A 57,671-nucleotide genomic window follows, 5' to 3' on the forward strand; every position below is an offset into this window, starting at 1 on the left:
ATCTACATATTGCAAAGCTTTCGAGGCGACATTTCGTTTAATAATGGGAAGAAGTGATAAAATAAAAAATATCTGAACTTCTCGCACTACTTGATACGCATTACGCAATACTCCTTCAAATGCGACATGTCGTTTGATAATGGTTAGAAGCGATAAAATGTAGAATACCTTTCGCATTACGCGCTACACATTACTCAATACCAATCCCAGTCCACCTCCCTTCCGTCCTTCGCCAGGACAGGGCAATACTTTTGAGGGGCAAAAGTATTCAAAACCCCGTCGCTTACTTTTGTTGCATCCCTTTTGGATAGTGCAGAGGCAAATGACTACAGGCGCAACAAAACTGATGCGACATTTCGTTTAACAATGGAAAGAAGCAATAAAGTATGGGAAACTTAAACTTCTCGCAATACACAATACGCATTACGCAATACTCCTTCAAATGCGACATTTCCCGTTGATAACGGTGGGAAGCAATGCATTGAAAAGTCCGTTTCGCATTACGCACTACTCGCTACGCATTACGCTATACCAAAAAAAAAGCTGCACCATTTTTCATGATGCAGCTTTTTTTATTCTATCAGATGATTTACATTGCTTCCGCAACAACTTCTTCTACTTCTGGAACCATACGTTTCAAGAGGCCTTCGATACCAGCTTTCAAGGTCACTGTGGAAGATGGACATCCACTACATGATCCGCGAAGTTCTACCGTCACAATACCATTTTCAAAGGCTTTGTAAGCAATAGCTCCACCATCTTGCTCAACAGCCGGACGCACATAGTCGTGCAAAACTTGCTGTATCTTCACTTCGACCTCCGTACCTTCAAAATCTAAATCTTCTGTATGCTCAATCGGTTTTACCGCAAGCTCAGATTCCACCGCACCTTTGACAAAGTCTTTCAGTAGCGCTTCAATGTCGGACCAATCTACGCCTTCCGTCTTTGTAATTGTCACAAAATTACTTGCGAAAAATACACCATCTACAAAATTGAACTTAAAGAGCTCTCTTGCGAAATCTGACTCCTGCGCTTTCTCCCGGTTTGGATAATCCAGACTGCCATTAATAAGCAGTTTGTTTACCAAAAACTTCATGGTTGAAGGATTGGGGGTAGATTCTGTATATACGTTAATCGTTGCCATATTTTCAAATTATTGTACAAAGATACATCAAAAAGTAAATCAAGCCAGTCATCTTCAAGTCAAAGCTTAAAGACCAACACCGGTGTAATTACTTGGGGAAATCGCCTTTATTTCGTTCTTAACGTCTTCTGATACATTTAAGCCATCTACAAATACAGCAATTGTTTCTTGCGTGACGTGAGTATTCGTGCGCGTCAAATCTTTAAGTGCTTCGTAAGGTTTTGGATAGCCTTCGCGACGTAACACTGTTTGGATAGCTTCAGCTACGACAGCCCAATTATTTTCCAAATCAGCCTGTAGTACAGACTCGTTTAAGATCAGTTTTCTCAATCCGCGTAGGGTCGACTTGATCGCGATAAGCGTATGTGCCATAGGTACACCTATATTACGCAATACCGTAGAGTCCGTAAGGTCACGCTGCAAGCGGGAGATTGGAAGCTTCGCTGCTAAATGCTCAAATAAAGCATTTGCTAGACCCAGGTTTCCTTCAGCATTTTCAAAATCGATCGGATTCACTTTATGTGGCATGGCGGAGGAACCAATTTGACCTGCCGTAATTTTTTGTTTGAAGTACTCCATAGAGATATAGGTCCATACATCACGACAGAGGTCAATAATGATATTGTTTACTCGCTTAAAAGCGTCACAGCTGGCGGCAAAATTATCATAATGTTCTATTTGTGTGGTCGTTTGCGACCGTGATAGACCTAGGGTCTCGTTGACAAATTTATTTCCAAAAGCTACCCAATCCGTTTCGCTATAGGCTACATGGTGTGCATTGAAGTTGCCGGTAGCGCCGCCAAATTTCGCCGAATAAGGTATTTCCGTCAAAGAATCAATCTGTTTTTCCATCCGTTCGATAAAAACCTTAAACTCTTTGCCTAAGCGCGTCGGGGAGGCAGGCTGGCCATGCGTTCTCGCCAACATCGGGACTTCCGCCCATTGATCTGCAAGGGATCTTAGTTCTTCCAACAGCTCAGTTACAGCGGGTAAATAAACGTTATTGATTGCCTCTTTCCAAGAGTAAGGAATGGCTGTGTTGTTGATATCTTGTGATGTCAAGCCGAAGTGGATAAATTCGAGCGAATCATGCAGACCAAGCTTTTCAAACTCATGTTTTATAAAATACTCTACGGCCTTTACATCATGGTTGGTAACCTTCTCTTGGTCTTTTATCCATTGCGCATCTTGTAAAGAGAAATTTCGGTATAATTCACGAAGCCGGTCATTCAAAGATCCGTCGAAATGCGCCAATTGTGGGATGCCCGATTGGGAAAGGGCAATAAAATACTCGATCTCTACTAGTACGCGGTATTTGATCAATGCAAATTCCGAGAAATGCTCGGATAGTTCTTGGGTTGCGTTATGGTAACGACCGTCAATAGGGCTGACAGCTGTTAATGGTGATAAACTCATGTGCAAATTAAAATAAAATAATAACTCGTATGCATCTGTTGTGGCGGTCAAAAAAGGATATCATTCGCTTTTTAGAATACCGGATGGCTATTCGACAAAAATACAAAAACTAACGGAGAAGCAAGGCCGTGAATACCTATAAAAAGAAAAGGCCCACAACAAGTTGTGAGCCTTCGTATTTTCTGAATACGTTTCGGATTACTGAACGTTTTTCAAAGAGTCAGCGATTGAATCACCAGTAGTTTTTACTGAATCAGCAACGTTGTTCAAAGAATCAGCAACAGAGTCAGTAGAGTGCTCTACTTCAGTAGCTAATGAATCAGTAGCTTGCTCAGATTTAGTTTCTGCACCACCACATGAAGCGAAAGCGATAGTTAAAGCTAAACCTAAAAATCCGAATTTGAATAAATTTTTCATCTTTTAATCTTCTATTTTAATTGAAACAAATTTGTTTATTTATCCTTTTATACCGGTAACCTAAAAAGGTAACCCCACTTTTAGAAAAAAAACAAAAAAAAGTAAAACAATTTGATTTCCACCTTTTTAACGTGTTTTTATTAGCTAAAAGCCGGGGCAAATATAAGACTGTTTTGCTGAATTGCAACAAGAAAAAACAATTTTTATAAAAAAAATGTTACAACTATATATCAATACCTTGTTAGAGCATGATAAAGAAGCTTAAAAACATCATTCAATTATTGCGTACTGTTGATTTGGAACAGATCGAGAAGTTGTCGCAAAAAGTTGATTTGCCGTCGGTTATGAAGGCAGTGTCCAAAATGGAGGATAACCAATTAAAGGGTTTAATGAAAATGTTAACAAGCTCTGGTAAAAAACGCGAGGCTCCACCGATTAACGCAGATTTTTATGCTGTAGAAGCAAAGCTTTCACCTGAAGATCGCGCGCTACAGCTTCGTGTGCGGGAGTTTCTCGAAACTGAGATTAAACCTATTGTCAATAAATATTGGTTGCATGATGATTTTCCCTTTGAAATTATACCGAAGCTGGCAGCATTGAACGTTTGTGGGTATGTATATGAAGGTTACGGATGTGCGGGTGGATCCTCCTTAATGGATGGCATTATCGCAGCGGAGTTTGGAAGAATAGATCCATCTATCGCTACGTTTCTAGGTGTTCAGAGTGGTTTGGCAATGGGCTCTATTTATCTATGCGGATCGGAAGAGCAAAAACAGGAGTGGCTTCCCCAGATGCAGAAACTCGAGAAAATAGGAGCCTTTGGGCTGACCGAACCCGAAGTGGGATCGGCAACCGCCGGTGGTCTTACGACCACATGCCGCAAAACAGAAAACGGATGGGTCCTCAATGGTCAGAAGAAGTGGATAGGCAATTCTACTTTTTCAGATATTACCATCATCTGGGCTAGAGACTTAGACGATGGTCAGGTGAAAGGCTTTATCGTTCGTAAAGAAAATCCTGGATTTATGGTGGATAAGATCAAGGGAAAGATGGCGCTAAGGATTGTTCAGAATGGGTTGATTACCCTAACCGATTGTGTTGTGCCGGAATCAGATCGCCTTCCATTGGCTAATAGTTTTAAAGATACCGCTAAAGTCTTGCAAATGACGCGCGCAGGTGTAGCCTGGATGGCTGTGGGCTGTGCCCGTGGAGCCTATGAAAATGCGTTGGAATATACGTTTCAACGGAAGCAGTTTGGAAAGCCTATTGCTTCCTTTCAGCTCATACAAAACCATCTCGTGGAGATGTTGTCAAATTTAACGGCTATGCAAACTTTGGTATTCCGTCTGTCAGAATTGCAAGACGAAGGTAAGCTGAAAGACGAACATGCCTCACTGGCTAAAGTATTTTGTACGCTCCGAACGCGTGACATCGTTTCTCGAGCGCGAGAGGTGATGGGGGGTAACGGTATCTTGCTAGAATATAACGTAGCGCGTTTTCTGGCAGATGCAGAGGCTATCTATTCATATGAAGGAACTAAGGAAATTAACTCTTTGATCGTGGGACGAAGTATAACAGGGTTTAGTGCTTTTGTATAAGGTGTCCAAACATCGTCTTCCTATGATGAGCACAATCATTGCCCTTGGTATTATATTTGTTACAACAGAGCCAGAAAGGATAAATAAATATTCGTAAAACTAACATTACTACACATGGTCACTAAACACATTTTATTAAGCGCTTCAGCACTGATGCTATGCTCGGTTACGTTCGGGCAGATCAGGATCAACACCAAATCGGTTGGGGCAGCAGCAAAAGCAGTGAAGGCTGTTACATTATCCAACGAAGATGTTATAGCGTACACGAAAGAATACGTGGAATGGATGGATGAGAACAATCCAGTCGCCCCGGCTGATGACGAATTTGCCGTTCGTCTGAAAAAGCTTACGGCAAACTTGCAAAATTACGATGGTTTAAAGTTAAATTATAAAGTCTATTTAGTTCGAGACGTTAATGCCTTTGCCTGTGCTGATGGCAGTGTTAGAGTTTGTGCCGGATTGATGGAGGCCATGAGTGATAATGAAGTATTGGGCGTAATAGGTCATGAAATCGGACATGTTAAGAACACGGATTCACGTGACGCTTTTAAATCTGCCTTAATGACCTCTGCATTGAAAGAGGGTGTTTCTTCCCAAGGCGGAACGGCAGCAGCCTTGACTGATTCGCAATTGGGGGAACTGGGTGAGCAAGTCGCCAATATGAGTTTTTCTAGAAAGCAGGAAAGTGTCGCTGATGATTATGGATACAAATTTTTAAAGGATAACAACGTCAATCCTTGGTATATGTCGATGGCGTTTGAGCGTTTGGTGGACATGTCGGGTGGTGCATCAGACGGCGGATTGGCGAAAAAATTATTTTCATCACATCCAGATACACAGAAACGCGTAGATGAGATGGCCAAGAGGGCAGCTAAAGATGGGTTCGAAAAGCCAGCGAAATAATTGGCAGAAAATAGCCACAAAACATAAAAAGCTCGGATATTTCCGAGCTTTTTATGTTTTACTAAAGTGATCTTATTTTTTCTTCTGCTGCGTAGCTTGTTGTTGACGCATCATTTCTTCCATTTTTTGTTGGAATGATGATTTCTTCTGCACTTTCGGATTTTTCTTATTCGACTCAATCTTCGCTAAGATCTTATCATCATCCAAAAACTGACGGATAATGACCTGCGTTAAGAAAGTGAATACTGCTGCAAGGAAGTAGTAGTAGTTCAGCCCCGCAGGGAAGTTGTTTAAGACAAAGAAGAAAATCAATGGCATGATATACCCAATATATTTCATTTGGTTATTCGCCGCCCCCGAGGTCGCATTATTGTACCAGGTTGTCAATAATGTGGTTAAGGTCATCAACACACACATCAAAGAAATATGGTTGATTCCGAATATTGCGGGGAAGGTGATCGGCGCATCATACGTTGATAAGTCTTGTATCCATAAGAAACTCTCTCCACGTAGCTCGAACAGATTTGGAAAGAAGAAGAAAAAGGCAAGGGTGAACGGCATCTGCAAAACAAGCGGTAAACAACCACCCAGCGGGTTTACACCAGCCTGTTTGTACAATTTCATTTGCTCTTGCTGTAAAAGCATAGGATTGTCTTCGCCAACTTTTTCTTTTATTTCATCCAATTGTGGCTTTAATACGCGCATTTTGGCCATTGACTGATAAGATTTATAGGTCAACGGGAACAATACACCCTTCAGGAAGATGGTTAAGATCAAGATGATGATACCGTAGCTCAATGCAAACCCATCTAGAAAATCAAAGATAGGAACGGTAATAAATTTGTTGATCCAACCCATTGGTCCCCAACCCATATTAATAATCTGTTGGAAATCATTTCCGTGGGCTTTCAGCACTTTGTATTTGTTAGGACCGAAGAAAAAGTTAAACGAATACTGATTATCTTTCTGCGCTGCAAATTCAAGATCGGCAGATGCTTTGTAGCGTTTAACGATATACGGCGCTGCATCGGCGCTGACGGCCAACTCTGTGTTATTAAGCGGTTGGTTGGAGGTCAATACGGCGGAAAAGAAGTGCTGTTTGAATGCAATCCAGTTAAGTTTGTTTTCTGGCTTTTCGGTATCGTCACTCGTTTCAGATAGGTGATCTACGCCGCCTGCGACCTCTTTGTAAAAGATTGTTGACTTTTCACGTTCTGACTTGCCATTAAGCTCTTTCTGTAACAAAGCACTTTCCCAATTCAGCGCAATGCTGCGAGTTTTTACATCCATTAGGTTTTGAATACCTACCGCTTTTACATCTAGTCCTAAACTATAGTCATTGCCTTTGATAGAGTAGGTGTACTCTAAATACTGTGTTGGGCTGTAGTTTAAACGAAAGCTGACAGATTGCGCGTTCTCTCCTGTTACTGTAGCGTTACCGCCCTGTGGGGTAAAGTTAAGTTCGCTTGTATTGATGTTTTCCCCATTTGCTTTGAACAGCAATCCGAATGAATTGTGATTCTCATCCAATACCATTAAGGGCTTACCATCATAGTTGGTTTCATCTTTAAGTTCTACAGATTTTACCTGTCCGCCTTTTGAGCTTATTTTGGCTATAATTTTTTCGTTCTCTAACGTGACGATTTGTTCTTCGCCCAAGCGAGCAGTGCCAAAAGGCTTGCCTAATACGGCCGAAGAATCGACGGCGGTTGCTGCAACAACTTTGTTGGTGTCAGCCAACGGCGTTAATCCGTCTTTCGCTCTTTTAATTGAATCTTGGAGTTTTTGTTCCTGTTTCAATTCTTGTTCAGAAGGTTTCATCAAATAAAATGAACCTGCAAGAATTCCAAAAATCAGCACTAATCCAATTAGGGTATTTCTATCCATTTCTACTATTTTAATTTTCAAATTCAAAACCGCTCGTTTCTAGCCTTTTTTATTGGCTAAAGAAGCGGCTACAAAGCTAACAAAAAGTGGGTGAGGATTTGCTACGGTCGACTTTAATTCTGGATGAAATTGTCCCGCAACAAAGAACGGATGATTTTTAAGTTCTACAATTTCCACCAATCCCGTTTTTGGATTTATCCCCGAGGCGATCATACCGGCCTCTTCATATTGTTTTAAATAGTCGTTATTAAATTCATAACGGTGTCTGTGGCGTTCAGAAATTTTCGACTTACCATATACGGCGTAGGCTTTTGATCCTTTTTTGATTTCACAATCGTAGGCTCCAAGACGCATCGTTCCGCCCATGTTTTTGATCGTTTTCTGCTCTTCCATCAGGTTGATCACCGGGTGAGCGGTCTTCTCATCCATTTCAAAACTATTAGCACCTTTAAGACCCAGTACATTTCTGCCAAATTCGATGACCGAACATTGCATACCCAAACAGATACCGAAGAAAGGAATTTTGTTTTCCCGAACGTAGCGTATCGCAGCAAGTTTTCCTTCCAGACCACGCTCTCCAAAACCCGGCGCAACCAATACACCTTGCAAATCTTTGAGCTTATCTTTCACGTTTTCCGCATCAATACTTTCCGCAGCGATATATTTCACTTTAACCTTCGTTTCGTTTATTGCGCCTGCATGAATGAAGGCTTCCGTAATCGATTTGTAGGCATCTGGAAGTTCTACATATTTACCAACTAACCCGATCTGGATTTCGTTTGTCGGATTTTTTAGTTTGCCCAAGAAGGCTTTCCAGCTGTCAAGATTGGGCTCTTGCTTTGTCGAGAGTTTAAGTTTTGTTAGCGCAGTTTTATCCAGTTGCTCACGGAGCATATTTAATGGAACGTCATAAATCGTAGGTGCATCAATGGATTCAACCACGGCGTTGATGTTCACGTTACAAAATTGCGCTAGTTTTTTGCGGATATCCTGCGTTAGTTTGTGTTCGGTACGACAAACAAGAATATCGGGTTGAATACCATATTCCAGCAGTGTTTTTACAGAGTGCTGTGTGGGCTTTGTCTTCAACTCTCCCGCGGCTGCTAAATAAGGTACCAACGTCAGGTGGATCACTAAGGAATCGCTATTGCCCAGTTCCCAACGGAGCTGCCTCACAGCTTCAATAAAAGGTAAAGACTCGATGTCGCCCACGGTTCCGCCCAGTTCGGTGATTACAATATCGTATTCGCCTGTTTGGCCAAGTAGTTGCATACGACGTTTGATCTCATCGGTGATGTGTGGGACTACCTGTACCGTTTTTCCCAAATAAGCACCAGCACGCTCTTGTTCGATCACATGTTGGTAAATACGTCCTGTTGTTACGTTGTTTGCTTGCGAAGTTGCTACGTTTAAAAAACGCTCGTAGTGCCCCAAATCCAAGTCGGTTTCAGCTCCATCTTCAGTGACATAGCATTCTCCATGTTCATAGGGATTTAGTGTTCCTGGATCGATGTTGATGTAGGGGTCAAACTTTTGGATGGTTACTTTAAAACCGCGTGCTTGAAGAAGTTTGGCGAGCGATGCCGCAACAATGCCTTTTCCCAACGACGAGGTTACGCCGCCCGTAACGAAGATATATTTACTCATAGCAATAATGGAATTTCAACTATTTTGAACCGAAAAAATGGTTCTAAATCTGCTTTATGTACGGGATACAAAGATAAGGTTTTTTGCAGACTAACCGAAATTAAAAATATGGTTTATCCAGGTTTGACTATTATGTAAATACTATGTGTTCGAATCCTCGCGCAGAATTTTTACACTATTTTGGACGTATTGGTGTTGGGTGATTATACCCGTTTCTTCAAGGAGTGATATGTTTAGAGAAGGGTCTTGGAGATTTAAGAAGAATGGGAAATGCCGAATTTTAATAGCCGTTTGCCAGTGGTTAAATCCTACTATGCAAACGGCTATCTATTTTATTTTAATGAGCGTAATAGCTGTATGGTGGCTGCGTCGAAATCTGATTCGCCGAAGAGCGAAACGCCAGCCGCGCCGTTATCTTTTGCAAGCTGTATGCCCGATCTTAATTCATCCAGGTTTTTAAAGTCAGGAAGGTAAAGTCCGGCATACAATGGGAATTTTCCTTGTAGACTTTTTACACCCTCATCTACCGCAGTACCAATCCAGTGGATAGGCTCTTTGTAAAAGCCGTGATAAATCATAGGGAAGATACCGGAAAGATTCCAACTCGGCCAGTCTTGGCGCACAATGCGACGAGCCAGGTCGGGTGTCGGGAAGACGGCTGCGGTCACTGGCTTTTTATACTCCTGTGCTGCCGCACAGATTTGGTTTACCACTTTGGTGATCTGGCCATATCGGAACGATCGCCAGGATAGGCTTTGTTCTGGGCGCTCGACTTTATCGATGTCGATACCTGTTTCCTTTAGAAATGCCGCTTTGCTGAATTTGCTGTAGCAAAAGTCATAGTCCGCTAGCTCGGTAGATTGGTCAAGGTTGTAGTTTTGCCAAAGGTTGATGGGCAATACGACATCGGGATAGCGTATATAGTCCAGATGCAGACCGTCCACATCTTCTCTGCTCAGTTGTTCACGAGCCCTGTCTTCCAGGTATTTCGGCACATCCGGATGGGACGGGCATAGGAACCGGTAATAGCCAACGTACGGCGGGTTCGTGGCGCAAGATTTACCCGAACGACTTACAGCATAATAGTCTGGGTGCTGCTCCAGTAATTCTTTTTCACCACGATTCATTGTCCACATCCAGCGGTGTGTTTCTAGTCCATGTTCTTTTGCTAACTGGAAATGACGTTTGCTATAATCTTCAAAGAAAATACCACGAACGCCAGCCTCACGGTAGCTTTTGTAGCGTTTTTTTAGCTGTGCTTCAGTTTCCTTTCCATTCGGCCGGGCCCAAAGCCAAAAATCGAACAAAAGAGGTTGCTTATCAAGGACTGGCGCGGCGTGCGCCGTTGTATTGCCAAGTTGCAAGGCAGCTAGACCTACGCCTGCGGCTTTCAAAAAATTTCTTCTGCTATTCATAGTGTGTATGGTAATTTCCGTGATTGTCAAGCGTGATGCTGAATTTCTTCTCGTTATCGACTACTGTCAGTTTATAAAAGGATTTAGCGGTATTAAAAATAAAAGAACATTTGTGGTTTCCTGTAGCTCCTTGAAGAATGTCTTTGTATTTAGGCAAGGCCTCTATCGTTGTAGCATATTTATGATGTGTGCGGTAGTAAGCTTGCTGTAGGTAAAATATGTTCCATGCGAGTCGTTCCGCCTCATCTGTTTTAGGAGGCGTGGCGTTTGGTTGTGCTTCTTCCACAAATTTGAGATATCCCCAACGCTCTGGGTGGTGCATGTTGACTACACCTATTGGCGACCATACCCAGTTGTCTTCGGGAACGAATTTATCGTCAGATTTTTTTCGTTGATACCTGCCATTAATAAGTTCATGTTGCCACTGCACCCGGGAAAAATTTACGCGCCAATAGCTATCCACTTTAGGCGTGGCTTTACCGGCGAAAGTATGTAGGGAACGGAACGGGATAGCCATTTCAACTGCCCAGTAATGGTCTTCGTCACGGGCATCATTAAGCGTGCCTTCGATATGCACTGCGCTCTTCAAGCCTTTTACGTCCCAGTGCATAAGTGCATCGCCGCCTAGTCGGTAGGCTTTGGGCATCATCAAATCCATAATGGTATTTAGCGCGTTTACCTCAATTTCATAATAGAACGATTGTTGCTCAAACGGTTTGATAAATACTTCAAAATCATTGTTATGATAGATAATAGCATCCGGTTCGGTGATATCTCCCCAAATATGCGGTTCATCTAATTTTGCATAGATATATAGGTTTTCATCATCCCATAGCATTTTTGCTTTCGTAAGCAACTTCGGGCTAGGTTTAAATTCACCCTCTATATCTGTGAATGCAGATGTCCACGCTGCTTCTGCCCAGGCCGATTCGTTTGCCCGTCCGTCTATCTCGATTGGTGTATTGATCTTTTTTGCGGCATATACTAAAGGGGTAGATTGCATTTGTGATACCTGCTCTTGCCGTTGAGCGTGAGCCGATGGCATAGATAGGGTGATGTAGCTGATAGCAAAGAGGGATACGTATCTCATGATTATAAAAGATGAAAATACGTAATTGTGTTTACGAATGCGTATTGTAACACAAATTTTGTAAAAGCTAGCCGATAGGCGGAAATTGATTGTGTTGGCTAGAACGGTGGCCTTTCTGAGCGGTAAGAAGGGAATAATAAAAAAGCTTCCATCGTGCACGATGGAAGCTTTTTTATATCTCTGTGAAGAAGTAAGCGGAAATTAAACGCGTCTTGTTTTGATACGAGCAGCTTTACCAGTAAGGCCACGCAAGTAGAATAATTTTGCACGACGTACTTTACCGAAGCTATTTACTTCAATTTTTTGAATGTTTGGCGAGTTTACAGGGAAAATACGTTCAACACCAATGCCGTTAGACATTTTACGAACGGTAAAAGTAGCGTTTGCACCTTCGCTGTTTAATTGGATAACTACACCTTGGTACACCTGAACACGCTCTTTATTTCCTTCGCGAATTTTATAATGAACGCTGATGGTATCTCCGGCTTTGAAAGCGGGATTCTCATTTTTTACTACCGCTTGTTCTTCTACAAATTTTACTAAATCCATGATTTCGAGTAATTATTAACGATTTATATCCTGTAAAAATCGGACTGCAATATTACAGCTTTTTTTTAATATAAAAAAATACTTTTCAAATAATCTTAGCACTCTTTTACAAGTGCGTGCAAAGGTAGTAAATATTTGCAAGGATAATCTTGTTTTTTTACTTTTTTTATGATGGTTTAGAATCGTGGTGATTAGCGAGCATAAAGAATATCTGCCAATCAATGAGCATATTAGGTGTTGAGGATAAAAAAATGCTTGACAGAACTGAATTATGCTGTATATTTGTGCCACACAAAACAAAGGTGATACCTTTTCGGGGTGTAGCGTAGCCCGGTATCGCGCCACATTTGGGATGTGGAGGTCGTAGGTTCGAATCCTGCCACCCCGACAGAAAAAGCTCGACGAAAGTCGGGCTTTTTCTGTTATTAGGGGTTGGCTGATGAGAACCGGGGTTCGATCCGCAGGAGCTTTAGGGCTGGGTCTGGGGCTTTGCGGGGCTAAAGCAATCCTGCCACCCCGACAACACTTACGACAAGTAAGGTCAAAAACCCGTAGATCTCACGATTAAGCGGGTTTTTTTATTTTTTCGAAGCAGAATCCTGCAAACAATATCAATAAAAATGTGAGCAATTAGGTGAGTAAATTTTAGCGTGTGAAATTTACTCACCTCACAATGCTATAAGCAGCGTCCAATATGATGCAACGCGTGGACTATATTATGAAGTCTTTGTCTTCTACCTAGTTCCACGACTAGATTTCTGCAATGCCAAGAACCGTCAATAGATTTTGTCATTAAAAACAGAATATTTATGGACACTAAAAATGTGAACACTTTCGGAATCCACTTTATTATCCGAAGTTCCAAAAATCAGAAAAGTAAACTGGCATCAGTTTATGCAAGGATATTAGCCAACGGTTGGCGTGCGGAGATATCCCTTAAAAGAAAAGTATCTCCGGATCAGTGGAGCGATTTAAAAGGCCGTGCGAAGGGGAGAGTGAAGAAGTAGTAAAGCTTGATACCCATATTGACCGTATGCGGACCTTGATAGCAGAAGCCTATCACAGACTAATTGAAAAAGGTAAGGTCGTTACTGTTGAAGCTATTAAAAATTCCATTGCTGGTAAGGATGATAGTCTGATGAGTCTGTGTAGCCTAATGGAATACCACAATAGCGAATGTGCCGACGGTTTAGCTAAAGGTACTATGAAAAACTATTATACAACGCAGAAGTATGTTAAGAGCTTTCTCAAAAGCTGCTATAACGGAGATATAGCACTTTCCGAGCTAACTTATAAATTCATTATCGATTTCGAACGCTATTTGCAGCGCTTTCAACCGATTGATCATCACAAAAAACTGGCGGACAATGGCGTAATGAAACACATCGAACGTCTGCGTAAAATGGTAAATATGGCCGTGACAATGGACTGGCTCACGAAAGATCCCTTTGCAAAGTTTCGGAAGCATTTTGATAAGGTGGAACGCAATAGCCTCACCAAAGAGCAGCTATGCATATTGGAAAACAAGTGCTTTAGGATTGAACGGCTTGCACAGGTCTTGGATATGTTCCTTTTCAGCTGTTACACGGGGTTGGCGTATATAGATATGGCGGAACTCACGCTGGACTCTATACGTACTGGCATAGATGGTGATCTGTGGATATATACCAATAGGATAAAGACCGATACCAGTGTTCGCATTCCGCTGCTGCCAAAAGCAAAAGCTTTGATGGAAAAGTATCGGAATGATCCGCGTGCTATTAGCAATGGAACGGTATTTCCTCTTATTTCCAATCAGCGTATGAACGGTTATCTAAAGGAGATAGCTGAAATCTGTGCAATAGATACCGATCTTACTTTTCATATTGCGAGGCATACTTTCGCGACCACTATTACCTTAAGCAATGGCGTGCCTATAGAATCTGTAAGCAAGATGTTAGGGCATACAAGTATACGGACAACACAGATTTACGCCAAGGTTGTCTAAAAGAAATTGAGTGAAGATATGAGTCGACTCGCCGAAAAATTAAAATAGAATATTGTTTCTATAGGTTGTATTTTTCAATTTAGAGTATTATGCGTAAAACGCCTGTCTAATATATTTGAAAGTAAATGAAACTCATTAAATAAGTGAAATACATTAAACTTATTGTAATGTTGACAAAGTCTAATAATATTGACTGATTTAATAAATCACGTTTTTTTATGACTTAGGAGGTCTTTAATAGTATACCAACATCTTTCGTTACACATTTTTTTTGAATTATAGGCTTCGACAGGCATCAGTAAGATATTGGTAAAAGGGGTGTGTTAAAAACTTATTTATTGAAAATAATATGCTTTTGCTAATGTCCTTGAAATAAATTTTTATATTTGGTTTGATTATATTTCCACAATGCTATCTTAGTAACTAAAGAAAGATGTACTTGTTAGATCAATAAAGTTTAGCATTACAGAAATCAAATTGTTAACCTCCTATAAATGCTTGAAAGAATTTCGCTAAAAAACTTCAGATGCTTTGATGACCATGAAGTTGAATTTAAAGGTTTATCTGTAATAGTTGGTAAGAATAATGCAGGGAAGTCTACATTGATCGAGGCATTAAGGCTAGTATCGCTCGCTATTGGTAAATTTCGTACGTCGAATTTTTCCCCAGTGCCTAATTGGTTAGATTTAGAAGCGGGATGGAGGGGGATAAAGCCATCAGTCAAAAATTTAGATCTAAATATTAGTAATATTTTCCACCAGTACTCTGAAGCTCCGGCAATAATTACAGCCTATTTCGATAATAAGATAGTATGCAATGTCTATATAGGAGACTCTTTAGAGTTATTTTGTACTTTAATAGATCAAGATGGTAAATATGTTAACAACAAGAAGGTAGCGAATGACATTACATTCCAAACTGTTAGTATACTCCCTCATCTTTCTACGCTAGAGAAAGACGAAAAAGTGCTAATGCAAGATTATGTTAGGCAGAATCTTGCCACAAATTTATCTTCTAGACATTTCCGCAATCAAATTAGTCTATTTCCGCAATATTTTGATCAATTTAAGAATTTAGCAGAAGGCAGTTGGCCTGGAGTTAAATTATTTCCCATATTAGAGGATGATCTAAATCGCGAGATAGTTTTGTCATTAATGGTGCAAGATTATAATTTTGTTTCGGAAGTCGGTTGGTTAGGATCAGGTCTGCAAATGTGGTTACAAATTATGTGGTTTCTTTCACGTGTCGATAGATTAGGCATAGTAATTCTTGACGAACCAGATGTATATATGCATCCCGATTTACAGCGAAAATTAATTCGATTATTAAAATCCTCATATTCACAAGTTATCGTAGCAACTCACTCGATCGAAATCATATCTGAGGTCGAACCAGAAAATATTATTGTTATTGATAAAAAGTTGCCTAAATCTTTATTTGCAAATGATAAGCCGTTTGTACAAAATATCTTAAATTCAATAGGAAGCATACATAACTTGGAACTGACGAGGTTATGGTCGTCAAAGCGTCTACTAATATTAGAAGGAAATGATTTAGACTTGCTAAGTCCTATTTATAATAAACTTTTCCCGATTTCAAACGAACCAATTGATACAATTCCAAAGTTTGACATTGGTGGCTGGGGAGGTTGGGCATACGCTAGGGGCAGTAACATGCTCTTGAAAAGTAATATCGATCGTGGAATACAAGTATATTGTATTTTCGATTCTGATTATCATACTAAAAGTGATATTGAATTACGTTACGAAGAGTCTTCGAAAGCAGGTATCAATTTGCATATTTGGAGTCGAAAAGAGATAGAAAACTATTTAGTAGTTCCTACGTTAATTCATAGATATATCAAAAAAAACAGTAGAGGAAAAAAAATCACTTTATCAAACGTTGATATTGAAGATAAAATTAACGAAATTGTGGGTGAGATGAAGGATAATTTGATAAACTCTCTAGCAGACGAGATTCATAAATCTAATAGAGGCTATAGCATTTCTAAATGCAGGCAGTTGGCTATAGAATCAATTATCAGTCCCGTCGTTCATAGAGTGAGCGGAAAAGAACTTATTTCTCGTATAAGCACTTGGTGTCAGAAAGAGTTCAATGTGTGTATAAGTCCTAAGAGGTTAGCTTTAGAATTACATATAAATGAAATTGCTGAAGAGGTGAGGATTGTAATAAATGCCATTGAGAATAGTATGCCTTTTAAAAGGTGAGTATGGCAATATTCTTAAGACATGATCTTTTATGTCTTCTTCTGTAATCAAGCATCTTTGCTATAATTATCGAAGTTTGATTATAATGTTATTCGATTTTTTAATCGAATTGCAGCAAAATTGATACGTTAAGCGAAAACTGTCAATTGGTTATGACACACTTACACGTTAGTTCGTCAAAATCGTAAAAACAATTACAAATAATTAGGATGACTAAATAACGTTGCTGAGATTAAGATTAATTTATTGCTATATTATTTCATTTAAAACGGAATTTTCTTTCAGAGCTAAAGGTTCATCAATGACATGATGTTGCTAATTGCTTTTGCGAAGAGCACGTTCTAAATAATCATTCTTTTCCCTTTCCGCTTCCAATAATCTTTCATATAGTTTCTTATTTTCCTCGTATGCTTCAACTAATTTATCTAAAGGATTGAACGTACAATTAGATGCGCTAAATGTGCCGTTGCTATTACTAAAGCTGTTGTCGTTAAATGTGTTGAAATAATTGATCACCCTTTCTTCGTCGAAATTTTCGATAGCTTCGGAAGTCACTCCCAAAATCTTTGCAACCTGTTCCAGTACACTTTTTTCGATGGTTTCCCTGTTCTCCATTGCTGAAACAGCCTGTTGACTCATGCCCATTTCTGTTGCCAAGGTTTCCTGCTTCATACCTCTAAGCTCGCGGATACGGCTGATCTTGCGTCCGATGTGATTTGGTTTTGTAGCTGCGTTCATAGACCAAATATAACAAATCTTACATATTTATTTAAAGTGAACGTCGTGTAAAATACAAATAGCTGTTTGTTTAAGTTCAGTAGGCAGGTTCGGTACCGAGCTGTTTCATGCTTTATTTGCTGATGCCAAAATAGATAAATGATGAAAAAGAAAAAACGAAAAACTGTCTTGGTCGACCGATACGAAAGATACGAGGATATAGGCGAAATGTTTTCAACGAGCTGCCGTAACATGGAGTTATCCGTTCCAAGTAACCTGCGGATGATATGTGCAATACTTGATGTTAATGTTGAAACCATCCTCTACGACTACAAGTGGATCGTCTGCTGCACGTTTACAGGAGAAGCCACCAGGAAACAGCGAAGGGCGGCACAAGCGTTTTTCATCGCTAGGGGGTATGGGCAGAAAAGTTATTCAAAGAAGCAGATCAAGCAAATGTTCGGCGAACTGGAGAATGAGCTTAAGATCTTTAAAACTACCGATAAGATGTCGGATGAAGAGCTGGGACTTTTTTGGAAGAATAATCACATGTACGGGGAATATTGGTTCAAGCGGTGGTTCAATGTGAATACACGTAAGGATGATATCGGCGTTCTCCAAAAATACTGATCCGCAAGCTTGATAGCAGTCGCTGAATTAAAGCCACACAGGAAAAATGCTATTTGCATTTATATATATATACGCTAGGCGCGAGGTAAACTTACGGATTGTTCCCCAACGTCTTTAAATGCTTTTTTAACCATAAATCCATACTATTATGCACCACGTAGAATTTGAAGATTGTTATATCACTATGTTGAAAGAAGAAGAGATCCTAAATCCTTTTCTCGTTCTGCATGAACTCTTCGCTGGGATTCCCAATGCGGAACTTTTGAGTGATGAGCTCTATGAGCTTTTTACCATTGGCGTTAGAAGTGGCGCGTGGCTCAAATATGAATCGCCACTAGTCCTGTACCGGAAATATAAAAAACTGGTACGGCTGATCGAGGCGGGATGGCTACTGGCGAAGATCAGACCGGCCGGTAGCATGCACGGAAAATTTCTCATTCCCTACGCTGAGACACGAGCACATATTCCTGTCAGCGTACCGCCGGATAAAAGTATCGATCCAAAAGGCGGTTCCTATAAAATTTTACTGGAGTTATACGTTAACGGAACGATGGATCTTTCGATCTGTACACTACATGAATTGCTTTTTTATGGACTTCAGCCCACATGTACAAGATTCTCCCTAAACTTTGAAAGTTATCATGTCGTTACAGTTCAGAATGTAAGCCTGCTCATTGGCGCGCTGTATGAGATTTATTTGCTCGAAAAGGGGATGACGCTTAGCAGCGTTGATCTACAGGTCCTGTCCGTGGAACAAGAGTCTTTCAGAGATAGGTTAAATATGTATAATTACCACGTTGACATTACCTACGTATTCCATCACTCGCCCAAGAAAGATCTGCTGGAAGCCATCACCATTTCAAAACACATCCTTGGATCGAACGGCTTCTGGAGATTGCATGTCAACCCTGCAAACATGCTGCACTATTACCATGACTTCATGTTTCTGTTGGATTATTTTAGCGAGTATTATCAGGAAGCCGTTGAGGCAGGTGTTAATATCAGTACCAATTGGAAATATCCATCCAATAAGCATACGAACAAGATCAGGGACACTTACAAATGGCGCAAAAGACCGTGGAAGTACTTTGAGGAGAAGTTCAAGGAAAGAAGCGTTGCCGAGTGGCGAAAACATTTGGATGATTGTCTGGAAGATGTACTGGGCAACAAATCCATATACACCTCATTCGACAAAGACTACGGTTCTCTTTTCGACTTTCTTGCCATGCTTGTTGAGTTTGTCGATGTAAGGCAATACGAACCTAAACTGTAGCAAAGAAATGGGTGTATATGCCCACATCCGCGGTCATCTCAAAATATCAAAGATATGGAAACAAACATTTCTAACGAACTCATGGACGCTTCGCAACTAGCAAAACGTTTGGTTGCATCGTTATTGATAGAGCAGATCTATTTTAGCAAAATTCAAATACAGGGCGCCCAAGTACCTGAACTTATCATTCTTCTTCCCAGTAGCAATACCCAGCACTTGACCGAAGCGCGGGCGCTGATCGGAACAATTCTGTCTTCACAACGCTCGTTTCGATACCGCACCTTTTATTTTCACGAGGTGAAGGAGGGACTAAAACGGGGAAGCATTGTCTTTTTTTCGATCTGCCAGCCGGAGCAGTTGATCTACATTAGGCCCGACAGCAACGTTCCGCTATTCAATAACAAGGTCACTTTTGAGAAGGTGTACAGCAGGGCGAAGGTGGAACAGGAAAAGGAAAATAAAAAGATCAGCTCGTTCCGTCAGGGCATGAATTTCTATTATGGAAGGGGTGACAATGAACTTTGTGCCCTGATGCTTCATCAGGTATTTGAACTATGTTACCGTCTTGCCGAGATCAACCTTATCGGGAAGGAAAAAATATCGCATTCCCTGCGCACCCACCACAAGTTCCTGTTCGATTTTATACCGGAACTCCATACTATATTTGATGCGCACAGTGAGCGCGAAATGACGCAGCTTGAAAACCTGAACGAGGCTTATATCCGCGCACGTTATGAAAACAGCTATGAGATTGCCCGTTCGGATCTGATCGAGCTGATGGGTAAATCAGTGCAGCTGGAGAGAATGATCAAAACTTACTCCGCTCTCGTGCATGCACAGTTTGAAGAGCGGTTCGCTAAGGAAGAATTTCAGATCGAAACAGAACACACCTCCATATCTCCAGCTGCTGAACCTAAAAGCAAATCCGAGCCTATCCCTGCCGGAAAGAAGTTAAGTTTCTTGCAGGTGGCCGTGGCGAGAATAACAGCTGCCGTGGATACCCATAGTATCTATCAGCTCTGTAGATCAAGGCTTACTGCAGATTTGGAGCTACCTTTTGCGGATGAACATGCAGGAAAGAATAGTTCTCATTATTATTTACTGGTAATCACTCATAAAGAGGTGGAAGGTTCCATCTATGGTCTGCAGAATGAGATAAACGATGCCAGCAAGATGGGGGATAGGTTAGTGCTGTTGTTCCATACTTTTAAGGCTGTGGAGAAATCAATCCGTGAGGGCGAGCCATTCTTTATCCAAAGACTGGTGAGGGCGGTCATCCTGTTTATGGCTCGTGATGCAAGTGAGATTCAAGTGATAGAACAAGCGGAGGATATGGACGGTTCATATTTAGTTAGAAAGAACGCAAGATGGACCAAGCGTCTTGTTAAAATAACAGCGCTGAAGCTTCAGGTCCAAAGGATGGATGATGAAGCAGCAATCTGTTCATATGTTTTCAGTTTGCTATGCGAGCAGGTGTGCCTATCTTTCATTGAAGTGCTTTTGGATTATAGACCTACCCATAACGGCCTTATGCATCTACTCGATATCTGCAGTCTTACTGATGCCAATGTTTATGCTTTCTTTCCAAACACCACTGAGCAGGACAACAGGCTATTTAAAGAGCTTTCAAATGGCCTGTCAAATTTCAGGTTTCGTCTAGCTAGTGAAATTAGCGCGGAAGAGGCCAAAATCATTCGTGAACGTGTGGAAAGATTTGCGAGTTTTGTCCTTGGGGAAATCAGTAGTTACTTAAAAGAGAACCCGCCCGTCTTCCCTCTTTCCTGCGAGTTGGGGTATCTCTGATTAGCGGGCAAATATCCCTAATGCTTTCAGGTTTAGGTAATGATTTTTATATTTATATCATTGGCTATTTACCTAAACAGGAGTATATGGAAGAAATGTCGTATTTCAGTAAGCGGCCACGATTTGGTAAAGCACATCCCTATGATATCGGAAGACCTCTTTTTTGGTGGAAGGGGCACTATGATATCCACTTTTTAAATAAGCTTTACGAGCGAACAGCATCCGAATTCACAGATTTCTACAATTACTATTTTGAATACTATAAACGCCACAACGATACAGGTGATGAACGTGAGTTTTATGAACATGTTTGTGAAATTGTGGATGATGGCTTAAGGAAACTGTTGGCTAACGATGAGCGAGAATCTAAGGTGCGCCACTATCGTGTTCTAAAAAGTAAAAAGCAGCTGCGGAAATTTATCTCTTTTCTGAAGGTTATTGATAAGTGGAATGAGGGGGGCAGCAAAGATGAGATTATTGCCAAGCAGGAAAGTGAATTATTAGATCTTGTGAAAAAGGTTGCGGAGCTTAAGAAGGAACTAAAGTTAATTAAGCAGCGCGATACGGAAGATTATATCAATATCCCCACAGGTCATTTGCTCACGGTTGCTGATCTCATGATTAAGATGCAGCAGCAGAAGACCGCTGATAACAAAGAGCTGGTTTTTTCGATCCATTCAAGTGTTTGGGTTAAAATGCTCTGCCGTTATTTCCGACATGACGACGAACCCATCAGTGCAGAAACATTACGACGATATTTTCCTGCCAACAGGCACGATATGGGTAGTAAGTATGCCGAAGTGCCGACAAAATATAAGCTGTTCGATATTGTGCCTGCAAAAAAAAGAAGTTAGTCCTAACTAGCCCTTACCCTGTAAAACCGTATCAAAATTGACCAACCCTTTTCTGATGATCATCTTGGAAAAGTTCTATCAAGTTCCTTTGTAATCAAATGGTGGCGAAATACATCAACGTGTTCACGCCAATGATTTATTTTTTATTACATCTAACAAAGGAGTGTCAATGAACGTGGAACTTATCACAAGGGGAGACCTTGAACAACTAAAGCAAGAACTGATAGAGGAGATCAGAAGGAGCAATCCTCATCCAAGAAAGCAAGGTAACGAACCAAAGGTCTACCTAAAAAGTTATGAGGTTCGAAAGCTGCTAGGTATCTCTGCCGGAACTTTGCAGAATCTCCGTGTTAACGGTACGTTGCCTTTTAAAAAGATTGGAGGACTGATGTATTACCGTTATGAAGATATCCAAAATTTGATGGAGGGTGACCGATGAGATCGTTAAGAAATTTGTGTTTAGCTTCTAAGAATTTGGAACTCAAAAATCTTAGGGAATGCCAGCTGAATAGCTTATCAGCAAAGCGTCCGCTTGTGCTGACGGTGTTAAGGAGCAAGTTTATTTTTTTGCAATGCAAAAAATCATTTTCCCACGCTGACAGGCGTGGGAAAATAGAGTTGCTCCCGGTGGTCGCTTCTTGTAAAACTGAAAAATCTGGTTATGAAGATGAGGGCGAAAGAACCGAATACGGAACAAGTAAGGGAGAAGAGGGGGCGTCCGAAGAAAGCTATTACCCGTAGCATTTCGCTCGTGGTAAGAATTACGCCTACCGAACGGATGTTGATCGAGGGGAAGGCTAAAAATGCCGGGTTGCGAGTAAGCGACTGGTTTCGTCAATCGGCAAAAGTTGCAGTGATTAGACCACGGCTTTCAAAAGAGGAAGCTAATTTTCTAAGGATGATGTCGGGGATGGCTAATAACCTTAACCAGCTTACCAAACTTGCGCATACGAGCGGGCTATTTTCGTTTTCTGTCGATCTGCGTAGATTGCTGAGGGAAATAGGAAACCTTATGGAAAAGATAGGTGAGGATGATAGCTAAAGTGATCGTAGGTAAGAGTTTTGGAGGTTGTGTTCGTTATCTATTGGAGAGAGAGCAATCTGCGATTATTGACTCAACGGAAGTAAGGGATTACGACATCAAAGCGATCATAGCGGATCTTAATGCACAGCGTAAGATGCGACCACAACTCGGTAACGCGGTCGGACATACTGTAATTAGTTGGAGTAATGAGGATCGTAACAGATTATCGGTACAAAAAATGACGGCACACGCACGAGAGTATATGGAGAAGATGGGCCTCAAGAATACACAGTACATTACAGTGTTACATACCGATAAAAAGCATCCGCATTTGCACATTGTTTACAATAGGGTTGATAACAATGGCGATACGTTGGACAATTTTAATCAGTGGCACAAAAGCCAAAAGATATGTCGACAGATGACCGAAAAATATTGTTACCACTTCGGTAGAGGGAAGATAGACGTGAATAGGAAATCATTGATTGGAAAGGATAAACTGCGCTATGCAGTGCATGATGCACTGGAATTAGTTATGGAGAAAGCCATCACACTAAAGCATATGGAAATGATGTTGAAACGGCAGGGTATCGGCATGCATTATAAGTTTCGTAGTGGAACAAATGAGGTACAGGGTGTTTCTTTTGAGAAGGATGGGGTTAAATTCAAGGGATCAGCAATCGACCGCAAGTATAGTTATAGTGGTATTCAAAAACAGCTACAAGAAAACCAAAAGTTGGACAGAGGCGAGCTTTTAAATTCCGTAGATTCTCGTCCGCTTGCAGCCCAGATTCGCGATGTGCTTGCTAGTCCAATGGCTGTGTCTAATCCCGTCGGACAACTAGGTAAAACATTGCTTGGTTTTTTCTCGCAGCCGATCGATATAGTACCTGAACCGGAAAACCTAACCGACGCTGAAAAACGGCGACGAAAACGAAAACAGAATGAAGCAAAGTCCAAGGTAATTGGCAGATAAAAAAACTTTATGAAAGAACAAGAGTTATATGATCTTCTAAAAGATCAGCAAGATATATTGGTGAATATAAATCAGCGCCTCGATCAGATCGATAAAGCGGGCGCGGAGCAGAATAATATTTCCGGGAAGCTTGACAGTATTGGAAAGGTACTAGGAGATTTGCAAAATGATCTGGCAGTTGTAGATGTGAAAGAAGTTTTACAAAGACAGGTTGCTTCAGGAAGTAACCTCCTTACCGTAATCCGTGAACAAAATACGATGCAAGATAAGTTGATAAAGGAGATGCCAAAAAAAATAAAGGTTAGTGTTGAACATAATCTTACTGGGAAACAGCGTCCATATGCTTTGGCCGGGATTAGTCTACTACTTATTGCATTATTTTCTTTATTTTCCAGTATACTGCTTTGGCAAGCGAACGATCGGCTTGAGGATAGTGATATTAAGATTCGATTTGTGCGACTTCTTCATCCCAAATTATGGATAGATACTGATTCGGTTTATCGCGATAATCCCGAAGAAATTCAAAAATGGGTAGAGCATGAAGAGGAAAGATTGATTGCAATTCAAAAGGCGGAAGAAGTCGTTAAAAAATCAAGTGAAGAAGCATTACGTGCGGAAACTCGCCTAGAAGGTTTAAAGAAACATAAACATAAGATTAAAATAAAATAGGCAATTAATTGGTGTAAATATTTAGAAATAAGGTTTTTATACTGTTTTGAAAATTCGAGATGAAAATAATCATTTTTAGAACCTTCTATTATATCTGACGATCTTCGACAGCTCAAAAATCTTGTGTTCAACAAATCAATTAACGACTACAGTGCTCTTTAAAAATATTTGGTATGCATTATAAAGTATATTCAGAACTTTTGTTAATTATTAAAAAAAGAGCTATTTTTATAATGGTTAATCGATATATTTTGGCTTATAATATTGGGGGTGTCAACTTGAAAATTTTGATGAAACTTAGCAGGAACTTTTTGATTTAGTGTATTCTATTTTTATTTCCAAATTTAGCTCTATTTTTGTCTGGAATCACAAACTGAAAACGAAATTTGTAGCTTGCATAAGCTGTTTTGGGCATGCAATTGCGCTGCGATAGACTAACAGTCAATTCGGAATAGGACTAAGTAATTCGTTCTTATTACGGAAAACCGTAAGAGAATGCTAAAGCTTTATGTATCTTGGATTACGAAAAACCATAAACATTTGCGGTTTATTAGATTTGCTGTTTAAGTACTTCAAAATCTGGTAATTTTATTTTTATTATATAAAATAAGTAACTATTATATTTCATGGCAAAAAACACTTACATTGATTTATTCGCTGGCTGTGGTGGGCTTTCTCTAGGTTTTTATAACTCTAAAGAGTGGGAGGCTAGTTTTGCTATTGAAAAAAGCCCTGATGCCTTCGAAACCCTTAAATATAATTTAATAGAACGCCATGAACATTTTAATTGGCCATCATGGTTGCCATTGGTTAATCACGATATAAACGACATCATTAAAAAATATGATGCAAATTTACGATCGCTTAGAGGGCAAATCGATCTTGTTGCCGGAGGGCCGCCTTGTCAAGGTTTCTCTACAGCCGGAAGACGTATTGAAAATGATAAGAGAAATATGTTGATAGAGTCTTATGTGAATTTTATCCGATTAGTGCAACCAAAACTAATATTTTTTGAAAATGTTAAAGGTTTTACGCAAAAGTTCGATAAAAATAAAGTAAAAGGTCGCGTTTATTCTGAGTATGTAAAGAGTTCACTCTCCCGTGTAATGAAGAAGGAGAACTTCCCAGGGTATGAGGTGCATGGTAAGTTGATTGACTTCTCTGATTTTGGAGTTCCCCAAAAACGAACTCGGTTCATATTGGTCGGTATCCGGAAAGATCTCGACCTAACTTATACTTCTAAAGATTTCTTCGATCTCTTAATCTCAAACAAAACGGCATTTGCGGAATCCAAAGGAATAAGTGTTAGTACTACTCTTGAAGATGCTATTTCTGATTTATTAAGAATTCAAGAAACGGCTTGTCCAGACTCTATAGGTTTCAGATCTGGTCTGTACAATAACATATCTTCCGACTTTCAAAGATTATTGAGACACGGTTGTTTTGACAAAGTTCCTGATAGTCATCGGTTTGCTAGACATAGTGATGAAACCGTAAAAAAATTCCAATATCTATTAAAATTCGCTGAAAGAGGTAAATCTCTTTCCAAAGAAATAAAGGAGAGGTACGATCTTAAAAAGAGAACTATAATACCTTTGGCAGGCAATCAACCAACACCGACGATTACAACTCTGCCGGATGATTACATTCATTATAGCGAGCCAAGAATCTTTACCGTCAGAGAATATGCACGAATACAATCATTTAACGACTGGTATAAATTTAAAAGTAAGTATACAACTGGAGGAAAACGAAGAACCAAAGAGGTTCCGCGATATTCACAAATAGGCAATGCAATCCCACCACTTTTTGGAGAGCAAGCTGGAGTAATTTTAAATATAATGATTAGAGATAATGCAAAAAAATCTTCAGTTTAAAATTAGTGCTGCTTTAAAAAATATTATTGGAAGCGATTTAATTAGCGATGATCACATTGCAATTTTTGAATTGGTGAAAAATTCGTATGACGCACATGCTACCAAAGTTGAAGTCCTTTTTTACGAAATGAAAACTCCAAATGCCAAAATTATTGTGAAAGACAATGGCAAGGGAATGGACTACGATGATTTGGTGAAGAAATGGCTATTTGTCGCCTACTCAGCTAAAAAAGAAGGTACCGAGGAAGAAAGTTACGATTATCGAAATAAAATAAAAGTTAAAAGAGCCTACGCCGGTGCTAAAGGTATTGGAAGGTTCTCATGCGATAGACTAGGAAGAAATCTTTATCTGGAAACCATTAAAGATGAGCAGGATGCTAAAGTTGAGGTTCTTTATACTGATTGGGATAAGTTCGAAGGGAATATTAGAGACGAATTCATAGATATTAATGTTATACATGAAACAATAGAAAAGAGTAGTTATGGTGTTTCGAACGGTACCGTTTTGGAGATCACAAATTTAAAAAGCGATTGGGATAGAGGAAAATTTTTGGAACTTAAAGCTGCGTTAGCGAAATTAATAAATCCGAATACCCGCATAGCCGAAGATAACTTTGAAATCTCGTTAGTCGTTCCAGAAGAGCTAGAGAAAGATAGCGGAGAAGTCCTATACGTAAACAGAGTTAACGGGCTAATAGAAAATTTAATTTTTGATACGCTTGAATTGAAAACTACTAAAATAACTTCAGTAGTATCTAATAAAGAGTGTAATGAAATAAAGACTTCGCTGGTCGAAGGCGGTAAAATGGTTTACAGCATCGTAGAAGAAAATCCTTTTAGTAATCTAGAAAATGTAGAATTAGAAATATACTATCTTAATCGCTCGGCTAAAGTAAATTTTTCGAGAAGGATGGGGCTTCAGCCGGTGGAATATGGACATGTTTTTATCTATAAAAATGGTGTAAGGATTTATCCTTACGGAGATCGATATGAGGATCCACTTAAAATGGATAATCGTAAAACCCAAGGAAGGACCCGCTATTTGGGGACCCGAGAAGTTATCGGCTATATATCGATCAGCGATCCGAACGAACAATTAAGAGAAACAACTAGCCGAGGTGATGGCTTGCTTAAGACTAGAGAATATTTTCAACTAATTGATTGGTTTTATCAAAATTTAAAAAGAGTTGAGAGGTATATAATTGATATTGTAGATTGGGGGAATTTTTTATCAAATGATGACTTTATTAATTTTAACAAATCTTTTACTAAAGGCGAAGGCGAAGATATTGAATCTAAAGATGTTAACGAAAATATTCTCAAACTCGTAGAATCAATATCTTCCGGCAAAAACATCAAAAGTGTTGAGCTAGCTCCGGATATTTTGGAAATCCTTAGTCAAAAGAGTGAGAATTCCGTGCAAAAGTCGCTTGTTGATATAACCCAAGCAATTGAAAGTGGTGATTTCGATAAGAATGAAATCTTAGATAGAGTTCATAAAGCCGGATTAAAAGTTGAACAACTTAAAAAATCAAAAGACGAAGCAGAAAGTGAACTCCTAGATAAGCTTATAGAAAATGAGGTTATTTCAGAACAGCTCGAAGAGCAGGTTAAGCGTGGGCTATGGCAAGGGGCAATCATTGGGACTGATAAAGAAAGGATTATTGGATTACAGCATCAAATTTTTCATTCTTCCGGAAGAATAAATAGAAATATCAAGCTTCTTTTACGAGAATTAGACGTAACTGTTCTAAGTGACGAAATTAAAAAGAAAATTGCGGTGATATCTCTAGAATCTGCAAAAATAAGCTCAATTGCGAACTTCATTACAAAAGCTAATTTTAATCTTAAGGCCACTGAGATAAAAAGCGATATTATTGAATTTATTTTAGGCTATCTAAACGAAATCTATATTTCTGAAGGTAAAATCATAGATTCGAACTTATTGATCAACATTGATAGCGATGGAGGGAAATTAGTTATGAACTTTGTACCTCTTGAAGTTACGACACTGATTGACGTGTTTATTTCAAATGCGGAGAAGTTGAAAGCAAAAACAATAAGCTTTATTCTTAAAAAAATTGGGGGTAGATTGTTAATGACTATTCATGACGACAATCCCCAACCTATTCCAAAAGAAAAATTTTCGGAGGTGTTCGAGTTTGGGTACACCACAACGAACGGAAGTGGAATTGGATTATCTCAAGCACGAGATATTGTTCAAAATTTAAAAGGGGAGATTGGTGTAGACGAATCAGAGATAGGTAAGGGTACAACATTTAAAATCACAATCTAAATTATGAAACTTGAATACAAAATACTATGGCTCGATGACAAAATGGATGTCATTATCGAAGGTGAGTACCAACGAGACATGGAGCGCCATCTTGTCGATGAAGGTTTTACACCACACATAACAATCGTTAAGACAGAAGCAGATTTTTTCGATCATTTAAATGATTCCTATGATCTGATAATGACTGACTATCATTTAAATGAGACAGATGCAGCGGCTAGAGATGGTGATAAAATAATAGGTGAAGTGCGAGCGAGGTCTATTTTAACTGAAATAATGTTTTACTCAGCACAGGGAGAAGTTACAGATACTGTTAAAATGGACCGAATTACGTTCGTAGATACTAGAAAAATAGTTGGAGGAGACCATTATGAAAAGCTGACTCTCAAAGCAATTGAACTTATAGACCTGACTATTCGAAAATTCCAACACATTGTATCGATGAGAGGTATGATTATGAACGAAACCAGTTCTTTAGACATTCAGATGATAGATATTATATCGATGGCAATGTCTAACGAAAATATTAAAAATGAAGTGCTCTCTGATGGTATTTTTGATGAAATTAACGACCATTTGGCGTCTAAAACAAAATTCATTGAAAGCTGTAAAAAGGCTAACAACTTTCACAAGCTTACCAAAGATAACTACCTGTTTAGTTCTGATTTTAAAATAAGAACCCTATCAAACCTTTTGCAATTTATAGGTGTAGAAAATTTCTCTCAGTCTTATAAAGACGAAATAATAGCGATTCGGAACAAGTTTGCTCACGCTGTGCTCCTGCAGGATGAGGAAACAGGGCGGGAATACTTCAAACACGGTGATACAGGTCTAACTTTTGATGAAGAACTGTGTAAAAAAATAAGAAAAGACATTATGAGGTATAAAAAAAATTTTGTTGATTTAATACCACATGTTAAATCCGATTCGTAGCGTCTTTTGTAAGACCTCAAAAGAGATATGACTCATTACCTATTTTATTACCTATCAACTTTGCTAAGGCAGATAGCGACATTCTGAGGTTGCTATTTATTTTATTATAATTATTTTATATCTAATATAAGCAACGGTTGTATATGTTTTTTGCTTGACTGCGGTTTGGTCGATATAGGTCTCTCAATAAGAAATGTAAATTTCTCATTGCACTGCCAGCGATAAAAAACATATGCGATTCACTTGCTTTTTGTATTGCAGTTTTATTGGCAAGTGGTAAATTTAAATAAATTATGATAAGGAATTTGAGGATAGCCATGTTTTCGTAGCCTTAAAATTTGAAAGTAGCATCTTTTAAGAAGGTTTGCAATTTTTTAAGCTTTTCTAATAACCTGTAATAATCCGAACTACAATAAATATAAATTACTGAGATAAATCTTAAACAGAGTTAAATTATGAATGAGACACAGATTGCCAAAGTTATTGCAAAATCTAAACGTTTAAACTCCTTACTTGAAGGAGAACTGGCTGCAAAAGCATTAGGTATCAACGTTCTCTCCGATAGCTCCGATCGGAAGAAATTTTTGGTCAGATTGATCGCAAGTTTGGAACAATATATCGCTAAAGAGCAGCATATTATTTACGTTGGTTTTGTCGGTCATTTTTCTTCAGGTAAATCTTCGACAATAAACAGTCTATTGGAGCTTAATAATACTAGTGATGAGCGTGAAACTGATTTAAATCCGACAGATACATCGATAAGCTTAATAACTGACAAAAAAAATTCTCAAAAGCTAATTCATATGGTTAGAGAAAATAGCCTAGTTCCCGTCAGAAGTACTCTTATTGATTATGACTTTTTGCATAACTTGGTAATTGCTGATACACCTGGATCAGGAGACCCCAACGTCGTTAACGAACTAATTCAAGATTTTTTGCCAATTTGTGACTATATATTTTACTTTATTTCTGCTGCAAATCCTGTTGATGTAGCGGATATACCATTGCTTAATCAAAAATTTTTAAAATTACCATTTTTGCCCCTCAAGTTTGTGATAACTAGAACTGACGAATTTAGGAAAAATTCTTTGCTTCCCTTAGCAGATGACAATATTGATGAAAGTAAACGAGATAAATTTATAGGTCAGCTGATATCAAGATTAAAGGAGTTCGGGAGTGTGGGGGACGTATTGATAGAAGACTTTTTATTTATTGATAACGTACAGCAGTTTAATATAAATTCTTTGAAGGAAAATTTGTATAAATGGTCTTTGTCATCAGATACACAAGTTGTATTAAATAATCACGGGCACAAAGTTGAGTTTTTCTCCAACGCTATGGTCGAGATCGAAAGTTACTTTTTAAGCACTATTAAAAATAAAATAAATACTACTGCGGACTTTTTAAACACAGCTAGTGAAAATGTAAATAAATTCGATGCAGTTGTAGAGTTAAATAATGAAAAGTTTCGTGACCTCTGGATAAATGGTGATATCTCTTTCAAAAGAGCTTTGCAAGCCGAGCAAGATAAATTGGGTTCAATTCTTAATTTTTCTTTACTTAAAAACTTCGAGAAGGATTTCAGCGTCTTGCAACAGGTAAAAATGATAAACACCGTTATAGAGCAGCAGTCCAATGGAAACATTGGCCAATTTGCAAATATTCTCTATCAGCAGATCAGAGCAGCTGTTATAAGTTTTCGTCAGGATTTCGTCAAGTCTATCAATGAAAGTAACTTAATTTTGGAGGATATTCGTACCATTTTCCCTAATAGCATCAAATTCGATTTGCTAGAAGATGAGCTTGAAGTTGATTTTACGAAAATGGATAGTCATGTTCTGGAGTATGTTAAATTATCTTATCAGTTGGCTGATCAGCAGCGTGTTAGCTTATTGTCAAAAATTGAAGATTTTATATCTGTATTAAAACAAAAGCATGTTATTCTGACTTTAGAAAAACTTTATCAAGATGGAGTGGAAACTTTTGATTTAAATTTCGAGAAGTATTTCGATGTAATAGAAATGTATAAGGCTAGTGTCCTAACCAAAAATACTAAAGACACTATCGAAAAGTTGCGAGTTGGTAAGCAACTGGATGAATTAGATGATGATTTCCCTGATCAATATAAGCAATTAAAAAAGCAAGAGGCAATAGCATCTGTATACTCAAAAAAAGAAACATATACCGGAGATACAAAAATTCTTATAAATGATTTGGAAATGGAAGCTAATTCTTTGAAGAGAGAAATAAATGGTTTTAAAATAGAAAAATTGCATACTAGCCCGTTTTTCAAGAGAGAAAAGTTCAAAGTACTGGAACCCCTAGAACAAACGAATATTGAGATTCAAAATAATCTTAATGCTGTGTTTCAAGAAAAGCTTTTAAAGGCATATGAAAGCCATAGACTAAAGTATTTAGAATTTGATAAAATGCGTGTTAAGCAAAAGAAAAGTCGTTTTTACGCAATAATCAAGTGGTGTGGTATATCGGCAATGATCGGTTTAGCTACAGTATTGATTATTCTAAAATTTAATGTTAGCACAGAAACCACTTTTGCTTGGGAAGTTTTCTACGCTATTCTTGGAACTATAGTGTCTGGATTGGGAGGTTTTCTATACGGAATGGCCCGTAATGACTTAAATACGATGACTGAAAAACTTTCCACTGCATTCACTGAAAACTCAAAATTAAGTTTTAATGCTGAATTTAATGATGATTTTTTTAATAGACTGGAACAGTCAATTTCTGATTCGCGACAAAAGAAGTTGCCGTCTTTGGAAGATGCTTTTCGTAATAGAGTTAACTTTGCAAAGTCGGTTACTGATGCCGAAGTTAAAGGTGTATTAAATGCACTTATGCTTATTAATGGGAGACTTAGTGAGATAGTAAGTAAATATTCAAATTTAATAGTTGAATATCAGCAGGTCTTCAGTGCAGTTTTCTCAAGTCCAAATGCTAATCTTGATAAGATTACTGTCTTAACGACGGAAATCAAACAGAAAAGCATTGCGCCATCATTTGCATTAATCAATAATACAAAAATTGAGCTCGAAAGGGTTAAGGAACAGATCGAGTCGGTTATTAGCTAATTGATTTTAATTTTTGCTGCGCTTATTCGTTACAATATTTGGATCGCTGCGCGATCGTTTTTAGTTGAGTGCGCGGGCATAGAGGATTCAGAATTTAAGTTGCCCGAAAAAATCAAGCGACTTGGCAAATTCATTATAAGGATTGTTTTTGTTGATGAATTTTCATAAATTTAGAGTAGCAAAATACATTGACTTATTGGAAAAGGTGGTGTCAAGAAAAATCAAAGTCTACAAAGTAGGGCATATCAAAGGATACCTATTCGGTTACCTGTCTTGATAGATTACTTGTTAATAGTAATAAAATCAACGCATTAGAGGTGTGATGGAAAATCCTGCCACCCCGACAGAAAAAGCTCGACGAAAGTCGGGCTTTTTGTGTTATTGGGGTTGGCTGATGACATTATACAACTCATACAGCAATCCCGAAACAACGCATAAAGGCGGTTCGCTTTCCCCTGCAATGGTTGCCGAGTACCAAACCCAACTGCCCGATAAAAAGCTATTGCAACAAAAATTACACGGGATTTTCGAGAACAATAATACCGAAGATACGCAATAGACAGTGAAAAATATTGAGAGGTACAAATGAAGACTATACAGTATGCTAATACAAATTTCAGAAAGACGAGATATTAAAAATGCAACATCATTATAAAACAACAATTAAATGGACAGGGAACAAAGGCACAGGGACTGACAACTATAGGAATTACGAAAGAAACTACCAGGTTACTGTCCACAGATAAGCCAAAAACTTATGGTTCTTCAGACCCAGCATTTCGAGGGGATAAAACCAAATACAACCCAGAAGATTTATTAGTCACTTCATTATCTTCCTGACATATGCTATGGTACTTACATTTGTGTTCAGAAGCGGGAGTAATCGTAATAGATTATATTGACAACGCTACGGGAGGAGCTTTTTATCAAATAGCTTCACTAAGACGTTCCTTCTTCCCCGCACTTTGTCCTACTTTGTAACCTATGTAAAATGCTAAAATTAAGAGAAAACCAAGGCATATAAATGCGTTAGCATATTTCTTTTTTATATTCAATGATGGAATGCTTTTTTTCATATAGAAAACTCCATGTGTAGTTGGTGCCAAAATATAGCGCACCGTTCACACAAATGATTAGCATGTAAACGGTGCATAAGATAATTACCGTCGTGCTCGTTCAGCAGCACTTTTTCCAACTTCGTAACCTAACGCAAAACCGGCAATAAGTAATCCCGCAAATCCAATCCATCCGCCTTCAATGCGTTGCATTTCTTCCTCGTTTAATTCTAAAAGTCCCGTATTATTATTTATTTTGATGATAACCATAATACATTCCTACAGTAATAGCATCCATGGCTAGCATTGCTCCCCAAGCAATAAATATCCATCCACCGTCCACTTCTACCATTTCGTTGGCATTCAACTCTCGAACACCAATCTTCGTTAAAGCTAAGCTATCCATTTCTGTCAAAGAATAAAAATCATATCCTACTCTATTACCAAGCCTTTTCGGAAACCTGCTTTGTTAATCAACAGCACTAAATTAGCTTCGCTCACTACACAAAAAAAGTAGTGAATAAAATATTTAAAAAAAGGTTTTTTTAGCAGAACCTTGCCTAAGATTGCGATCATCCGTTTTTCCATCCTTACTTCGCCGGAGATAAACTCAAAGTATAAAGGGTTTTAGTAGAAAATACCTAATCGCCACATCAAGTTTTTAAGAATTTCAACGCATGCTGTTTGTTCATCCTACATCAGGTCTTTTCCTTTTAAAACCGAGCTTTTGATGATGTTGGGACACAATAAAAAAATGAAGATACTTTAGAAAACGAAGTTAAAGCACTTTTCGGGAGGATGAAGGTTTCTTTAGGAAGCGCCTGAGATGATGCAAGATAAATCATGTAAAAATAGCTGCCCCATAAAGCTATTTATTTTAATGGGAGCAGCTTCAATACTTCCTGCCATGATCCTGCATGCATGGCGTAAAATAGGATATTATAGGATACTTAAGCCACCATCTACCGAGATCGGCTGACCGACCACATAGCTTGATGCGGGACTGAATAGCCAAAGCACAACTTCCGCTACCTCATTTGCTTTGCCGAGGCGCTTCATAGGAGTCCATGCTATGGTTTCTTCTGATAACTCTCTTTTTGCGAACATATCACTTTCAATTAATGACATCTCTTTTTTAAGTTGTATACATTACCTCCAAATCATACCTCGATTACTAGCGGCCTGAATAGTCTCCTCTCCATTGGCGATTACGGGAATTACGCCGGCACTATTTTCGGCGATTGGGTCCACATTATACTTTTTGCCGTCTGCGGGTATAATTTTCAGCCGCCAGATAGCGCTGAATGTTCCAGAAGGGGTGTAGTCTGTTCCTACAAGTAGATAGTTTCCATCCGGTGAGAACGCTGGAAGCACCTCCTCGTCATTGCTTTCGGTCACTTGCACGAAATTACTGCCATCGATATCCATCATGTAAATATGCTTATTTGCGCTCAGCGCTATCTTGGTCCCGGCAGCATTAACCGTAACCTCACCCCAGTCTTCGTAATTCATCTCTTTTATTAATTTCCCATTGGTATAGGGTGGATCAAGCCTAATGATAGATGACTTGTGGGTGAGGAGGATAGAGTTACCCGGAAGCCATACTATTGCCGATCCTCTCGCGGGTTTTTCGCCATTTATGGCATCGATATGCCCTAGTAGGGATCCATCAGTCTTGAGCAATACCCATCCTGCTTCAAATGTAGGCGCTATGGCGATCAACGTGTTGTCGGGTGAGAGTGTGCCCGAATGAAATCCACTTCCGCCATTTAGCGGCTTATAATCAAATTGGTTCACAATTTCACCACTGGCCATTTGGCTAATTACGAAGGTGATGTTGTCATTCCAAATGCTGGTTTTACTGGCGGTGAGCATCCATTTTTTATCCCTTGAGATGTCTCACCCGTTTCGCTTAGAGTCACTAGGTAGAAAAGTTCCCTTAACACCTGTCTCCGTGTCTATTGATAGCGTGCCTTCGTCTGCCCAATCGAAATACAACGTCCCCTTGAGATTTGATGGTATACTAGATTCTGGGCCGTTGTCTTTAGAACAGCCCACCAATAGAAGTACAGTAAAGAAAAAAGCTATTGTTTTCATGTCTTGTATCATTTGCCATATGCAAGCTATATATTAAATAGGGCTTATTATATCCACGAAAACTAGTATTTTCTGGATTTCATATGATGATCAATGTAAACGGCGTGGGGCATCATACTAGCTATTCCTCCGTTTATCTTTATTTTACGAAGGACTCGTCGATAGTTGAATTGCAATTCAGTAGAGTATGGAAACAATGTTGCTTCCAATAGAGGTTTGGGTCAGTATTAGACGTTGTTATCAAGCTTTCAATAGAGTAAATATAAAGTTTTTCGATTTTTTTTATTTTCTCGGGATCATTTATTTATATTTGAACATAGGGAATGAAACCGGTTGCATTAGATTAGGATTATAGACCAAGCGAACATGTTTTGTTTCCCATGCCATGTGAAGATGGATTTTATAGCGTGATTCGCTTTGCGTCATGTTCCAATACATGTAAATTTTATACTAGACGTTATTGGACGTGGCCATAGGATTGTTTGAATTGTAGTTACCCACATATACATAATTATGAAAATAATCAAGATTGTACTTTTAGGACTTTTTGGTCTATATGGATGCGAACAGGTACACGCCCAAAAATTTATGTTGGCGTCTCCCGATAAGAAAATAGCTGTGAGCATTGATAACAGCGGCACGCTAAGTTATAGTGTAACATTTCAGGGCCGTTCCATTGTAAACACATCAACGTTGGGCTTTGAATTGCTGAATGAGCCAGCTATGAAAGGAGACTTCATGCTATTGGAGCAAAAAGAGGTGACTATTCATGATCTATGGAAGCCGGTGATAAAGTCCAAAAATGCCGAGATCCTAAATCATTGTAATGAACTTCAATTGAGCTTGAAAGAGAAATCGGGCCTTATGCGCAGGATGGATCTTACCTTCCGGGCGTATAATGATGGAGTAGCCCTGCGTTATAAGCTATACGGAAGTGAGAAAATTGGCGACCGTAAGATTACCAGAGAGCTCACATCTTTTAATATACCCGACGATCCAAATGCATGGATCGTCAATTACGGCGGCTACGCAAGTGCTCAGGAATCGGAGTTCTTTAAAAAGAAACTGAGTGCTCTTCAAGATACCTCTATCGCGGGAATCCCGTTCTTAATGGAGTTCGACAAAAATTGCTGGGTGGCGATTACTGAGGCAAACATCGACAACTATAGTGGCTTTTACATAGGTAAGAACCAAGCATCCAATCAACTTATGACCAGATTAGCACCGCTACCGGGTGAATCTGCAGATGGAACAAAAGTGGCTTTCGATAAAGAAATCTATACACCATGGCGCGTACTCATGATCGGCGATAGCCCGGGCGTATTGATCGAATCTGAAATTGTACAGAACCTAAATGAACCCTGTCAGATCGAGGATCCATCATGGATTAAGCCGGGCACAAGCGCGTGGGATAACTGGTGGAGCGGCGACGTAAAAATGGAAATGCCGGTAATAAAGCAATACATCGATTTTGCGGCCGAGATGGGTTGGGAGTATATGCTCGTGGACTGGCAGTGGTACGGGACATTCAATACACCGCTGGCAGATATTACCAAAGCTGCTCCGCAGATTGATATGGAAGAGGTTATTGCTTATGCCAAGTCTAAGAATGTAAGAATACTGTTATGGCTATACTCCAGTGATGTGAATAGGAATTCGGCATATAAAGAAGCGTTCCCCCTTTATAAAAAGTGGGGCGTGGCAGGCGTGAAGATTGATTTTATGGATCGGGATGATCAGCAAATGGTTAATTGGTACAGAGAGATCATTAAATGTGCCGCAGATAACCAGCTATTGGTGAATTTTCATGGTGCGTATAAACCGGATGGCATCATCCGTACGTATCCTAATATGATTACGAGAGAGGGCGTGATGGGTAACGAGTTTCATAAATTTACGAGTAAAATGAGCGCCGCACATAATGTTAAGCTGGCTTTTACGCGGATGCTGGCGGGGCAAATGGATTACACCCCGGGGGGCTTCTTAAACGTTACAGAGCAACAATTTAAAAATCAGACACCGACGATTGTTCCAAACACCCGTGCTGCGGAACTTTCTAAATTCGTGATTTATGAAAGCCCGTTAACCGTTGTTTGTGAGCATCCCGACAATTTACTTAATAAGCCCGGCGCAGACTTTCTCAAGATCGTTCCAACGGTATGGGATAATACACATTTTATCGGAGGACATCCTGAAGAATATATTGCGCTGGCTAGACAAAATCAAGATACGTGGTATCTCGGAGTGATGAACAATAGTACGCGGAAAGCGATCGACGTAAAGCTCGACTTTTTAGGGGATGGAGTTTATGAAATGGAAATATGGGCAGATACCAAAAAATCAGATACTTTGCCGACAGAACTTCAGAAGAAAAAAATATCTGTTAAAAAAGGCGATGTTATCAAGATTGACCTGGCGATAAATGGCGGGTATGTGGCAACCTTATCAAAAAAGAAATAATACATTAAGCAGTGAGATGGGGGGCTGGAATTGAAAATACAATGGTGGAAGATAAGGTGAGGCATGCCGCTAAATGTCGCTATCCCCATATTTTCAATCACTTAGGATTATTCGTGTTTCATCAAATAAATTAGTAGGAAGCCATTAGTTCGAATGAATTAATGGCTTCCTACATTTAAATGTCCATTCGAAAAGGTGCATACAGATCTATTTTCTTTCCACTCTGCCGCTACAAGCAAAGACAGTTTTTATGTAATAAAATAAAATCTATAGATTTAGTAGTCTATTGTTGGATTTTATTTTATATTTGCTGCATCAAATTTTTAAAACTAATAACTACTTAACGTTTATGGATAATAAAACCTACTCCACCAATCCGCATACACTTTCTATCAACTTCTTTTTCTGTTCCCCAGACCGAATGCGAATGTGTAGTTAATCTCTCCATATAAAAGAAAAAGGGGAGTTTGCACTCCCCCTGTTGACTAATAATGAAACAAGTCTCAATTGGCGTTGGACGCTTGTTTTAAACTCACTATTAAACATCCAAAAATATGAAAATAAATGGAGTTTGGGGATACTCTTGGCTATTCCTATTGTCTTTGTTGGCTACTTTGAGCGCACAAGGACAACAAACCTCTCCCATTATTAATGCTTCACTGGTAGGTAAAGTCATTGATGCCACCACCAGAGAGCCCATTGAAGGCGCTACGGTACAGCTGGAGGCTGTGACTCATAGCGTAAAGACAGATGCTGAGGGGCAGTTCCAATTTGTCACTGGACAAAAACTGCCGTTTGCCGTTACTGTCTCGTACGTAGGCTATGAACAGCAAAAACTTGTTATCTCAATTTCCCCCACTGTCATTGAATTAGAGCCGAAAATATCAGGTTTGGACGAGGTGGTTGTGGTGGGTTATGGAGCCATTAAAAGAAAAGACCTTACCGGTTCTGTAGCCTCATTGCCAAACGAGCTGCTAAAACAAAATGTATCCTCATTGGATCAGGCACTGAAAGGCGGAATATCCGGTGTGCAGGTCACGCAAACTTCAGGGCAGCCCGGCGGGGGCGTGAGCATTCGTATCCGTGGCGGAGCATCCATCCAAGGGGGAAATGAGCCTTTGTATGTCATCGACGGCTTCCCTGTGTATAACCAAACGGAAAATACGGGCGTAGGTTCCGGAGCCACGATCAATCCCTTAGCTAGTATCAATCCCTCAGATATTGAAAGCATAGAAGTGTTAAAAGATGCGTCGGCCACCGCCATTTACGGATCCCGTGGCGCAAATGGTGTGGTGCTCGTGACGACGAAAAAAGGCAGCGCCGGAGGAGCAAAGCTCACGTATGATGGTAGCTTGGGATCTCAAAGCGTGATCAAAACTATCGATGTATTAGGAGCGAGAGATTTCGCTACCTTGCGGAATGAGGTGCTGTTTGATGCCAACCCATCGCGCGGACAGTACCAGTACCTATCACAGAATGATGTAGACGCGCTCGGTGAAGGCACCAATTGGCAAAAACAAGCGTTCCGTACTGCGCCCATACGTAATCATCAGCTATCGTTAACGGGCGGCGGCGACAGGGTAAAATATTTTTTGGGAGCAAATTATTTTGACCAAGAGGGGGTTATTGTGAACACAGATTTCAAAAGGCTAGGTTTTCGCAGCAACATTGATGCTCGTCCATACGAACGGTTGACTATAGGGGCTAATCTCTCATTAAACCGTACGCAAGCTCAGATTGCTCCATCTGGTATTGTGAACTCGCTGTTGATCATGCCACCTACAGCTACAGTTTACGAAGCGGATGGAAGCTATACGCTTCGAAATCCGTTCGAAAACATATTTGCTAACCCCATTGCTACACTATTAGAGACTACAAATGAACAGGTGGGGCTTAGGACACTGGGAACGGGCTTTGCGCAATATGATATCTTGGATGGTCTGCAGCTTAAAGTCCTCCTCGGAGTGGATCTTAACACAAGGACTGACAAGTTTTACCTGCCATCTTATATTTATGAAGGTTCTGTAAACAATGGCCGAGCTAACCTGGGCAGCTTGGATTACTATTCATGGCTCAATGAAAACACGCTGACCTACAACAAGTCCTTTAACAATCATAATTTAAATGTTCTATTAGGTTTTACACAACAGGAAGCGCGTAATGCGATATTCGGGGCGGGTGCTGAAAACTTCGTAACCGATGAATTGCTCTATAATAGCCTTCAAAGCGGATCAACCTTACTCCGACCAGAATCCGGTGCATACGCATGGGTACTTCACTCTTTTCTGAGCCGGATTAATTACAACTATAAAAATAAATATTATGCTTCCGCTAGTATACGCCGAGATGGGAGTTCCAGATTCGGAACGAACAACAAATGGGGAAATTTTCCATCGCTTGCATTCTCTTGGCGAGCTAGCGAAGAAACGTTCGTGAAGGAAAATCTCTCTTTTCTAAATGATCTTAAACTGCGCACCAGCTTTGGTACTACCGGGAATCTCGAGATCGGGCAATATCAGTCGCTCTCTACCTTATACGCGCTTAACTACCTTATCGGGGGCAATATCGCGACCGGCTTTGCCTCGCAGCGCATTCCGAACGAAAATCTGGGTTGGGAGACCACTTATCAGTATGACGCGGGGATAGATTTTTCATTTTTTCGTAATAGATTTCAATTCACTTTTGACTGGTATTATAAAAAGACGGAAGATCTACTTTTAAACGTTGAAATCCCATGGACATCAGGTTATGCAAGTTCCTTACAAAACTATGGATCTGTTGAGAACAAAGGGGTGGAGTTTAATCTTCGAAGCCGGAATATCGAGGGAGAATTTTCGTGGTCGACGGATCTAAACCTGTCCTTCAATCGGAACAAAGTATTATCAATAGGCAATGGCAGCTCCTATATCACCGGCAACTACATTATCCAGGTTGGAAAGCCCTTAGGCACCTTTTACGGGACAGCTACAGATGGAATCTTGCAGCAGGGGGAAGAGGCGGAAAAAGGGGTTTATACGGGTAATGCTACTCCAAAAGCCGGCGACCGTTTGTACAAAGATATTGACGGAGACGGCAAGTTTACCACCGCCAACGACAGAACGATTATCGGAGATGCTCAGCCTAATTATTTTTTCGGTATTACCAATACATTTAACTACAAGGGGATAGATCTCAGTTTCCTTATACAAGGTTCGGTAGGAAATCAAATCCTCAACATGAATAGACAAGCTTTGGAGATGTTTACCGGTCAGCAAAATGCATCAAGTGACGCTTTACAGCGATGGACAGCAGCTAATCCTTCGCAAGACTATCCGCGTGCTAAACTAGATCCGGCGCCTATTTTCTCGGATCGTTTTGTCGAAGATGGCTCGTTCGTACGTGTCAAGTCGCTACAGTTTGGCTATACGATACCGAAAGGCTGGACAAAAAATACACTATCTAATCTAAGACTGTATGTAACCGGGCAAAACCTCATCACCTGGACGAAGTACAGTGGTTTTGATCCGGAAGTGACGTCGGGAAATAACGTGCAGATCGGTGTCGACCAAGGCATATACCCGGCCTCAAAATCGTTCTCGGTCGGCGCATCAATTACATTTTAATCAGGAGGGCTAATATACTATGAAAAGTAAAATTTTAATTGGGCTTCTTACACTAAGCACATTATTGGCATGTTCAAAACTGGAGGAAAATCCGGATGCCCTGTTGGTTTCCGAGCAGTTTTACCTCAATGAAGGACAAGCCCTATCAGCAGTGACTGGAACCTATCGCAAACTATATGAAAGTGGACAATCTATTTACAATGGGCTTTTCCAGATTGGCGTGGAAATGGCAACTGATGATTATGAAGCCGGACCGCGAGCACGAAATGCCCATGTAAGAGCCATTAGCGGTTTGACACATGATGAATCAAACGATCGGATGGAGCAGCTTTGGAAACAGAGCTATGATGCGATTAATGCATCCAATCTAAATATCAAAAACATCGAGGCAATGGCAGAGGGGCAGATCAGTCCTGCGATTAAGACACGCCTCATCAACGAGGCAAAATTCTTAAGAGCACTGCACTACTTCAACCTCGTACGATGGTTTGGCGATGTACCGTTAATTGTAGAACCGGTAGCGTCATTGAGTGGTGAGCAGTTGTATGTTTCCAAAGCAACAGAAGCGGAGGTGTACACCCACATCGAAAATGACTTGATTCAGGCAGAGAGCCTGCCCAACTACCTCGATTACGGTGAGAAGGACCGAGGTCGTGCGTCTAAAGGTGCAGCGAAGAGTTTATTATCGAAAGTCTACCTAACACAACAGAAGTGGGAGCTGGCGCGAAACAAAGCAAAAGAAGTTATCGACGAGGAAGGATACGGTCTGTTCGAATCCTATGCAGATGTGTTTGCCGTGGACAAAAAGAATGGGAAAGAGCATATTTTTTCCGCACAGTTTCAAGGCAATAGCGGATACCAAGGCAATAGCTTAGCAGGTAGATCTGCGCCGGCAGACATTCCCGGGATAAACGGTGACTATTCTGATGCACTTCATGCGGAAGGTCTTCTTTACCAATCGTTTGAAAGTCAAGACACGCGTCTGCCAATTACGTTTACCACCGGCAAGGTCTCTCCGACTAATGGTCAATATTACGCTTTGAGTAAACCTCAATTTAATAAATACTACGATGAGAGCGTTGTAGGAAACCAAAGTCAGTCATCAAAAAACCTCTCCATCATCCGATATGCTGAGGTGCTGTTGATTTATGCCGAAGCGGAAAATGAATTGACAGCCGCCCCCACGACGTCAGCTATCGACGCACTAAATAGTGTTCGAAGCCGTGCTAAAGCCAGCCTGTATACAGGCGGCAGTACGAAAGATGGATTTCGCGAGTTGGTCTTCGAGGAGCGACGCAAGGAGTTAGTGTACGAGTATCAACGTTGGTTCGATCTGGTCAGGAGAGGTGTGGACTACTATATAGCGAAACTTCACGCAGCGAAGAAAACGCAGGCGGCGGCAAGACATATCCACTTCCCGACACCGCAACGAGAACTGAATCTGAACCCCAACCTTAAACAGCATCCAGACTGGATAAATTATTAAAATAAAGAATCATGAAGCAGGCACTTAGCTTTACCGCACTTCTGTTAACCTGTATGCTATCACTGGCACAGGATAAACGGCCGAACATCATCCTCGTATTGGTAGACGATTTAGGCTTTTCCGACATCGAACCTTTCGGTGGACTGGACGTCAACACCCCGAACCTTACGCAGCTGGCAGCGGAAGGTACCCGCTTTCAGGAGTTTTACAATAATTCCATTTGTGCGCCGACTAGAGCATCACTACTGACTGGACAATATGCGCACAAGGCGGGAATCGGCTATTTTAACGTCAATCTAGGATTGCCAGCTTACCAAGGGTTTCTCAACAAAGAGTCTCTAACACTGGGGGAAGTATTGAAGAATGCGGGATACTCGACTATCCTATCTGGAAAATGGCATGTTGGTGATGACCGGGATCAATGGCCTGCGCAACGCGGCTTCGAGCGTTCTTTTGGGTTTATAGGTGGTGCCGTAAATTTCTATGAAATAAATGGTGAGAATAGCCCGACTGTCCCACTGTTGCGGAATAACGAGCCGTTTTATCTGCCAAAAGGACGATATCTCACCGACGAAATCACCGATCAAGCCATTGCATTCCTTCAGGATCAGGACAAAGAGAACAAGCCATTTTTCCTTTATCTCGCATTTAATGCGCCGCATTGGCCACTACAGGCGCCTGAAGAAGATATCCAGAAGTATGAAAGCGTCTACCAAAAAGGATGGGATAGCCTGCGCACGGATAGGTATCGCCAAGCAATCGCAAAAGGGGTATTCCCAGCAGGGCAGGAGATTGCCAGCCGTGACACGGTGATACAGGCTTGGAATAAGCTCACCTATGACGAACAGCAGTACTGGCAACGACGTCAACAAGTTTTTGCAGGTATGATTGACCATGTCGACCAAAGCATTGGCAAGCTACGCAAAGCACTGCAGACATTGAAGAAGGATGACAATACTGTGATTATATTTCTATCGGACAATGGGGCCCAAGGGGGCGATCGCACGCGAATGTATACACAGCGTAACACCGAAACTGTAGGACGGGCCGGCTCTTATGAAGTGCAGAACAGCAATTGGTCGCAGACCGGTAACTCACCGCTCCGTAGCTACAAAGACAATCCATACGAAGGAGGTATCGGCGCACCTTTTATTGTGTGGTACCCCAAAGAAGTGAAGGCCAACGCAATCAAAAAAGGTACAGGCCATATCATCGATATAGCACCGACACTGTACGATTTTGCCCATGCTAAATACCCTAAGACGCTAAACGATGTACAAGCAAATCCGCTATCTGGGATAAGCTTACGTGAGGTATTAGCAACTGATAAGAATCAAGCAGATAGGGGGAAGCCGTTGTTTTGGGAACGTGCTGGAAACCGGGCCGTACGCCATGGTAAATGGAAACTTGTATCACTGTACAAGACCGGCAATAAAATCGAGCTCTACGACATAGACGACGACCGTGCAGAAAATAATAATGTTGCAAATCAATACCCTGATGTAGTAAAGGAACTTGAAGATCTTTACCAGCAATGGGCTAAAGAAACAGGTGTAGTCGATTATGAACGCATACGGCCACAGAGAAATTCACTTCGTTAAGTAATACACTACATACTCATCTAAATAAGTATAACGATGAAAAAGACTTTTATAACACTACTAAGCATATGCAGTCTGAGCCTAGCGGTTTACGCGCAAAAACAAGACCGCCCAAATATTGTTGTCATCTTAGCGGACGACCTCGGTTATTCAGATTTGGGAGCCTATGGTTCGGAAATCGCTACACCTAATCTCGATCGCTTGGCCGAAGAAGGTGTTCGATTTCGACAATTTTACAACAATTCCATCTGTGCGCCTACCCGCGCCTCGGTAATCACGGGACAATACCAGCATAAAGCAGGTGTAGGTTACTTCTCAAACGACCTCGGACTACCAGCCTATCAAGGGTATATCAATGCCGAATCATTAACTTTTGCAGAAGTGCTCAAAGCGAATGGCTACATCACCCTAACGTCCGGCAAATGGCATGTATCAGGCAAAGACCAAAGTTATCCTTGGCAACGGGGCTTCGATAAAGTTTTTCCAAAAAATGAAAACGGAGCTAATTCTGGGGCGCCGGGTTTTGGTAAGGTAGAGACTGACGCAGAAGGCTACCCACTCTCGGCGTATTACTCAACCAACGTCATCAATGCTCATGCCCAACAATTCTTGGACGAAATCAAAGGGGAAAGCAAGCCATTCTTCTTGTATCTAGCCCATACAGCCCCACACTGGCCATTGGTCGCTCTACCCGAAGACGTTGCTAAGTATAAAGGTAAATATGACAAGGGGTGGTTTGCCGTTCGAAAAGAGCGCTTCGACAAACAAAAGAAACTCGGTATCTTAACACAGGATGCCGTACTTTCTGTTCCTGATCAAGACCTCTACGACTGGGATAAGTTATCGTTTGATAATAGACGATCTTGGGCGAAAAAGATGGAGGTATTTGCGGCAATGGTAGACCGTCTTGACCAAAGTATAGGCTCCCTTTTAGAAAAATTAAAGGACAATGGACAATTGGAAAATACCATTATCATCTTTCTTTCAGACAATGGTGCGCCAGCGGAAGATCTGGTTAAGTGGCATGGCGGCGCACGCATAAATGAGGGGCCGGTCGGAACGGTAGGTTCCTATGAATCCCAGAGTAAAAACTGGTCGTATGCTTCAAACACACCCTTTAAAGCCTACAAAGATTATCTGCATGAGGGCGGCATAAACACGCCTTTTATCGCTTGGTTTCCTCAAAAGATAAAGCCCAATACAATTGTGCAGGGTACTGGACACATTATCGATCTCGCCCCAACGCTATATGAGTTGGCGCGGGCCAAATACCCAAAAAGCTACCAAGGAATTAAACCGCATGAGCTTCCCGGGAAAAGTCTGCTGCCTGTGCTAACGGGCGCTGTGGATACCATTGACAGGCCTGAAGGGCTCTTTTGGGAAAGGGCCGGCAATAGGGCAGCACGTATAGGTAAATGGAAGCTCGTATCTACCTGGCCATCGTATAGTTGGGAGCTCTATGATTTGGATAAAGACCCTACGGAAACAACTGATGTAGCACGTCAAAACCACGCTGTAGTATCCCAGCTTTCCCAAGCATATTTCAAGTGGGCAAAACAAAACGGTGTGGTTGATTTTGCACAGCTGGAAGATAAAGAGCCGACAAGTATGCGACTTTTTAGAAAAAGTAAGGAACAAGAATCTACACCCCCGGCCTTTAATTTTTAGCAAATGAAAGCAACGATTTTTATACTCACACTGAGCTTTATTACACATTTAGGGTTCGGACAAATAAAGGATTTCAAAACTAATGTGGTTGACTTTTTTAAGCATGTACAACTCGAAAGGTCGCCGCAAATACTGGATGCTCGATCGCTCGAGGAGTATGAGCAGGCTCACCTACCAAGTGCTATCCAAATCGATCAGCAGGCAGCAGATTTTGAGCGAAAGATCGGTAAACTTGATAAGGGCAGCCCGGTTTTTATTTACTCCATCCAAACTGGGCGTTCGCAGCGGCTCGCGGAGCATCTTAGCAAGCTATCTTTCCACAAAATTTATGTTTTGTCTCCGGGAATAGCGGCTTGGGTCGGATCTGGCTACCCTTTAGTTGTCTCGGAGACAAACGAGAAAAGAATATCCTTGGAAGCTTTTCATACCGCGCTGACGGCAGATGAGTATGTGCTGGTCAGTTTTGGATCAAACTACTGCCCGCCTTGCAAAAAGGTTATACCTGTGTTGGATTCGTTACAGCGGCGATCCAATGATTTACGTGTTGTTAAGGTGGAAATTGATGTCAATCCAGATATCATCAAAGCATACGGGGTAAAAACAATTCCGACCACCACCTTGTATCGTTCAGGTACCGCTATTTGGACAAAAACAGGCATCCCTACGGTCGACGAAATATGGACAGCAAGGCATGAAAAACAATAGTATACCTACGTGGCGAGCAACTCTCTTATCATGCGCGATCTTTACGGTGAGCGGTCTGATATCAGCGCAAGAGCTACCATCCTGCTGCATGGAAGCTGGCGTGTCGCGAGGATCGCTTTTATCCAAACGACAAGTTGTCCAGCCTGCTGCTGTCGTCATAAAAGATCATTCGAAAATGATTTTTCTGCAGGGGGGGACATTTGAAATGGGTAGCAAAAGATTTGATGACGCCGCTAAAACGCGTCAAGTCGAGCTGTCGCCATATTGGATTGACGAACATGAAGTGACAAATGCCCAGTTTGCGCACTTTGTGCAAGAGACTGGGTACGTAACGGTAGCGGAGCGCCCGTTGCATCCGAAGGATTTTCCAGGTACGGATCCGGCTATTCTTGTTCCTGGCTCAGCGGTTTTTGGTGCAGTTACCCCTACGCGAGGCTTACAGGATCCTACCGCTTGGTGGCAATATATTGCGGGAGCCGATTGGCAACATCCTGAAGGCACGCAAAGTACAATCGTAGGTCGTGAAAATCATCCGGTAGTGCATGTAGCTTACGAAGACGCAGCAGCCTATGCGAATTGGGCAGGCAAGCGACTGCCGACAGAAGCCGAATGGGAGTATGCAGCAAAAGGGGGGCAGCAGAATGATGAAGAATTTTATTGGGGTAAAGACCTCAAAAAAAATGGTGTTTGGCAGGCCAATATTTTTCAAGGCAAGTTTCCAGACGCCGACAGCAGGGAAGATGGTTATGCAGGCACAGCGCCCGTTAAATCATTCCCAGCTAACGCCTATGGGCTTTATGATTTATCTGGTAATGTTTGGGAATGGTGCGCAGATTTCTATCAGCCGGCGTATGCCGTAGCAGAAACGAAAAACCCAAAAGGGCCTGCATCATCTTATGATCCGCAAGAACTAGAGGCGATAAAGCGCGTCCAGCGTGGCGGATCTTTTCTTTGTAATGATCAGTATTGTGAACGTTATAAAGCAGGAGCAAGGGGCAAAGGCGAAGTTAATAGTACGACCAATCATATCGGCTTCCGCTGTGTAAAAGATGTCGAGTAGCTGATGCAAGAAACGAACGTAAACATTATTTGTTATAAATAAAAAATTACGTTATGGTAAGAACAGTGATAAATCCTTGGGAATGGCAGAACGAGCTTGGCTACGTTCAAGCGGTTGAAGTGAAAGAAGTAAAAAGCACATTATACATATCTGGTCAGGCCGCGGTGAACCCTGATGGTAGCTCAAGCAACGCCGATATGCGTACGCAATTTCAGTTAGCGGTCAAAAATCTAGAAACTGTGATTAGCCAAGCTGGATACGAATGTAAAGATATTGTACGCCTTACGATATATTCGACGTCTTCGAAAGAATTTATGTCCACATGTATTGATTTGTTGAAAGATTTTGCTCGTAACCATGAAATGAAGCAATCGCTCACCTTATTGGAAGTAGTGGGATTGAACGAAACGATGAATGTGGAGTTGGAGGCGACGGCGGCTAAGTAGACACTGTGCAGATTGCAGTATCAAACGCTTACTGTCTGAGCAATGTTGAATTTAAACAGCACTAGGAGATAAGAAAAACAGACCTATTCATTCCTTAATGAGGTCACCGGATTAGCCAATGCGGCTTTGATGGCTTGTGTGCTGACTGTGGCAAGAGCTATCAATAATACGCTGGTTCCCGCAAGTGCAAAAACATCCCAACTGACTGGTATGCGGTACGTATACGTTTGAAGAAAGAAATGATCGGTGAACCAATAGGATATAGGAAAGGCGATTATGCAGGAAATTAAAACCAGTAGAGCAAATTCAGTAGAGAGAAGTCGCGTGATGGAAAGGACGGATGCGCCCATTACTTTCCTTACGCCGATTTCTTTTTTTCTATTCTCAGCTATGTATGCGGAGAGTGCAAAAAGGCCTAAACAAGATACCGCTATGGTGATAAAGCTAAATAGCCCTGCCAAAAGGCTGTGTCGTTCACTATCCTCAAATTTTTGAGCATAAGCCTGATCTACAAAGGTATATGTAAATGGATATTCGGCGTTATAGCGAGTGAATATTTCCTCTGTTTTTTTCAAAGCTTCCGATGTTGGTAAAGAGGAGTTGAATTTAATATGCATAACATTAAACCATCCCTTTGCTCCTAATATGACCATGGGAGGAATTTCCTCAAAGGGCGAACTAAGGATGAAATCTTCCACAACGCCGATGACGTGCCAATCCGCCCCATGCTGTTGAACAATTTGCCCTAAGGGATCAACAAACCCCATTGCCCTAACCGCGGATTCATTCAGAAGAATGCCCAAGGAATCGGTAGGATAGCGATTCAGATCAAAATCTCGTCCATCTATAAGCTTAAGGCCAGCAGTTTTTGCAAATTGGTCATCTGCAGAAATCATATCGAAAATGGTTTTATCATTGGCGTCTTTTCCTTTCCACGCAAAACCCCAGCTGTTACTCCAACTTTCAGTGAGGGGAGAACTGGTTCTGGTCACCGATTCAGCTACACCGCTATTTAGTAGTTCATTTTTGATGAGCGACCGGTTCTTGACGATATTACCTTCTTCAGCAATGTAAATCAAGTTATTTCGATCATAACCGTTTTCGCGCATTCTGCCAAATTCTAATTGTCTCTGGATAAGGAACGTGCAAATGATAAGGGTTGCCGCGACGGTAAACTGAATGGCAACCAAGAATCTTCTTACAAGGTACGCTGAATTTACGCTATGAAATGTTCCTTTTAAAACCTTAACTGGTTGAAAAGATGTGAGGAAGAAAGCAGGATAGGTACCAGCCAAAATACCTGTAAAGAGGATGAAGCCAAAAAATGAAAACCAAAATCTAGCTGAAGATATATCGATCGTTATTGCGCGCCCCAAAAGACTACTAAAGAGCGGTAAACATATCCAAACTGTTACGAGGGCAAGGGTACCAGCAATTAACGCTATCAAGATGGCTTCACTCAGGAATTGACCTATAAGCTTACGACGGCTAGATCCAACGACTTTCCTGATGCCGACTTCTTTTGCCCGTCTTTCGCTCCGAGCAGTACTCAAATTGGTAAAGTTGATACAGGAAATTAGTAAAATAAATACGGCGATAAATAAGAATGCATGGATCATGTCTATTCTCCCACCTACCATTTTTCCATTCTCAAATTTGCTGTACAACCACCAGTCTGGTAAGGCATGAAGAAATATCTCGGCATCTCGGTTGCCGCCTCTATGCTTCACCGTTATGTCTCGGATCTTTTTGTTAACCTCCGCAAAGGAAGCTTGCGGAGTTAGTTCTACATAGGTTGTCGTTGTATTATTACCCCAGTGTTGATCCGACTGTCCTTTTTTTTCCATAGAGGTCCACGACATCAAAAACTGAGTTTCATTAAATCTAGAGTTACGTGGGATATCTTCCATGACCCCCGTTATGTTGACGATTTCTGTTGCTTCTAAGCGCATCGTTTTGCCAAGTACATCATCTGTTCCGAAAAGCGTTTTGGCTAGTGATCTGGTAATCACGATATCTGTTGGGTTAACGAGCGCACGGTTTTTATCACCTTTTATCAGCGGGAGGCCAAACATCTGCAAGAACGTGGAATCTACAAAGGCGCCAAATCCCTTGATCTTTTTATCGCCGACTCTTATGAGTATATCACCCATCTCCGAATGGCGACTTGTATTGGCTATTTCAGGAAACTCCGACTTTAGTTCAGGCGCTAACGGCTTAGGGGTTAAAAATATCGTATTTATACCATCCTGGAGCTTTAAGTTATTTCCTGCCATATATAAGCGATCACGTTTCGGATGAAACATATCGAAGCTAATCTCATTTTGAATCCATAGCAAAACTAACATTGCTGCCGCCATCCCGATTGCCAGACCTCCTATATTTAGCATTGAATATCCTTTATTTCTATGGAGGTTACGTCCCGCAATTTTAAGGTATTGCTTTATCATAATGATTGTGCTTATATTGTTTACTTAATTCTCCGTATTAAAGACCGCCATCCCCAACCAAGCCAAATACTGTTAAAATTATTCCAAATGAGTGCCAAAGATGTAAGTTGTTCGCATCAAGTGTTTTACATTTTTTCTTTTATAGGCCCTGTCCGTATCCGAACATATATTGTCCACGTGCGAACATTCGCATACGGAATAAAATATGCGGCGTAAATCATATTCATATGCGTGAACCTGAGTATTTTTAAGTTTGCAAATGGTTACCGTTTGCAGTCAATGGGGGAATAACTAGTCGTAAAGTAGCTATACTAAAAAGATGATAATAGCATGAGCGAAAATTTTACGAAATCGAAAAGTTAGCTGTTAGATCAATAAAAATGTAATAATTAAAAGCTGAATAGAATTATGCAATATGTGTAGATAACAATGAATACACATATTGCGTAATTCTAATTGGGGAGAGTCAATAAAAAAGTGATTATTTTAATTGAAAACTTCTGTGACCTATCTGCTCACATTTAATTCATAAACATAAACGATGTATTAATCTTCATGCTTGTCGATTGAAACCACAAGCGTAATTCTTCCCTTGAACTAGCATTATCTGTTGCCAGATAACCGGTTTGTAAAGAACGAACTATCGAATTACCACGTTCATTGTTTAGAAGTGTATAGACTTTACCGGCTTGACGGACATTGAGTTGTAGTAAAATGTCTACGTCAGAATCAGGGAGTGCGACGAAACTTGGTATGGAACTGGACTCCGGGATCTCCAATTTTAGATTTGTTGCTCCGAATTTAATGTCTTCCAAAACGGCTGATTGGAAAATTGGTGCTTGCGCAGTCGCCAAGTCATCTGCATTTTTATATATGGAAACGAATACATCGAAAGGAGCATTACGGTCTAGTCCCGCATTTGAATATGGGCTAGCAAAACCTAGGCTGTCTATCGTAATGGAATCGACTTTTCTGACATTCACAACCTCCACAATTTTCGATAAAGAATCCAGTGCCTGTACAGATTCTTTTCTGTTTTCAGAAGTTGCATAAAGGTATTGCGTGAGTTTAAATTTACCGATCTCAAAGAGTTCCAACTGCAGCTCTTTTGTGGTATCGCTTTTCACGAATTTTTCACGCGTTAAATCTTCTACCGTCCATTTTACAAAGAGATTACTGTCCGGGGAAAGCTCACTACCAGCCGCGCGCTCCCAATAGCTATTATTGACAAAAGTTGCGCCGTTATACACTTCATACGGGCTATCGCTATCTATGATATAGCCCGCTTTTGGGAGAATAATTACGGAATCATCCAATTGCTTGCCTTGCGGATTTACGTAGGCAAACCCCGTGACTAAGGTTTCTTCAGGAAGCTTATCTATCAGATTATTTTCTTTTTTACAGCCTATTATAAAAATGACGACGATCAAAAAAGGGAATGGTTTCATTGTAGCGTTAGTGTAAGTTATGTATTAGTAAGAAGTCCAAAGGTAGTAAAATAAGTATTAAAATTCTAAGTATTTTGAATTTAGATGTGCGTTAGTGGTTTTACGTAGAAAAAATTACCATCCCTTTCTGCTACAACCTTCCGACTTTTGGATACATGCAGGCGCTTCAATCGGACGAACTTTGCTTTATCAAATTATTATAAAGATGGATTTAAAAAATAGTACCGTCCTCATTACTGGTGGAACCAGTGGGTTAGGTTTGGAGTTTGTTAGGCAACTGACTAAGATCGGAGCAAAAGTTATCGTAACAGGCCGTAAACTGGAGGCGCTTAACGAAACAAAAAAGGAATTTCCCAATGTGGAAATATTTCAAAGCGATGTGAGCAACCCGGAAGACATTAAACAGTTATTTCATGATGTTACATCACAATTTCCAGATCTAAATATAGTCATTAACAATGCAGGGATGATGCGTTTAATAGATCTACAGGATCAGACGTTGGATTTGGAAAATATAAACCGAGAAGTTGCGACCAACCTATCGGGAACGATCCAAATGGTGCATCAGTTTCTGCCGCATTTGCTTACAAAGAAGTCAGCTGGGATTGTAAATGTTTCATCAGGCATTGCCTTTATGAGTTACTCAGCGGCGCCTATATACAGCGCTACAAAAGCAGGTATAAGAGCGTATACCCAGTCCCTGCGTTTACAATTAGAAGACAGCTCGGTACAGGTTTTTGAAATGATACCTCCCGGTGTTAAAACCAAATTGCAAGACGACTGGGTAAAGCAGCCCAACGACAGCATGATGATGAATGCCGATGAAATGGTTAAAATCGCTATTAGCGGAATGTTGAAAGATAAGAAAGAGCTGAAGCCATTTATGATCAGCGTTATCAAGTTTGCTAGCAGACTCATGCCAAATGTTTTATTAAAGTTTGGACACGGAGAATTCAAAGCAATTAAAAAGTTAAAACGGCAGGCGTAATGGGAAAGACATTCTTTACAACGTTGTGGCTATTGTTTTCCTTCGCAAGTTTTGCGCAACAGCCAGCCGATAGAATCATCGGCAATTGGGAAAGTATGGATGCTGATGTAAAGCTGAAGTTTACTATTTTTAAGTCTGAAGGGAAATATTTTGGTAAATTGCTATGGGCTTCTAATATGTTTGAGGAGGATGGTAAAACGCCGAAACGCGATTTTAAAAATCCTAATAACATGTTGCAAAGTCGCTCCAGGCAAGGAATAAAAAATACCCGTTTATTTTTGTAAAATGAAAAATCAAACTCCTTACAGGATAAAATCCATCACGGAAGGTCATCGCCTAGCTGGTCTCGAAAAGCCACATCACCCACTTATAAGTATGCTGGACGTTTCTAAATTTAAAAATGACTCGGATGTGAACGCTGTGATTTTTGACTTTTATACCGTGTCTTTGAAACGCGGTTGCAATAACTTGCTTTACGGACAACAGAAATATGATTTTGATGAAGGGTTGATGGCCTTTATGTCTCCCGGGCAAATTTTACGTGGCGAAGAAGGGGGACTGCCTCCAAATCTTGAAGGCTGGATGCTATTTATCCATCCTGATTTTTTGTGGAATACAGCACTGGCAAAGAAGATAAAACAATACGAATACTTCGGCTATGCTACAAACGAGGCCCTATTTCTTTCTGATAAAGAAGAGTCAATAATGAATAGTATCGTTGAAAATATTAAAGCTGAATACCAAGCCCATATTGATAAATTTAGTCAGGATGTGATTATCGCACAGTTAGAATTGATGTTTACCTATGCACAGCGATTTTATGAACGGCAATTTATTACTCGGAAGATTAGTAACCACAAGGTGTTAGAACGATTGGAAAGCGTTTTAGATGATTATTTCAATAGAGAAGATTTGCTATCTAAGGGATTGCCTACGGTGCAATTTGTCGCAGAATCCTTGAATATTTCGAACAAATATTTGGGAACGTTATTGAAGCAATTAACAGGACAAACTACCCAACAACACATCCATGAAAAACTCATTGAAAAAGCGAAAGAAAAATTGTCTACAACGGAGTTGTCTGTTTCAGAAATAGCTTATGAACTGGGATTTGAGCATTCGCAAAGTTTTAGCAAATTATTTAAGATCAAAACCAAGCAAAGTCCATTGGAATTTCGTCAGTCTTTCTATTGAGCTGTATTTTCGCGTCGTGTAAGCGTCTTTCATTTCCAAATTATCCTAGTCATGATCGAGGTGCGTAGTAGATTATCAAGACCCCAATGAGGGCAATTCCCGCGCCTAGGATGTCAAATTTATCTGGCTTGAAATTATCGAAGTACATCGCCCAAAGTATAGACATTACAATAAATATACCGCCGTAAGTTGCATACACTTTGGCAAATCCTGCCTCCTGCCATGTGGCTACGACACCGTAGCTTATAAGAATGAGTGCGCCTAATAGTGCATACCACCATGGTTTCCCCTCTCGTAAAAATAGCCAGACTAAGTAACCTCCACCAATTTCGCATAGCCCCGCCAAGAGAAATATCCCAATAGATCTTATATCCATAACGTTTTTTGCTGCAAGATACAGATTGTTGAAGCAGATTTGTTATTCACACCCGGTAACTCGCCGAGCATTACCCTATATTCGCCGACAGGAAAAGCTCACTCATCGATACATATGTAATACTTCGGAGAATCGCACTTACCTTTGCCGTTGTGGAAAATAAAATTACCGCAACACACATCAACCATTTACGATATATGAAAAAAAGAACCGTTGTTATCCTATCACCTTTTCTTATTATGCTTATCAACCTATTGGTTGCGGTCGTTGCGGGGTACTATATTGGGAAGTGGGCTTTTATTCCCATTATTTTAATAGAGTGGGGGCTATTTCTATTTTTCATCATCAAGTACGGAGGAAAGGTAGCAATACGAAATTGGTTGAAGCCCTCAAAAGCAGGATTCGGATGGATAATTGCAACACTCGTCGTTGCTATAACGCCGCTACCGATCTTTTTGAAATACCATCATCTATTGTCTTCCTGGCAACTTATTGTCCCTTGGATAATATTAGCTTTGGTAAATCCTTGGCTAGAAGAATTTTACTGGCGTGGCTTGTTAAGCGACTACACCAAAAGTTGGGGGGCTCCTTTATCGGTGCTGTTCAGCAGTATGATGTTCTCGCTAAATCACGCTGTATTTGGCATCAACTCGTCATTGTTTAGCGGATACGAAGTGATGATTTCTACTTTCCTTATGGGGATCGTATGGGCGATTACTTACAAACGAACAGACAGCCTTCGCTGGATCATCTTCGCACATTTTCTAGTCGATTTTTTAAATTTATCTTCCGTCTCGTTTCTTGATCTATTTAAACCAAGTTGGTAAAGGGCTCGGTTGTCTTTTCAAATCTGTCAATTGTTTCCTGCAACGGATCTTAATCCCACTCGACCAATGCTCGGAGTGAAATTTCCATCGCGTTAGCGATTTCGAGCAAGGTATAGAGTGTCGGATTAACTTTTCCATTTTCTAATTTTTCAATCGCTTGCCGATCTTTGCTGCAAGCACGCGCAAGGTCCGATTGGCTCCAGTTCTTTTGTTTTCGAAGTTCGACAATACGTTTTCCAAGTTTCTGTTTCAGTTGATCTCTCGTCATGGAATAAATGTCAGCTAATACGCTGACAAAATTGTCATATAAAAGATTGACATATTAGGAATATGCTTTATATTTGTCATATAACTATATGACAATAAAAAATATAAGGAAGCTCAAAATTCATAGAAAATATCAGCAGAGAGCCTATGGCATAACCAAGATTCCGGCACTTAGGATTGAAGGAAAGTGGTTGGAAAAGCTGGGGTTTAAAGAGGGAGCAAAGGTTAACGTCGAGCAAGGAAAAAATAAATTGGTGATCCGTTTAGCTAACGCCAATGAATAAGGAACTAGCCGCATAGCAAGTTTTAATATCTTCCTATTCATTTTTTATTTGTAAGTTGGTCTATCAGAAATACGTTCATCTAAATGAATAGAAAAATATGCTTACAGCTATAATTCCCAAATTACCCATGCGCGATAAGGCCGCCACGAAAGCCTTTTACATCGATCGACTGGGCTTTAGCGAGATTGCGGACTATGGCGATTATTTGTTGATCAAAAAAGATGCTATTGAGATCCATTTGTTTGCCTTTGCCGAACTTGATCCAACGCAGAACTACGGACAGGTCTATGTGCGGACACAGCATATCGACAAGTTTTACCAATGGCTTTTAGATCATCACGTTCCCATTCATCCGAATGGACCTCTGGGATAAAGCCTTGGGGTCAAAGAGAATTTTCGCTGCTTGATCCGGATAATAATTTGTTGACTTTCGGACAGGATGCTTAGCTATCCTATTCGCAGAATACGTTTGAAATGGAAAAACATAGCATGCAACAGCAACATACAGACGGAAGGGCAACAGCTTTTGCACAAACCTATTTCCATGGCACGAAGGCTGATCTTGCCTTAGGCGATTTGATTGAAGTGGGGTTTAATTCCAACTACGGCCGTCGGATACAAGCAAAATACATTTTCTTATCGGCGACTTTGGATGCCGCAATCTGGGGAGCAGAGCTTGCTTTTGGCGAGGGGCGGGAAAGAATATACGTAGTCGAGGCTACGGGAGTTATTGAAGATGACCCTGACCTTACAGACAAGAAATTTCCGGGCAACCCAACGAAATCTTATCGCTCAACCGATCCATTTCGCGTGGTCGGCGAAGTAACTGTATGGAAAGGACATCCACCCGAACAGGTGATGGCTATGAAATCAGCATTGGAAAAATTAAAAGAGCAGGGTATTGACTCTTTAAATGATGTGTAGGTATCTAATAGAACTGATGACAACACTGTCAAGCATTACTCTCACGAGGCAAAAGGATTCAGTAAAAAAAACTTGAAACAGCGAGTTGTTGATCCTGCTGTGACTAACCTTCCTTCGAATTAACGATCAGGTAAGCACGTACGAGTTGCCCATCACGATCGTTGAGTTTCGCTTTCGGAATCATACGTTTCAAGGTCTTATTCCATTGCTCAGGCGTGCGCGTTTCTGGCTCTTTTAATTTATGGCACTTCGCACAATTATTCGTGAATAGCACTTTACCTTCCGCAATTTGTTCCGCGTTGTACTTGGAT

51 protein-coding genes and 1 tRNA gene (1 of these 52 running past the window's edge) are annotated in these 57,671 nt (G+C 40.5%); 34 read left to right on the forward strand and 18 right to left on the reverse strand.

Annotated elements, in window-relative coordinates; translation table 11 throughout:
* Positions 1 to 589 precede the first annotated feature (589 nt).
* From DI53_RS11710 to DI53_RS11720, 3 genes are all read right to left on the reverse strand, one after another.
* Positions 590 to 1,144, reverse strand: a complete 555-nt coding sequence (locus DI53_RS11710; RefSeq protein WP_037499537.1) for a NifU family protein — start codon at positions 1,142 to 1,144, stop codon at positions 590 to 592.
* 66 nt (positions 1,145 to 1,210) lie between these two features.
* Entirely contained in the window at positions 1,211 to 2,560 is a 1,350-nt protein-coding gene (gene purB / locus DI53_RS11715) for an adenylosuccinate lyase (RefSeq protein ID WP_037499539.1), read from the reverse strand.
* A 198-nt stretch (positions 2,561 to 2,758) separates the two neighbouring features.
* Positions 2,759 to 2,977 carry a hypothetical protein gene (locus DI53_RS11720; protein ID WP_037499541.1) on the reverse strand — a complete coding sequence of 73 codons (219 nt, stop codon included), beginning with the start codon at positions 2,975 to 2,977 and terminating at the stop codon, positions 2,759 to 2,761.
* Positions 2,978 to 3,225: 248 nt separating this feature from the next.
* Between DI53_RS11720 and DI53_RS11725 the strand changes: the two genes are divergently transcribed.
* Both DI53_RS11725 and DI53_RS11730 read left to right on the forward strand, forming a co-directional pair.
* Positions 3,226 to 4,575 (forward strand): acyl-CoA dehydrogenase family protein, encoded by a 1,350-nt coding sequence (locus tag DI53_RS11725; protein WP_037499543.1) that lies wholly within the window; start codon positions 3,226 to 3,228, stop codon positions 4,573 to 4,575.
* 114 nt (positions 4,576 to 4,689) lie between these two features.
* Positions 4,690 to 5,478 carry a M48 family metallopeptidase gene (locus tag DI53_RS11730; protein ID WP_037499545.1) on the forward strand — a complete coding sequence of 263 codons (789 nt, stop codon included), beginning with the start codon at positions 4,690 to 4,692 and terminating at the stop codon, positions 5,476 to 5,478.
* A gap of 72 nt (positions 5,479 to 5,550) precedes the next feature.
* Here DI53_RS11730 and yidC read toward each other — a convergent pair whose 3' ends face one another.
* From yidC to rplS, 5 genes are all read right to left on the reverse strand, one after another.
* Complete coding sequence (gene yidC / locus DI53_RS11735; protein WP_037499548.1) at positions 5,551 to 7,365, reverse strand: membrane protein insertase YidC; 1,815 nt, start codon at positions 7,363 to 7,365, stop codon at positions 5,551 to 5,553.
* Positions 7,366 to 7,404: 39 nt separating this feature from the next.
* Positions 7,405 to 9,012 carry a CTP synthase gene (locus DI53_RS11740; RefSeq protein WP_037499551.1) on the reverse strand — a complete coding sequence of 536 codons (1,608 nt, stop codon included), beginning with the start codon at positions 9,010 to 9,012 and terminating at the stop codon, positions 7,405 to 7,407.
* Between the two features lie 332 nt (positions 9,013 to 9,344).
* Complete coding sequence (locus DI53_RS11745; RefSeq protein ID WP_037499554.1) at positions 9,345 to 10,427, reverse strand: family 10 glycosylhydrolase; 1,083 nt, start codon at positions 10,425 to 10,427, stop codon at positions 9,345 to 9,347.
* Positions 10,420 to 11,517 (reverse strand): carbohydrate-binding family 9-like protein, encoded by a 1,098-nt coding sequence (locus DI53_RS11750; protein WP_071790484.1) that lies wholly within the window; start codon positions 11,515 to 11,517, stop codon positions 10,420 to 10,422. The genes DI53_RS11745 and DI53_RS11750 overlap by 8 nt, the downstream gene beginning before the upstream one ends.
* Positions 11,518 to 11,718: 201 nt before the next feature.
* Positions 11,719 to 12,066 carry a 50S ribosomal protein L19 gene (rplS, locus tag DI53_RS11755; protein ID WP_037499556.1) on the reverse strand — a complete coding sequence of 116 codons (348 nt, stop codon included), beginning with the start codon at positions 12,064 to 12,066 and terminating at the stop codon, positions 11,719 to 11,721.
* 314 nt (positions 12,067 to 12,380) lie between these two features.
* On the opposite strand from rplS, the gene DI53_RS11760 reads away from it, so the two are divergent.
* The 4 genes from DI53_RS11760 (at position 12,381) to DI53_RS11770 (ending at position 16,281) form a co-directional block, all read left to right on the forward strand.
* Positions 12,381 to 12,454, forward strand: a tRNA-Pro gene (locus DI53_RS11760).
* Positions 12,455 to 12,875: 421 nt separating this feature from the next.
* A complete protein-coding gene (locus DI53_RS20625; RefSeq protein WP_241462410.1) occupies positions 12,876 to 13,073 on the forward strand; it encodes an Arm DNA-binding domain-containing protein in 198 nt (65 codons plus the stop codon).
* Between the two features lie 26 nt (positions 13,074 to 13,099).
* Entirely contained in the window at positions 13,100 to 14,053 is a 954-nt protein-coding gene (locus DI53_RS11765; protein WP_241462411.1) for a site-specific integrase, read from the forward strand.
* A gap of 494 nt (positions 14,054 to 14,547) precedes the next feature.
* Positions 14,548 to 16,281, forward strand: a complete 1,734-nt coding sequence (locus DI53_RS11770; protein ID WP_037499559.1) for an ATP-dependent nuclease — start codon at positions 14,548 to 14,550, stop codon at positions 16,279 to 16,281.
* Between the two features lie 315 nt (positions 16,282 to 16,596).
* On the opposite strand, the gene DI53_RS11775 is transcribed toward DI53_RS11770, so the two are convergent.
* Positions 16,597 to 17,019 (reverse strand): helix-turn-helix domain-containing protein, encoded by a 423-nt coding sequence (locus tag DI53_RS11775; protein WP_037499561.1) that lies wholly within the window; start codon positions 17,017 to 17,019, stop codon positions 16,597 to 16,599.
* Positions 17,020 to 17,157: 138 nt separating this feature from the next.
* Between DI53_RS11775 and DI53_RS11780 the strand changes: the two genes are divergently transcribed.
* From DI53_RS11780 to DI53_RS20555, 13 genes are all read left to right on the forward strand, one after another.
* On the forward strand, positions 17,158 to 17,628 hold the full coding sequence (locus DI53_RS11780) for a hypothetical protein (RefSeq protein WP_037499564.1): 471 nt from the start codon (positions 17,158 to 17,160) through the stop codon (positions 17,626 to 17,628).
* A 148-nt stretch (positions 17,629 to 17,776) separates the two neighbouring features.
* Positions 17,777 to 18,901 carry a hypothetical protein gene (locus DI53_RS11785; protein WP_131555246.1) on the forward strand — a complete coding sequence of 375 codons (1,125 nt, stop codon included), beginning with the start codon at positions 17,777 to 17,779 and terminating at the stop codon, positions 18,899 to 18,901.
* 54 nt (positions 18,902 to 18,955) lie between these two features.
* Entirely contained in the window at positions 18,956 to 20,704 is a 1,749-nt protein-coding gene (locus DI53_RS11790) for a HEPN domain-containing protein (RefSeq protein ID WP_081939441.1), read from the forward strand.
* Between the two features lie 86 nt (positions 20,705 to 20,790).
* Positions 20,791 to 21,558 (forward strand): hypothetical protein, encoded by a 768-nt coding sequence (locus DI53_RS11795; protein ID WP_131555248.1) that lies wholly within the window; start codon positions 20,791 to 20,793, stop codon positions 21,556 to 21,558.
* Between the two features lie 169 nt (positions 21,559 to 21,727).
* Positions 21,728 to 21,997, forward strand: a complete 270-nt coding sequence (locus DI53_RS11800; protein WP_037499577.1) for a helix-turn-helix domain-containing protein — start codon at positions 21,728 to 21,730, stop codon at positions 21,995 to 21,997.
* A 222-nt stretch (positions 21,998 to 22,219) separates the two neighbouring features.
* Complete coding sequence (locus tag DI53_RS11805) at positions 22,220 to 22,600, forward strand: plasmid mobilization protein (RefSeq protein WP_037499580.1); 381 nt, start codon at positions 22,220 to 22,222, stop codon at positions 22,598 to 22,600.
* Complete coding sequence (locus DI53_RS11810; protein ID WP_037499583.1) at positions 22,590 to 23,558, forward strand: relaxase/mobilization nuclease domain-containing protein; 969 nt, start codon at positions 22,590 to 22,592, stop codon at positions 23,556 to 23,558. Before DI53_RS11805 ends, DI53_RS11810 begins: the two co-directional genes overlap by 11 nt.
* A gap of 9 nt (positions 23,559 to 23,567) precedes the next feature.
* Positions 23,568 to 24,227, forward strand: a complete 660-nt coding sequence (locus tag DI53_RS11815) for a hypothetical protein (RefSeq protein ID WP_037499586.1) — start codon at positions 23,568 to 23,570, stop codon at positions 24,225 to 24,227.
* A gap of 626 nt (positions 24,228 to 24,853) precedes the next feature.
* Positions 24,854 to 26,104: a DNA cytosine methyltransferase gene (locus tag DI53_RS11820; protein ID WP_037499590.1), complete on the forward strand. Its 1,251-nt coding sequence runs from the start codon at positions 24,854 to 24,856 to the stop codon at positions 26,102 to 26,104.
* A complete protein-coding gene (locus DI53_RS11825; RefSeq protein WP_037499593.1) occupies positions 26,082 to 28,400 on the forward strand; it encodes a sensor histidine kinase in 2,319 nt (772 codons plus the stop codon). Before DI53_RS11820 ends, DI53_RS11825 begins: the two co-directional genes overlap by 23 nt.
* Before the next feature lie 3 nt (positions 28,401 to 28,403).
* A complete protein-coding gene (locus tag DI53_RS11830) occupies positions 28,404 to 29,333 on the forward strand; it encodes a DNA-binding transcriptional response regulator (protein ID WP_037499596.1) in 930 nt (309 codons plus the stop codon).
* 455 nt (positions 29,334 to 29,788) lie between these two features.
* Positions 29,789 to 32,422, forward strand: coding sequence for a P-loop NTPase family protein (locus tag DI53_RS11835; RefSeq protein WP_037499600.1), 2,634 nt, complete (start codon positions 29,789 to 29,791; stop codon positions 32,420 to 32,422).
* A gap of 319 nt (positions 32,423 to 32,741) precedes the next feature.
* The gene (locus tag DI53_RS20555; protein ID WP_206538027.1) at positions 32,742 to 32,981 is read left to right on the forward strand and encodes a hypothetical protein; all 240 of its coding nucleotides are present in this window, start codon (positions 32,742 to 32,744) and stop codon (positions 32,979 to 32,981) included.
* 743 nt (positions 32,982 to 33,724) lie between these two features.
* Here DI53_RS20555 and DI53_RS20075 read toward each other — a convergent pair.
* The 4 genes from DI53_RS20075 to DI53_RS11855 all read right to left on the reverse strand — a co-directional run bounded on the left by DI53_RS20075 (position 33,725) and on the right by DI53_RS11855 (position 35,574).
* On the reverse strand, positions 33,725 to 33,892 hold the full coding sequence (locus DI53_RS20075; protein WP_131555250.1) for a class IIb bacteriocin, lactobin A/cerein 7B family: 168 nt from the start codon (positions 33,890 to 33,892) through the stop codon (positions 33,725 to 33,727).
* 524 nt (positions 33,893 to 34,416) lie between these two features.
* Positions 34,417 to 34,605 carry an SDR family oxidoreductase gene (locus DI53_RS11845; protein WP_037499606.1) on the reverse strand — a complete coding sequence of 63 codons (189 nt, stop codon included), beginning with the start codon at positions 34,603 to 34,605 and terminating at the stop codon, positions 34,417 to 34,419.
* Between the two features lie 21 nt (positions 34,606 to 34,626).
* Positions 34,627 to 35,352, reverse strand: coding sequence for a TolB family protein (locus DI53_RS11850; RefSeq protein ID WP_131555252.1), 726 nt, complete (start codon positions 35,350 to 35,352; stop codon positions 34,627 to 34,629).
* Positions 35,353 to 35,376: 24 nt separating this feature from the next.
* Positions 35,377 to 35,574: a hypothetical protein gene (locus DI53_RS11855; RefSeq protein WP_131555254.1), complete on the reverse strand. Its 198-nt coding sequence runs from the start codon at positions 35,572 to 35,574 to the stop codon at positions 35,377 to 35,379.
* A gap of 513 nt (positions 35,575 to 36,087) precedes the next feature.
* Here DI53_RS11855 and DI53_RS20560 point away from each other — a divergent pair.
* From DI53_RS20560 to DI53_RS11895, 8 genes are all read left to right on the forward strand, one after another.
* Entirely contained in the window at positions 36,088 to 38,034 is a 1,947-nt protein-coding gene (locus DI53_RS20560; protein ID WP_081939442.1) for a glycoside hydrolase family 97 protein, read from the forward strand.
* A 554-nt stretch (positions 38,035 to 38,588) separates the two neighbouring features.
* A complete protein-coding gene (locus DI53_RS11865) occupies positions 38,589 to 41,636 on the forward strand; it encodes a SusC/RagA family TonB-linked outer membrane protein (protein ID WP_037499613.1) in 3,048 nt (1,015 codons plus the stop codon).
* Positions 41,637 to 41,655: 19 nt separating this feature from the next.
* A complete protein-coding gene (locus DI53_RS11870) occupies positions 41,656 to 43,122 on the forward strand; it encodes a RagB/SusD family nutrient uptake outer membrane protein (RefSeq protein WP_037499614.1) in 1,467 nt (488 codons plus the stop codon).
* An 11-nt stretch (positions 43,123 to 43,133) separates the two neighbouring features.
* The gene (locus DI53_RS11875; RefSeq protein ID WP_037499616.1) at positions 43,134 to 44,723 is read left to right on the forward strand and encodes an arylsulfatase; all 1,590 of its coding nucleotides are present in this window, start codon (positions 43,134 to 43,136) and stop codon (positions 44,721 to 44,723) included.
* Positions 44,724 to 44,759: 36 nt separating this feature from the next.
* Positions 44,760 to 46,391, forward strand: coding sequence for an arylsulfatase (locus DI53_RS11880; protein WP_071790485.1), 1,632 nt, complete (start codon positions 44,760 to 44,762; stop codon positions 46,389 to 46,391).
* 3 nt (positions 46,392 to 46,394) lie between these two features.
* Positions 46,395 to 47,096 carry a thioredoxin domain-containing protein gene (locus DI53_RS11885; RefSeq protein WP_052072360.1) on the forward strand — a complete coding sequence of 234 codons (702 nt, stop codon included), beginning with the start codon at positions 46,395 to 46,397 and terminating at the stop codon, positions 47,094 to 47,096.
* Entirely contained in the window at positions 47,083 to 48,156 is a 1,074-nt protein-coding gene (locus tag DI53_RS11890; protein WP_071790486.1) for a formylglycine-generating enzyme family protein, read from the forward strand. The genes DI53_RS11885 and DI53_RS11890 overlap by 14 nt, the downstream gene beginning before the upstream one ends.
* Positions 48,157 to 48,209: 53 nt before the next feature.
* Positions 48,210 to 48,602: a RidA family protein gene (locus tag DI53_RS11895; RefSeq protein WP_037499618.1), complete on the forward strand. Its 393-nt coding sequence runs from the start codon at positions 48,210 to 48,212 to the stop codon at positions 48,600 to 48,602.
* An 83-nt stretch (positions 48,603 to 48,685) separates the two neighbouring features.
* Here the strand turns inward: DI53_RS11895 and DI53_RS11900 are convergent, their stop codons facing one another.
* Both DI53_RS11900 and DI53_RS11905 read right to left on the reverse strand, forming a co-directional pair.
* A complete protein-coding gene (locus DI53_RS11900; protein WP_241462412.1) occupies positions 48,686 to 50,992 on the reverse strand; it encodes an ABC transporter permease in 2,307 nt (768 codons plus the stop codon).
* 581 nt (positions 50,993 to 51,573) lie between these two features.
* Positions 51,574 to 52,500 (reverse strand): hypothetical protein, encoded by a 927-nt coding sequence (locus DI53_RS11905; protein WP_037499622.1) that lies wholly within the window; start codon positions 52,498 to 52,500, stop codon positions 51,574 to 51,576.
* A 205-nt stretch (positions 52,501 to 52,705) separates the two neighbouring features.
* Here DI53_RS11905 and DI53_RS11910 point away from each other — a divergent pair, with 205 nt between their 5' ends.
* The 3 genes from DI53_RS11910 to DI53_RS11920 are packed head-to-tail and all read left to right on the forward strand — an operon-like array spanning position 52,706 to position 54,682.
* A complete protein-coding gene (locus tag DI53_RS11910; RefSeq protein WP_037499625.1) occupies positions 52,706 to 53,488 on the forward strand; it encodes an SDR family oxidoreductase in 783 nt (260 codons plus the stop codon).
* Entirely contained in the window at positions 53,488 to 53,772 is a 285-nt protein-coding gene (locus tag DI53_RS11915; RefSeq protein WP_052072362.1) for a DUF2147 domain-containing protein, read from the forward strand. The genes DI53_RS11910 and DI53_RS11915 overlap by 1 nt, the downstream gene beginning before the upstream one ends.
* Position 53,773: 1 nt before the next feature.
* A complete protein-coding gene (locus tag DI53_RS11920) occupies positions 53,774 to 54,682 on the forward strand; it encodes a helix-turn-helix domain-containing protein (protein WP_037499628.1) in 909 nt (302 codons plus the stop codon).
* A 49-nt stretch (positions 54,683 to 54,731) separates the two neighbouring features.
* Here DI53_RS11920 and DI53_RS11925 read toward each other — a convergent pair whose 3' ends face one another.
* Complete coding sequence (locus DI53_RS11925; protein ID WP_037499631.1) at positions 54,732 to 55,058, reverse strand: YnfA family protein; 327 nt, start codon at positions 55,056 to 55,058, stop codon at positions 54,732 to 54,734.
* A 197-nt stretch (positions 55,059 to 55,255) separates the two neighbouring features.
* Between DI53_RS11925 and DI53_RS11930 the strand changes: the two genes are divergently transcribed.
* Positions 55,256 to 55,885, forward strand: coding sequence for a CPBP family intramembrane glutamic endopeptidase (locus tag DI53_RS11930; protein ID WP_037499634.1), 630 nt, complete (start codon positions 55,256 to 55,258; stop codon positions 55,883 to 55,885).
* A 49-nt stretch (positions 55,886 to 55,934) separates the two neighbouring features.
* On the opposite strand, the gene DI53_RS11935 is transcribed toward DI53_RS11930, so the two are convergent.
* Positions 55,935 to 56,153, reverse strand: a complete 219-nt coding sequence (locus tag DI53_RS11935) for a helix-turn-helix domain-containing protein (protein ID WP_037499637.1) — start codon at positions 56,151 to 56,153, stop codon at positions 55,935 to 55,937.
* A gap of 88 nt (positions 56,154 to 56,241) precedes the next feature.
* Here DI53_RS11935 and DI53_RS11940 point away from each other — a divergent pair, with 88 nt between their 5' ends.
* The 3 genes from DI53_RS11940 (at position 56,242) to arr (ending at position 57,360) form a co-directional block, all read left to right on the forward strand.
* Positions 56,242 to 56,436 (forward strand): SymE family type I addiction module toxin, encoded by a 195-nt coding sequence (locus tag DI53_RS11940; RefSeq protein ID WP_037499638.1) that lies wholly within the window; start codon positions 56,242 to 56,244, stop codon positions 56,434 to 56,436.
* Positions 56,437 to 56,533: 97 nt separating this feature from the next.
* Complete coding sequence (locus DI53_RS11945) at positions 56,534 to 56,809, forward strand: VOC family protein (protein WP_241462413.1); 276 nt, start codon at positions 56,534 to 56,536, stop codon at positions 56,807 to 56,809.
* 116 nt (positions 56,810 to 56,925) lie between these two features.
* Positions 56,926 to 57,360, forward strand: coding sequence for an NAD(+)--rifampin ADP-ribosyltransferase (gene arr / locus DI53_RS11950; protein ID WP_071790487.1), 435 nt, complete (start codon positions 56,926 to 56,928; stop codon positions 57,358 to 57,360).
* Positions 57,361 to 57,463: 103 nt separating this feature from the next.
* On the opposite strand, the gene DI53_RS11955 is transcribed toward arr, so the two are convergent.
* Positions 57,464 to 57,671, reverse strand: partial view of a cytochrome c gene (locus DI53_RS11955; protein WP_037499643.1) — the 3' portion only. 119 nt of this gene lie beyond the right edge of the window; 208 of the gene's 327 nt are visible here — the last part of the coding sequence; the start codon falls outside the window, past its right edge; it ends in the stop codon at positions 57,464 to 57,466.

The sequence above is a fragment of the Sphingobacterium deserti genome (assembly GCF_000757725.1).
In the GTDB taxonomy this organism is placed as follows: Bacteria; Bacteroidota; Bacteroidia; order Sphingobacteriales; family Sphingobacteriaceae; genus Sphingobacterium; species Sphingobacterium deserti.

Excerpts from the sequence above, each read along its gene's own strand:
- DI53_RS11710 (WP_037499537.1), bottom strand. The coding sequence starts at position 1,144 with ATGGCAACGATTAACGTATATACAGAATCTACCCCCAATCCTTCAACC.
- purB (WP_037499539.1), bottom strand. The coding sequence starts at position 2,560 with ATGAGTTTATCACCATTAACAGCTGTCAGCCCTATTGACGGTCGTTAC.
- DI53_RS11720 (WP_037499541.1), bottom strand. The coding sequence starts at position 2,977 with ATGAAAAATTTATTCAAATTCGGATTTTTAGGTTTAGCTTTAACTATC.
- DI53_RS11725 (WP_037499543.1), top strand. The coding sequence starts at position 3,226 with ATGATAAAGAAGCTTAAAAACATCATTCAATTATTGCGTACTGTTGAT.
- DI53_RS11730 (WP_037499545.1), top strand. The coding sequence starts at position 4,690 with ATGGTCACTAAACACATTTTATTAAGCGCTTCAGCACTGATGCTATGC.
- yidC (WP_037499548.1), bottom strand. The coding sequence starts at position 7,365 with ATGGATAGAAATACCCTAATTGGATTAGTGCTGATTTTTGGAATTCTT.
- DI53_RS11740 (WP_037499551.1), bottom strand. The coding sequence starts at position 9,012 with ATGAGTAAATATATCTTCGTTACGGGCGGCGTAACCTCGTCGTTGGGA.
- DI53_RS11745 (WP_037499554.1), bottom strand. The coding sequence starts at position 10,427 with ATGAATAGCAGAAGAAATTTTTTGAAAGCCGCAGGCGTAGGTCTAGCT.
- DI53_RS11750 (WP_071790484.1), bottom strand. The coding sequence starts at position 11,517 with ATGAGATACGTATCCCTCTTTGCTATCAGCTACATCACCCTATCTATG.
- rplS (WP_037499556.1), bottom strand. The coding sequence starts at position 12,066 with ATGGATTTAGTAAAATTTGTAGAAGAACAAGCGGTAGTAAAAAATGAG.
- DI53_RS20625 (WP_241462410.1), top strand. The coding sequence starts at position 12,876 with ATGGACACTAAAAATGTGAACACTTTCGGAATCCACTTTATTATCCGA.
- DI53_RS11765 (WP_241462411.1), top strand. The coding sequence starts at position 13,100 with ATGCGGACCTTGATAGCAGAAGCCTATCACAGACTAATTGAAAAAGGT.
- DI53_RS11770 (WP_037499559.1), top strand. The coding sequence starts at position 14,548 with ATGCTTGAAAGAATTTCGCTAAAAAACTTCAGATGCTTTGATGACCAT.
- DI53_RS11775 (WP_037499561.1), bottom strand. The coding sequence starts at position 17,019 with ATGAACGCAGCTACAAAACCAAATCACATCGGACGCAAGATCAGCCGT.
- DI53_RS11780 (WP_037499564.1), top strand. The coding sequence starts at position 17,158 with ATGATGAAAAAGAAAAAACGAAAAACTGTCTTGGTCGACCGATACGAA.
- DI53_RS11785 (WP_131555246.1), top strand. The coding sequence starts at position 17,777 with ATGCACCACGTAGAATTTGAAGATTGTTATATCACTATGTTGAAAGAA.
- DI53_RS11790 (WP_081939441.1), top strand. The coding sequence starts at position 18,956 with ATGGAAACAAACATTTCTAACGAACTCATGGACGCTTCGCAACTAGCA.
- DI53_RS11795 (WP_131555248.1), top strand. The coding sequence starts at position 20,791 with ATGGAAGAAATGTCGTATTTCAGTAAGCGGCCACGATTTGGTAAAGCA.
- DI53_RS11800 (WP_037499577.1), top strand. The coding sequence starts at position 21,728 with ATGAACGTGGAACTTATCACAAGGGGAGACCTTGAACAACTAAAGCAA.
- DI53_RS11805 (WP_037499580.1), top strand. The coding sequence starts at position 22,220 with ATGAAGATGAGGGCGAAAGAACCGAATACGGAACAAGTAAGGGAGAAG.
- DI53_RS11810 (WP_037499583.1), top strand. The coding sequence starts at position 22,590 with ATGATAGCTAAAGTGATCGTAGGTAAGAGTTTTGGAGGTTGTGTTCGT.
- DI53_RS11815 (WP_037499586.1), top strand. The coding sequence starts at position 23,568 with ATGAAAGAACAAGAGTTATATGATCTTCTAAAAGATCAGCAAGATATA.
- DI53_RS11820 (WP_037499590.1), top strand. The coding sequence starts at position 24,854 with ATGGCAAAAAACACTTACATTGATTTATTCGCTGGCTGTGGTGGGCTT.
- DI53_RS11825 (WP_037499593.1), top strand. The coding sequence starts at position 26,082 with ATGCAAAAAAATCTTCAGTTTAAAATTAGTGCTGCTTTAAAAAATATT.
- DI53_RS11830 (WP_037499596.1), top strand. The coding sequence starts at position 28,404 with ATGAAACTTGAATACAAAATACTATGGCTCGATGACAAAATGGATGTC.
- DI53_RS11835 (WP_037499600.1), top strand. The coding sequence starts at position 29,789 with ATGAATGAGACACAGATTGCCAAAGTTATTGCAAAATCTAAACGTTTA.
- DI53_RS11845 (WP_037499606.1), bottom strand. The coding sequence starts at position 34,605 with ATGTCATTAATTGAAAGTGATATGTTCGCAAAAAGAGAGTTATCAGAA.
- DI53_RS11850 (WP_131555252.1), bottom strand. The coding sequence starts at position 35,352 with ATGCTCACCGCCAGTAAAACCAGCATTTGGAATGACAACATCACCTTC.
- DI53_RS11855 (WP_131555254.1), bottom strand. The coding sequence starts at position 35,574 with ATGAAAACAATAGCTTTTTTCTTTACTGTACTTCTATTGGTGGGCTGT.
- DI53_RS20560 (WP_081939442.1), top strand. The coding sequence starts at position 36,088 with ATGAAAATAATCAAGATTGTACTTTTAGGACTTTTTGGTCTATATGGA.
- DI53_RS11865 (WP_037499613.1), top strand. The coding sequence starts at position 38,589 with ATGAAAATAAATGGAGTTTGGGGATACTCTTGGCTATTCCTATTGTCT.
- DI53_RS11870 (WP_037499614.1), top strand. The coding sequence starts at position 41,656 with ATGAAAAGTAAAATTTTAATTGGGCTTCTTACACTAAGCACATTATTG.
- DI53_RS11875 (WP_037499616.1), top strand. The coding sequence starts at position 43,134 with ATGAAGCAGGCACTTAGCTTTACCGCACTTCTGTTAACCTGTATGCTA.
- DI53_RS11880 (WP_071790485.1), top strand. The coding sequence starts at position 44,760 with ATGAAAAAGACTTTTATAACACTACTAAGCATATGCAGTCTGAGCCTA.
- DI53_RS11885 (WP_052072360.1), top strand. The coding sequence starts at position 46,395 with ATGAAAGCAACGATTTTTATACTCACACTGAGCTTTATTACACATTTA.
- DI53_RS11890 (WP_071790486.1), top strand. The coding sequence starts at position 47,083 with ATGAAAAACAATAGTATACCTACGTGGCGAGCAACTCTCTTATCATGC.
- DI53_RS11895 (WP_037499618.1), top strand. The coding sequence starts at position 48,210 with ATGGTAAGAACAGTGATAAATCCTTGGGAATGGCAGAACGAGCTTGGC.
- DI53_RS11900 (WP_241462412.1), bottom strand. The coding sequence starts at position 50,992 with ATGCTAAATATAGGAGGTCTGGCAATCGGGATGGCGGCAGCAATGTTA.
- DI53_RS11905 (WP_037499622.1), bottom strand. The coding sequence starts at position 52,500 with ATGAAACCATTCCCTTTTTTGATCGTCGTCATTTTTATAATAGGCTGT.
- DI53_RS11910 (WP_037499625.1), top strand. The coding sequence starts at position 52,706 with ATGGATTTAAAAAATAGTACCGTCCTCATTACTGGTGGAACCAGTGGG.
- DI53_RS11915 (WP_052072362.1), top strand. The coding sequence starts at position 53,488 with ATGGGAAAGACATTCTTTACAACGTTGTGGCTATTGTTTTCCTTCGCA.
- DI53_RS11920 (WP_037499628.1), top strand. The coding sequence starts at position 53,774 with ATGAAAAATCAAACTCCTTACAGGATAAAATCCATCACGGAAGGTCAT.
- DI53_RS11925 (WP_037499631.1), bottom strand. The coding sequence starts at position 55,058 with ATGGATATAAGATCTATTGGGATATTTCTCTTGGCGGGGCTATGCGAA.
- DI53_RS11930 (WP_037499634.1), top strand. The coding sequence starts at position 55,256 with ATGAAAAAAAGAACCGTTGTTATCCTATCACCTTTTCTTATTATGCTT.
- DI53_RS11935 (WP_037499637.1), bottom strand. The coding sequence starts at position 56,153 with ATGACGAGAGATCAACTGAAACAGAAACTTGGAAAACGTATTGTCGAA.
- DI53_RS11940 (WP_037499638.1), top strand. The coding sequence starts at position 56,242 with ATGACAATAAAAAATATAAGGAAGCTCAAAATTCATAGAAAATATCAG.
- DI53_RS11945 (WP_241462413.1), top strand. The coding sequence starts at position 56,534 with ATGCTTACAGCTATAATTCCCAAATTACCCATGCGCGATAAGGCCGCC.
- arr (WP_071790487.1), top strand. The coding sequence starts at position 56,926 with ATGCAACAGCAACATACAGACGGAAGGGCAACAGCTTTTGCACAAACC.